Origin of the sequence: Leclercia sp. UBA5958 (assembly GCF_002430365.1) — a bacterium.
GTDB classification, from domain to species: Bacteria; Pseudomonadota; Gammaproteobacteria; order Enterobacterales; family Enterobacteriaceae; genus Enterobacter; species Enterobacter pneumoniae.
In genome coordinates, this window is sequence record NZ_DJCE01000007.1 from 459,479 (window position 1) to 515,228 (window position 55,750).

55 protein-coding genes and 1 riboswitch (2 of these 56 cut by a window edge) are annotated in these 55,750 nt (G+C 56.8%); of the genes, 28 read left to right on the top strand and 27 right to left on the bottom strand.

Annotation, left to right across the window (positions count from 1 at the left end; all coding sequences use genetic code 11):
• Together nadA and pnuC are read left to right on the top strand one after the other, a co-directional pair.
• Positions 1-137, top strand: the 3' end of a protein-coding gene (gene nadA, locus B2Q93_RS11620) for a quinolinate synthase NadA (RefSeq protein ID WP_286933096.1). 907 nt of this gene lie to the left of the window's left edge; the window shows 137 of its 1,044 coding nt (coding positions 908-1,044); the start codon falls outside the window, past its left edge; it ends in the stop codon at positions 135-137.
• Between the two features lie 35 nt (positions 138-172).
• Entirely contained in the window at positions 173-892 is a 720-nt protein-coding gene (gene pnuC, locus B2Q93_RS11625; RefSeq protein ID WP_046886968.1) for a nicotinamide riboside transporter PnuC, read from the top strand.
• Here pnuC and zitB read toward each other — a convergent pair.
• A complete protein-coding gene (zitB, locus tag B2Q93_RS11630; RefSeq protein ID WP_046886967.1) occupies positions 889-1,821 on the bottom strand; it encodes a CDF family zinc transporter ZitB in 933 nt (310 codons plus the stop codon). The two genes, pnuC and zitB, sit on opposite strands and share 4 nt — an antisense overlap.
• Positions 1,822-1,935: 114 nt before the next feature.
• Positions 1,936-2,328 carry a YbgS-like family protein gene (locus tag B2Q93_RS11635; RefSeq protein ID WP_046886966.1) on the bottom strand — a complete coding sequence of 131 codons (393 nt, stop codon included), beginning with the start codon at positions 2,326-2,328 and terminating at the stop codon, positions 1,936-1,938.
• A gap of 319 nt (positions 2,329-2,647) precedes the next feature.
• On the opposite strand from B2Q93_RS11635, the gene aroG reads away from it, so the two are divergent.
• Positions 2,648-3,700, top strand: coding sequence for a 3-deoxy-7-phosphoheptulonate synthase AroG (aroG, locus tag B2Q93_RS11640; protein ID WP_286933100.1), 1,053 nt, complete (start codon positions 2,648-2,650; stop codon positions 3,698-3,700).
• 60 nt (positions 3,701-3,760) lie between these two features.
• Here aroG and gpmA read toward each other — a convergent pair whose 3' ends face one another.
• From gpmA to modE, 7 genes are all read right to left on the bottom strand, one after another.
• The gene (gpmA, locus tag B2Q93_RS11645) at positions 3,761-4,513 is read right to left on the bottom strand and encodes a 2,3-diphosphoglycerate-dependent phosphoglycerate mutase (RefSeq protein WP_040076512.1); all 753 of its coding nucleotides are present in this window, start codon (positions 4,511-4,513) and stop codon (positions 3,761-3,763) included.
• A gap of 207 nt (positions 4,514-4,720) precedes the next feature.
• The gene (gene galM, locus B2Q93_RS11650; protein ID WP_286777697.1) at positions 4,721-5,761 is read right to left on the bottom strand and encodes a galactose-1-epimerase; all 1,041 of its coding nucleotides are present in this window, start codon (positions 5,759-5,761) and stop codon (positions 4,721-4,723) included.
• Positions 5,755-6,903 (bottom strand): galactokinase, encoded by a 1,149-nt coding sequence (gene galK / locus B2Q93_RS11655; protein ID WP_286933103.1) that lies wholly within the window; start codon positions 6,901-6,903, stop codon positions 5,755-5,757. Before galK ends, galM begins: the two co-directional genes overlap by 7 nt.
• A gap of 2 nt (positions 6,904-6,905) precedes the next feature.
• Positions 6,906-7,952: a galactose-1-phosphate uridylyltransferase gene (gene galT / locus B2Q93_RS11660; protein WP_046886963.1), complete on the bottom strand. Its 1,047-nt coding sequence runs from the start codon at positions 7,950-7,952 to the stop codon at positions 6,906-6,908.
• 9 nt (positions 7,953-7,961) lie between these two features.
• Positions 7,962-8,978 (bottom strand): UDP-glucose 4-epimerase GalE, encoded by a 1,017-nt coding sequence (galE, locus tag B2Q93_RS11665; protein WP_046886962.1) that lies wholly within the window; start codon positions 8,976-8,978, stop codon positions 7,962-7,964.
• 209 nt (positions 8,979-9,187) lie between these two features.
• Positions 9,188-10,657 carry a molybdate ABC transporter ATP-binding protein ModF gene (modF, locus tag B2Q93_RS11670; protein WP_286933105.1) on the bottom strand — a complete coding sequence of 490 codons (1,470 nt, stop codon included), beginning with the start codon at positions 10,655-10,657 and terminating at the stop codon, positions 9,188-9,190.
• 67 nt (positions 10,658-10,724) lie between these two features.
• Positions 10,725-11,513 (bottom strand): molybdenum-dependent transcriptional regulator, encoded by a 789-nt coding sequence (modE, locus tag B2Q93_RS11675; protein ID WP_286933107.1) that lies wholly within the window; start codon positions 11,511-11,513, stop codon positions 10,725-10,727.
• 128 nt (positions 11,514-11,641) lie between these two features.
• Between modE and B2Q93_RS11680 the strand changes: the two genes are divergently transcribed.
• From B2Q93_RS11680 to modC, 4 genes are all read left to right on the top strand, one after another.
• Positions 11,642-11,791, top strand: a complete 150-nt coding sequence (locus tag B2Q93_RS11680) for an AcrZ family multidrug efflux pump-associated protein (RefSeq protein WP_040076505.1) — start codon at positions 11,642-11,644, stop codon at positions 11,789-11,791.
• A gap of 179 nt (positions 11,792-11,970) precedes the next feature.
• Positions 11,971-12,747: a molybdate ABC transporter substrate-binding protein gene (gene modA / locus B2Q93_RS11685; protein WP_207293255.1), complete on the top strand. Its 777-nt coding sequence runs from the start codon at positions 11,971-11,973 to the stop codon at positions 12,745-12,747.
• A complete protein-coding gene (gene modB, locus B2Q93_RS11690) occupies positions 12,744-13,433 on the top strand; it encodes a molybdate ABC transporter permease subunit (protein WP_046886958.1) in 690 nt (229 codons plus the stop codon). The genes modA and modB overlap by 4 nt, the downstream gene beginning before the upstream one ends.
• A 1-nt stretch (position 13,434) precedes the next feature.
• Entirely contained in the window at positions 13,435-14,493 is a 1,059-nt protein-coding gene (gene modC, locus B2Q93_RS11695) for a molybdenum ABC transporter ATP-binding protein ModC (protein WP_233801262.1), read from the top strand.
• Here modC and B2Q93_RS11700 read toward each other — a convergent pair whose 3' ends face one another.
• On the bottom strand, positions 14,494-15,312 hold the full coding sequence (locus B2Q93_RS11700) for a pyridoxal phosphatase (RefSeq protein ID WP_233801264.1): 819 nt from the start codon (positions 15,310-15,312) through the stop codon (positions 14,494-14,496). It lies immediately after the preceding gene.
• Between the two features lie 148 nt (positions 15,313-15,460).
• Here B2Q93_RS11700 and pgl point away from each other — a divergent pair, with 148 nt between their 5' ends.
• Both pgl and B2Q93_RS11710 read left to right on the top strand, forming a co-directional pair.
• The gene (gene pgl, locus B2Q93_RS11705) at positions 15,461-16,456 is read left to right on the top strand and encodes a 6-phosphogluconolactonase (protein WP_233801266.1); all 996 of its coding nucleotides are present in this window, start codon (positions 15,461-15,463) and stop codon (positions 16,454-16,456) included.
• Positions 16,457-16,892: 436 nt separating this feature from the next.
• Positions 16,893-16,982: a hypothetical protein gene (locus B2Q93_RS11710; protein WP_154298954.1), complete on the top strand. Its 90-nt coding sequence runs from the start codon at positions 16,893-16,895 to the stop codon at positions 16,980-16,982.
• Positions 16,983-17,038: 56 nt separating this feature from the next.
• Here B2Q93_RS11710 and B2Q93_RS11715 read toward each other — a convergent pair whose 3' ends face one another.
• Positions 17,039-18,322, bottom strand: coding sequence for a putative acyl-CoA thioester hydrolase (locus tag B2Q93_RS11715; RefSeq protein WP_286777702.1), 1,284 nt, complete (start codon positions 18,320-18,322; stop codon positions 17,039-17,041).
• Positions 18,323-18,546: 224 nt separating this feature from the next.
• Here B2Q93_RS11715 and hutI point away from each other — a divergent pair, with 224 nt between their 5' ends.
• The 5 genes from hutI to hutH all read left to right on the top strand — a co-directional run bounded on the left by hutI (position 18,547) and on the right by hutH (position 24,814).
• Entirely contained in the window at positions 18,547-19,770 is a 1,224-nt protein-coding gene (gene hutI / locus B2Q93_RS11720; protein WP_286933419.1) for an imidazolonepropionase, read from the top strand.
• Positions 19,767-20,705 (top strand): formimidoylglutamase, encoded by a 939-nt coding sequence (hutG, locus tag B2Q93_RS11725; protein ID WP_207293259.1) that lies wholly within the window; start codon positions 19,767-19,769, stop codon positions 20,703-20,705. The genes hutI and hutG overlap by 4 nt, the downstream gene beginning before the upstream one ends.
• Positions 20,706-20,746: 41 nt before the next feature.
• Positions 20,747-21,481 carry a histidine utilization repressor gene (locus B2Q93_RS11730; protein WP_286933110.1) on the top strand — a complete coding sequence of 245 codons (735 nt, stop codon included), beginning with the start codon at positions 20,747-20,749 and terminating at the stop codon, positions 21,479-21,481.
• A gap of 127 nt (positions 21,482-21,608) precedes the next feature.
• Complete coding sequence (hutU, locus tag B2Q93_RS11735; RefSeq protein ID WP_286933111.1) at positions 21,609-23,297, top strand: urocanate hydratase; 1,689 nt, start codon at positions 21,609-21,611, stop codon at positions 23,295-23,297.
• The gene (hutH, locus tag B2Q93_RS11740) at positions 23,294-24,814 is read left to right on the top strand and encodes a histidine ammonia-lyase (RefSeq protein ID WP_286933112.1); all 1,521 of its coding nucleotides are present in this window, start codon (positions 23,294-23,296) and stop codon (positions 24,812-24,814) included. Before hutU ends, hutH begins: the two co-directional genes overlap by 4 nt.
• Before the next feature lie 31 nt (positions 24,815-24,845).
• On the opposite strand, the gene B2Q93_RS11745 is transcribed toward hutH, so the two are convergent.
• Entirely contained in the window at positions 24,846-25,322 is a 477-nt protein-coding gene (locus tag B2Q93_RS11745; RefSeq protein ID WP_046886949.1) for a kinase inhibitor, read from the bottom strand.
• A 70-nt stretch (positions 25,323-25,392) separates the two neighbouring features.
• The gene (bioA, locus tag B2Q93_RS11750; protein WP_212477367.1) at positions 25,393-26,700 is read right to left on the bottom strand and encodes an adenosylmethionine--8-amino-7-oxononanoate transaminase; all 1,308 of its coding nucleotides are present in this window, start codon (positions 26,698-26,700) and stop codon (positions 25,393-25,395) included.
• A 70-nt stretch (positions 26,701-26,770) separates the two neighbouring features.
• Here bioA and bioB point away from each other — a divergent pair, with 70 nt between their 5' ends.
• Genes bioB through bioD form a run of 4 tightly spaced genes read left to right on the top strand, consistent with a single transcriptional unit; the run spans position 26,771 to position 30,413 of the window.
• Positions 26,771-27,811 carry a biotin synthase BioB gene (gene bioB, locus B2Q93_RS11755; protein ID WP_040076491.1) on the top strand — a complete coding sequence of 347 codons (1,041 nt, stop codon included), beginning with the start codon at positions 26,771-26,773 and terminating at the stop codon, positions 27,809-27,811.
• Positions 27,808-28,965, top strand: coding sequence for an 8-amino-7-oxononanoate synthase (gene bioF, locus B2Q93_RS11760; RefSeq protein WP_286933113.1), 1,158 nt, complete (start codon positions 27,808-27,810; stop codon positions 28,963-28,965). Before bioB ends, bioF begins: the two co-directional genes overlap by 4 nt.
• The gene (bioC, locus tag B2Q93_RS11765; protein WP_286933114.1) at positions 28,949-29,704 is read left to right on the top strand and encodes a malonyl-ACP O-methyltransferase BioC; all 756 of its coding nucleotides are present in this window, start codon (positions 28,949-28,951) and stop codon (positions 29,702-29,704) included. The genes bioF and bioC overlap by 17 nt, the downstream gene beginning before the upstream one ends.
• Positions 29,697-30,413, top strand: a complete 717-nt coding sequence (bioD, locus tag B2Q93_RS11770) for a dethiobiotin synthase (RefSeq protein WP_286933116.1) — start codon at positions 29,697-29,699, stop codon at positions 30,411-30,413. The genes bioC and bioD overlap by 8 nt, the downstream gene beginning before the upstream one ends.
• Here bioD and B2Q93_RS11775 read toward each other — a convergent pair.
• Positions 30,361-31,077, bottom strand: a complete 717-nt coding sequence (locus tag B2Q93_RS11775; protein WP_286933117.1) for an ABC transporter ATP-binding protein — start codon at positions 31,075-31,077, stop codon at positions 30,361-30,363. The genes bioD and B2Q93_RS11775 overlap by 53 nt on opposite strands.
• 748 nt (positions 31,078-31,825) lie before the next feature.
• Between B2Q93_RS11775 and uvrB the strand changes: the two genes are divergently transcribed.
• Entirely contained in the window at positions 31,826-33,844 is a 2,019-nt protein-coding gene (uvrB, locus tag B2Q93_RS11780; RefSeq protein WP_212477376.1) for an excinuclease ABC subunit UvrB, read from the top strand.
• Positions 33,845-33,895: 51 nt separating this feature from the next.
• Here uvrB and yvcK read toward each other — a convergent pair whose 3' ends face one another.
• Complete coding sequence (gene yvcK, locus B2Q93_RS11785; RefSeq protein WP_207293268.1) at positions 33,896-34,804, bottom strand: uridine diphosphate-N-acetylglucosamine-binding protein YvcK; 909 nt, start codon at positions 34,802-34,804, stop codon at positions 33,896-33,898.
• Between the two features lie 225 nt (positions 34,805-35,029).
• A riboswitch (molybdenum cofactor riboswitch) is annotated at positions 35,030-35,166 on the top strand.
• Between yvcK and moaA the strand changes: the two genes are divergently transcribed.
• From moaA to B2Q93_RS11815, 6 genes are all read left to right on the top strand, one after another.
• Complete coding sequence (moaA, locus tag B2Q93_RS11790; protein ID WP_286933118.1) at positions 35,154-36,143, top strand: GTP 3',8-cyclase MoaA; 990 nt, start codon at positions 35,154-35,156, stop codon at positions 36,141-36,143. Its footprint overlaps the riboswitch before it by 13 nt.
• 19 nt (positions 36,144-36,162) lie before the next feature.
• On the top strand, positions 36,163-36,675 hold the full coding sequence (gene moaB, locus B2Q93_RS11795; RefSeq protein WP_040076483.1) for a molybdenum cofactor biosynthesis protein B: 513 nt from the start codon (positions 36,163-36,165) through the stop codon (positions 36,673-36,675).
• 3 nt (positions 36,676-36,678) lie between these two features.
• On the top strand, positions 36,679-37,164 hold the full coding sequence (gene moaC / locus B2Q93_RS11800; protein WP_286933119.1) for a cyclic pyranopterin monophosphate synthase MoaC: 486 nt from the start codon (positions 36,679-36,681) through the stop codon (positions 37,162-37,164).
• Complete coding sequence (gene moaD, locus B2Q93_RS11805) at positions 37,157-37,402, top strand: molybdopterin synthase sulfur carrier subunit (protein ID WP_046886940.1); 246 nt, start codon at positions 37,157-37,159, stop codon at positions 37,400-37,402. Before moaC ends, moaD begins: the two co-directional genes overlap by 8 nt.
• 1 nt (position 37,403) lies before the next feature.
• Positions 37,404-37,856 carry a molybdopterin synthase catalytic subunit MoaE gene (moaE, locus tag B2Q93_RS11810; protein WP_286933120.1) on the top strand — a complete coding sequence of 151 codons (453 nt, stop codon included), beginning with the start codon at positions 37,404-37,406 and terminating at the stop codon, positions 37,854-37,856.
• 56 nt (positions 37,857-37,912) lie between these two features.
• Entirely contained in the window at positions 37,913-38,620 is a 708-nt protein-coding gene (locus tag B2Q93_RS11815) for a Bax inhibitor-1/YccA family protein (protein ID WP_040076479.1), read from the top strand.
• Between the two features lie 35 nt (positions 38,621-38,655).
• On the opposite strand, the gene B2Q93_RS11820 is transcribed toward B2Q93_RS11815, so the two are convergent.
• The 3 genes from B2Q93_RS11820 to B2Q93_RS11830 are packed head-to-tail and all read right to left on the bottom strand — an operon-like array spanning position 38,656 to position 41,620.
• On the bottom strand, positions 38,656-39,621 hold the full coding sequence (locus B2Q93_RS11820) for a lysylphosphatidylglycerol synthase domain-containing protein (RefSeq protein WP_046886938.1): 966 nt from the start codon (positions 39,619-39,621) through the stop codon (positions 38,656-38,658).
• Entirely contained in the window at positions 39,621-40,862 is a 1,242-nt protein-coding gene (gene clsB / locus B2Q93_RS11825; RefSeq protein WP_046886937.1) for a cardiolipin synthase ClsB, read from the bottom strand. The genes B2Q93_RS11820 and clsB overlap by 1 nt, the downstream gene beginning before the upstream one ends.
• Positions 40,859-41,620: an endonuclease/exonuclease/phosphatase family protein gene (locus B2Q93_RS11830; RefSeq protein WP_046886936.1), complete on the bottom strand. Its 762-nt coding sequence runs from the start codon at positions 41,618-41,620 to the stop codon at positions 40,859-40,861. The genes clsB and B2Q93_RS11830 overlap by 4 nt, the downstream gene beginning before the upstream one ends.
• Before the next feature lie 133 nt (positions 41,621-41,753).
• Here B2Q93_RS11830 and B2Q93_RS11835 point away from each other — a divergent pair, with 133 nt between their 5' ends.
• Positions 41,754-42,164 (top strand): YbhQ family protein, encoded by a 411-nt coding sequence (locus B2Q93_RS11835; RefSeq protein WP_286933121.1) that lies wholly within the window; start codon positions 41,754-41,756, stop codon positions 42,162-42,164.
• Here B2Q93_RS11835 and B2Q93_RS11840 read toward each other — a convergent pair.
• Genes B2Q93_RS11840 through cecR form a run of 5 tightly spaced genes read right to left on the bottom strand, consistent with a single transcriptional unit; the run spans position 42,126 to position 47,766 of the window.
• Positions 42,126-43,232 (bottom strand): ABC transporter permease, encoded by a 1,107-nt coding sequence (locus B2Q93_RS11840; RefSeq protein ID WP_046886935.1) that lies wholly within the window; start codon positions 43,230-43,232, stop codon positions 42,126-42,128. The genes B2Q93_RS11835 and B2Q93_RS11840 overlap by 39 nt on opposite strands.
• 9 nt (positions 43,233-43,241) lie before the next feature.
• Positions 43,242-44,375: an ABC transporter permease gene (locus B2Q93_RS11845; protein WP_040076473.1), complete on the bottom strand. Its 1,134-nt coding sequence runs from the start codon at positions 44,373-44,375 to the stop codon at positions 43,242-43,244.
• Complete coding sequence (locus B2Q93_RS11850; protein WP_212477380.1) at positions 44,365-46,104, bottom strand: ATP-binding cassette domain-containing protein; 1,740 nt, start codon at positions 46,102-46,104, stop codon at positions 44,365-44,367. The genes B2Q93_RS11845 and B2Q93_RS11850 overlap by 11 nt, the downstream gene beginning before the upstream one ends.
• Positions 46,097-47,092 (bottom strand): secretion protein HlyD, encoded by a 996-nt coding sequence (hlyD, locus tag B2Q93_RS11855; protein WP_286933421.1) that lies wholly within the window; start codon positions 47,090-47,092, stop codon positions 46,097-46,099. Before hlyD ends, B2Q93_RS11850 begins: the two co-directional genes overlap by 8 nt.
• Complete coding sequence (gene cecR / locus B2Q93_RS11860; RefSeq protein WP_233801288.1) at positions 47,092-47,766, bottom strand: transcriptional regulator CecR; 675 nt, start codon at positions 47,764-47,766, stop codon at positions 47,092-47,094. Before cecR ends, hlyD begins: the two co-directional genes overlap by 1 nt.
• A gap of 232 nt (positions 47,767-47,998) precedes the next feature.
• Here cecR and rhlE point away from each other — a divergent pair, with 232 nt between their 5' ends.
• On the top strand, positions 47,999-49,363 hold the full coding sequence (gene rhlE, locus B2Q93_RS11865; RefSeq protein ID WP_040076469.1) for an ATP-dependent RNA helicase RhlE: 1,365 nt from the start codon (positions 47,999-48,001) through the stop codon (positions 49,361-49,363).
• A gap of 96 nt (positions 49,364-49,459) precedes the next feature.
• The gene (gene dinG, locus B2Q93_RS11870) at positions 49,460-51,637 is read left to right on the top strand and encodes an ATP-dependent DNA helicase DinG (protein WP_286933122.1); all 2,178 of its coding nucleotides are present in this window, start codon (positions 49,460-49,462) and stop codon (positions 51,635-51,637) included.
• Here dinG and B2Q93_RS11875 read toward each other — a convergent pair.
• The 4 genes in view from B2Q93_RS11875 to B2Q93_RS11890 are tightly spaced (at most 24 nt apart) and all read right to left on the bottom strand, a layout consistent with a single transcriptional unit that may run on beyond the window.
• Positions 51,624-52,127 (bottom strand): fimbrial protein, encoded by a 504-nt coding sequence (locus B2Q93_RS11875; protein ID WP_286933123.1) that lies wholly within the window; start codon positions 52,125-52,127, stop codon positions 51,624-51,626. The genes dinG and B2Q93_RS11875 overlap by 14 nt on opposite strands.
• 5 nt (positions 52,128-52,132) lie before the next feature.
• Complete coding sequence (locus B2Q93_RS11880; RefSeq protein ID WP_046886931.1) at positions 52,133-53,122, bottom strand: fimbrial protein; 990 nt, start codon at positions 53,120-53,122, stop codon at positions 52,133-52,135.
• Between the two features lie 21 nt (positions 53,123-53,143).
• Complete coding sequence (locus B2Q93_RS11885) at positions 53,144-55,687, bottom strand: fimbria/pilus outer membrane usher protein (RefSeq protein ID WP_286933125.1); 2,544 nt, start codon at positions 55,685-55,687, stop codon at positions 53,144-53,146.
• 24 nt (positions 55,688-55,711) lie between these two features.
• On the bottom strand, positions 55,712-55,750 hold the 3' end of the coding sequence (locus B2Q93_RS11890; protein ID WP_040076466.1) for a fimbrial biogenesis chaperone. 636 nt of this gene lie beyond the right edge of the window; 39 of the gene's 675 nt are visible here — the last part of the coding sequence; its start codon lies beyond the right edge, outside the window; the stop codon is at positions 55,712-55,714.

Genomic DNA, 55,750 nt, shown 5'->3' on the forward strand with positions numbered 1-55,750 from the left:
ACGGGCTGAAAGCCATTGCAGAGGGGCTGGAATCAGGTGGCGCGGCACATGAGATTCATGTTGATGCTGCGCTGCGTGAAGGCGCGCTGAAGCCGCTTAACCGCATGCTGGATTTTGCGGCTACACTTCGTCCTTAAGCATTAAATTCATAACGATACGCTCAGGGGAAAAGATGGACTTTTTTAGCACGCAAAACATTCTGGTACATATACCGATTGGGGCTGGCGGCTACGATTTGTCATGGATTGAGGCGGTAGGCACCATTGCTGGTCTGCTTTGCATCTGGCTGGCCAGTCTGGAGAAGATTGTTAACTACGCGTTTGGGCTGGTTAACGTCACACTCTTTGCCATCATCTTCTTTCAAATTCAGCTCTATGCCAGCCTGCTACTGCAGCTCTTTTTCTTTGCTGCCAATATCTATGGCTGGTATGCCTGGTCCCGACAAAACAGCCAGCAGCAGGCGGAACTGCAGATCCGCTGGTTGCCCTTGCCAAAAGCCCTTGCCTGGCTTGCGGCCTGCGTGGTGGCGATTGGTCTGATGACGGTCTGGATCGATCCGGTGTTTGGTTTCCTCACCCGTGTAGCCGTATCGGTAATGAGCAGTATCGGCCTGAATGTCTCTATGCCTGAGCTTCAGCCGGATGCTTTCCCGTTCTGGGACTCCTGCATGATGGTGTTGTCGATCGTGGCCATGATCCTGATGACCCGCAAATATGTCGAAAACTGGCTCTTGTGGGTCATCATTAACATTATCAGCGTAGTGATTTTCGCCCTGCAGGGGGTCTACGCCATGTCGCTGGAGTACCTGATCCTCACCTTCATTGCCCTGAATGGCAGCCGTATGTGGATGAACAGCGCACGTAAACGGGGTTCTCGCGCGCTTTCTCATTAATGGTGGTGATGATGCTCATGACCGGTCTGCGCCTCATTGAGGCGGCATTCCGGTCCGCTACAGGGGCGGTACTCCATCTGGATGGTGGCGTGTGATATCTGGTAATGCTCTTCAAGGAAGTGCTGAATGCGTTCCAGCAACGCATCATGATCGTGCGGGGGAATAACTTGCACGTGCAGGGTCATAATCGGTTTCTCACCCACCATCCACACATGCACATGGTGCACATTTCTCACCTCCGGGATGGAGCGGCACAGGTTGCGCTTCAGTGCAGCGATATCCAGCGAGGCTGGCGCGCCTTCCAGCAGTTCATTCACGCTCTCTTTTAATAGTTGCCAGGCGCTACGCAACACCAGGCACGAGACCAGCACTGAGAGGATAGGGTCTATCGGCGTCCAGCCCGTCCACAGAATTACCAACGCTGCCAGAATCGCCCCAACCGAACCCAGCAGATCGCCCAGTACGTGCAACGCCGCCGCGCGAACGTTAAGATTTTTTTCCGCACTACCGCGATGCAGGATCCAGAACGCCAGAATATTGGCCACCAAACCGGCCACAGCCACCCCCATCATCGTCGCGCCGGCGACCGGTTGCGGGTGATAAAAGCGCTGGATTGCCTCCCAGACGATAAGTGCGGTAATGCCCACCAGCGCCAGCGCATTGACGAACGCAGCGAGCGTCGTCAGGCGCAACCAGCCGAAAGTCCTTCCTTTGCCAGCAGGCTTATGGGAAAACTGGACTGCCAGCAGTGCAAACAGCAACGCGGCGGCATCGGTGAGCATATGGCCTGCATCCGCCAGCAGCGCCAGCGAGCCAGAAACCAACCCGCCAATCACCTCAATAACCATAAAGGTGGCAGTGACTCCGAACGCTAGCATGAGTCGTTTAGCGTTATCGTCCTTTGGAGCGTGAGAGTGGGCGTGCGCCATGAAATATGTCCTGTTACTTTAATCCGGGAAGTGTAATGTTTTTAACATGATGCCCAAAAAAGTGGCACAAAAAAGGAGAGCTTTCGCTCTCCTTTTTTAGCCGCCGGCTATCTATTACTGCGAAGTACCGTCGGTTTTACGTTCCTCAGTACTCATGTTCGGTTCAACTTTCGTGTTGGTGTCCGGACATTTGCCATCTTTACACATTGAGTTTTTGTGCACTTCATCTTTACTCATATGCTCGCCAGTCGCGGAAGTACTATTGCTGTTGGAGTGAGACATAGTGCCGCTAGCGCCGGTGTTAGTATTGCCCGTATTAATGTTGCTGTTATCAACATTATTTGGCGCAATATTCTGATGAGCATCAGGGGCAACCTGGCCTGCTTCAGCGGCGGCGTTTGCCTGGCCATTACCGCCATCGGAAGCGCTATCCGCTGCAAGCGCTGCACCGCTTGCCATTGTCAGGGTTGCTGTCAGGAATAAGGTTGCCAGTTTAGTCATTTTCATAGTGCTGCTCCTGTTCTGGTCGTTATTTGCTGGATAACTTCTTCCAACAGTGCATTCGCGAAATAAAGATTCGAATTAATGGTGAAAGATTCCAACATCACTATTTAGGTCAGTATGGAATTTTGCAAAATCTCTTCAAGAGAGTGTTTACAATTAAAAAGTCTAGGGCAGATCTCATTTTTCGCTAGATTGTGGCGTTTTTTTAGTAAATTCCAGGATTTATCTGTGCGTAGTGTAAAAGCGTGTTTACACTTCTTCACAGCCGGGATAGATTGAAGGGATTGCATTCAATACCAAAAATATGTCTAGCGGAAAGAAAATGAATTATCAGAATGACGATTTACGTATTAAAGAGATCAATGAGTTACTGCCCCCTGTAGCGCTTCTGGAGAAGTTTCCCGCCACTGAAAATGCTGCCAATACCGTTTCGCACGCGCGTAAAGCGATCCATAAAATCCTGAAAGGTAACGACGATCGCCTGCTAGTGGTTATCGGACCCTGTTCCATTCACGATCCGGTGGCAGCGAAAGAGTATGCAACTCGCCTGCTGACGCTGCGGGAGGAGTTAAAGGATGAACTGGAAATCGTCATGCGCGTCTACTTCGAAAAACCGCGTACCACCGTGGGCTGGAAGGGGCTGATTAACGATCCGCATATGGATAACAGTTTCCAGATTAACGACGGCCTGCGTATAGCCCGTAAGTTATTGCTGGATATCAATGACAGCGGATTGCCTGCGGCGGGTGAGTTCCTGGACATGATCACCCCTCAGTACATGGCCGATCTTATGAGCTGGGGTGCCATTGGCGCCCGCACCACCGAGTCTCAGGTGCACCGTGAATTGGCCTCCGGTCTCTCTTGCCCGGTTGGCTTCAAAAACGGTACCGACGGCACCATTAAAGTGGCGATCGACGCCATCAACGCCGCCGGGGCACCGCACTGTTTCCTGTCTGTGACCAAATGGGGCCACTCGGCCATCGTCAACACCAGCGGTAATGGCGATTGCCATATCATTCTGCGTGGCGGTAAAGAGCCGAACTACAGTGCCAAACACGTGGCGGAGGTGAAAGCCGGTCTGGAAAAAGCAGGACTGCCTGCACAGGTAATGATTGATTTCAGCCATGCCAACTCCAGCAAGCAGTTTAAGAAGCAGATGGAAGTGGGGGCAGATGTGTGCCAGCAGATCGCCGGCGGCGAAAACGCGGTCATTGGCGTGATGATTGAAAGCCACCTGGTGGAGGGGAATCAGAACCTCGAAAGCAACGAACCGCTGGTCTACGGTAAAAGCGTTACCGACGCCTGCATCGGCTGGGAAGACACCGATACCATCCTGCGTCATCTGGCGAATGCAGTGAAAGCGCGCCGCGGTTAAGCCGTCAGCGCCAATAAAAAAGCGCGGAATGCTCCGCGCTTTTTTTATGTCTGGCGAAAATTATTTCGCTTTACCCTGGTTCGCCACTGCCGCTGCTTTTGCCGCGATTTCGTCAGCGTTGCCCAGATAGTAATGTTTGATAGGCTTGAAGTTTTCGTCGAACTCATACACCAGCGGTACGCCCGTTGGGATGTTCAGTTCGAGGATCTCATCTTCGCCCATGTTATCCAGATATTTCACCAGCGCACGTAGAGAGTTACCGTGAGCGGCGATAATGACGCGCTCACCGCTCTTCAGGCGTGGCAGAATGGTTTCGTTCCAGTAAGGCACGACACGATCGATGGTCAGCGCCAGACTTTCGGTGGTTGGCAGCTCTGCATCAGTCAGTTTCGCATAGCGCGGGTCATGGCCTGGGAAACGCTCATCGTCTTTGGTCAGCTCTGGCGGGGTCACAGCAAAGCCGCGGCGCCACTGTTTAACCTGCTCGTCACCGTATTTCTCAGCGGTTTCTGCTTTGTTCAGACCCTGCAGCGCACCGTAGTGACGCTCGTTCAGCTTCCAGGATTTCTCAACCGGCAGCCATGCCTGGTCCAGTTCATCCAGAACGTTCCACAGGGTATGGATGGCACGTTTCAGCACAGAGGTATAAGCAAAATCGAAGCTAAAGCCTTCGTCTTTCAGCAGTTTACCGGCCGCTTTTGCTTCGCCAACGCCTTTCTCAGACAGGTCCACATCATACCAACCGGTGAAGCGGTTTTCGTTGTTCCACTGGCTTTCGCCGTGACGCACCAGAACCAGCTTAGTTACAGCCATATTTTACTCCTCACGAGCATTAATTGAATGATAACAATTCTCATTATATTGCCGTGTTCATGTCAGCGGCAATCCTTAACCCTAACCATAGCGAAAATAGTCTCTCAGTGTAAGCTGCTTGTGAATTGAGGGTTATGATTTTGTCGGTAAGTGGCGCTATTTTCAGCAAAATGGGCAAAAAAAAGCCCTCCGTCAGGAGGGCCAGAATCAGTGGGCGATAAACTGATATTCCGTCAGGCTACGCCAGGTTTCGCCAGGGCGTAATACGCAGTCTGGCTGCGGCCATTCGGGGTGGTTCGGACTGTCGGGTAACAGTTCGCTCTCCAGCGCCAGGCCCTGCCAGTCGCTGTATTCGCCGTGTTCACGCGCCGGCGTACCCGCCAGGTAATTACCGGAGTAGAACTGCAGGGCAGGGGCAGTGGTGTAAACCGTCATCTGCAGCTTTTTATCTTGCGACCAGAGGTGAGCGGCAGGTTGCGTGACGTCGCCCTGCGCCTGCAACAGGAAAGCGTGATCGTAGCCTTTAACCTTACGCTGATGGTCGTCGCTGAGGAAATCCTGAGCGATAACCTTTGCATCACGGAAATCGAAGCTGGTGCCCGCGACGGATTTTAATCCTTCTTGCGGAATGCCCATCTCATCCACCGGCAGATAGGTATCAGCCAGCAGCTGGAGCGTGTGATGACGCACATCGCTCTGATCGCCATCGAGGTTGAAGTAAGCGTGGTTAGTCAGATTCACCGGGCAGGGTTTATCGACCGAGGCGCTGTATTCAATGGCAATGCGGTTATCTTCTGTCAGGCGGAAATGGGCGCTGGCAGAGAGATTTCCTGGGAAGCCCTGATCGCCGTCGATGGAATCCAGGGCAAAGATGGCTTCCGCGTCGTTTTGCTGCACAATGCGCCAGCGTCGTTTGTCGAAGCCCTCCGGGCCGCCATGGAGTTGATTCTCTCCCTGGCTTGGGAGCAACGCATAGCGCACGCCGTCCAGCTCGAAGCTGCTTTTAGCAATACGGTTCGCGTAACGACCTACCGAGGCGCCAAGATAGGCGTTCTGGGTAATATATTGCTCTGGTGACGCGCATCCCAGCAGGGTTTCACGTACGCAGCCGTCAGACATGCGAACGCGCGCTGACAGTAATGTGGCGCCCCAGTCCATCAACGTTACCACCATACCCGCATTGTTACGCAGGGTGATCAGGCGGTACGGCAGTCCATCCGGGGCGAGGGTGGGGGTTTCATTTAGCACTGGCCCGCTCCTTGTGAGGCATTACAGACATAAAAGGTCTCTTTGATACCGGTTTTGGCTTCGTACTGCTCTTCAACCGCTTTTTGCACCGCAGGCACTAAGGCTTCAGGTACCAGCGCTACGATACAGCCGCCGAAGCCGCCGCCGGTCATACGTACACCGCCCTGTTCGCCGATAGCAGATTTAACAATCTCCACCAGGGTGTCAATTTGTGAAACAGTGATCTCAAAGTCGTCACGCATTGAGGCATGCGATTCCGCCATTAGCTCACCCATACGTTTCAGGTCACCCTCGGCCAATGCGGAGGCCGCTTCAACGGTGCGGGCGTTCTCGGTAAGCACGTGACGTACACGTTTCGCGACCACCGGATCCAGTTCGTGCGCCACTTTGTTGAACTCTTCCAGGGAGACATCACGCAGCGCGGACTGCTGGAAGAAGCGAGCGCCGGTTTCACACTGCTCGCGTCGGGTGTTGTATTCGCTGCCCACCAGAGTGCGTTTGAAATTACTGTTGATAATCACCACCGCCGCGCCTTTTGGCAGAGGAACGGCTTTGGTTCCCAGCGAGCGGCAATCAATCAGCAGGGCATGATCCTTTTTACCTAGCGCAGAGATCAATTGATCCATAATGCCGCAGTTGCAGCCTACGAACTGGTTCTCTGCTTCCTGGCCGTTCAGGGCAATTTGCGCCCCGTCCAGCGGCAGATGGTAAAGCTGCTGGAAAACAGTACCTACTGCGACCTCCAGAGAGGCCGAGGAGCTAAGACCGGCACCCTGAGGCACATTACCGCTGATCACCAGGTCGGCACCGGCGAAGTCCTTGTTACGTTTTTGCAGGTGTTTCACTACGCCACGAACATAGTTAGACCACTGCTGGTCCGGATGCGCCACAATCGGCGCATCGAGGGAAAATTCATCGCTCTGATTATCGTAATCGGCCGCAATAACACGCACTTTCTGGTCATCACGTTTTGCACAGCTGATTACCGTCTGGTAATCGATGGCGCAGGGCAAGACAAAACCGTCGTTGTAGTCGGTATGCTCACCGATCAGGTTTACGCGGCCCGGAGCCTGGATGACGTGAGTGGCCGGATAGCCAAATTTTTCAGCAAACAGGGCTTGGGTGTTCTCTTTCAGACTCATTGTTATTCTCCAGATTCGCGAAAATGGACATCACTCACTGCACGCAGGCGTTCTGCGGCCTGTTCTGCTGTCAGGTCACGCTGGGTTTCCGCCAGCATCTCATAACCCACCATAAATTTGCGCACGGTTGCCGAGCGCAGCAGTGGCGGATAGAAATGGGCGTGCAGTTGCCAGTGCGCGTTCTCTTCGCCGTTGAAAGGTGCGCCGTGCCAGCCCATGGAGTACGGGAAAGAGCACTGGAACAGGTTATCGTAACGGCTGGTCAGTTTTTTCAGCGCCAGCGCTAAATCGCTGCGTTGTTCCTCACTGAGTTCGGTAATGCGCAGGACGTGCGTCTTAGGCAGCAGCAGGGTTTCGAATGGCCATGCTGCCCAGTAAGGCACCACTGCCAGCCAGTGTTCGGTTTCCACAACGGTACGGCTGCCGTCGGCCAGTTCGCGCTGAACATAGTCCAGCAGCATTGGGCTGTTCTGCTCTGAATAATAGGTTTTCTGCAGGCGATCTTCGCGTTCAACCTCGTTAGGCAGGAAGCTATTCGCCCACACCTGACCGTGCGGATGGGGATTGGAGCAACCCATCGCCGCACCTTTATTTTCAAAGACCTGTACCCAGGGATACGTCTGACCCAGCTCGGCGGTCTGCGCCTGCCAGGTTTTGACCACCTCAGACAGGGCCTCTACGCTGAGTTCGGGCAGCGTTTTGCTGTGATCGGGGGAAAAACAGATCACCCGGCTGGTACCGCGTGCACTTTCACAGCGCAGCAGCGGGTCGTCACTCTGCGGCGCGTCAGGGGTATCGGTCATCAGGGCGGCAAAGTCGTTCGTGAAAACGTAAGTGCCGGTGTAATCGGGGTTTTTATCACCCGTCACGCGAGTATTGCCCGGACACAAGAAACAGTCCGGGTCGTGCTGTGGCAGCGTCTGTTTGGCAGGGGTTTCTTGCGCCCCCTGCCAGGGACGCTTGGCGCGATGCGGGGAAACCAGAATCCATTGCCCGGTTAACGGGTTATAGCGACGATGCGGATGATCGACGGGATTAAATTGGGTCATGACAGATCCTTAGTCTGGATACCCCTGGGGGTGGCGAGACTGCCAGCGCCAGGTATCCTGTGCCATTTCATCAAGCGTGCGAGAAACACGCCAGTTAAGCTCTTTATCTGCTTTGGTCGCGTCTGCCCAGTAGGCTGGCAGGTCGCCTTCGCGCCGCGGGGCGAAGTGGTAGTTCACCGGTTTGCCGCAGGCATTGCTGAAGGCATTAACCACGTCCAGCACGCTGCTGCCCACACCCGCACCGAGGTTGTAGATATGTACGCCCGGTTTTCCGGCAAGCTGCTGCATGGCAGCGACGTGGCCATCGGCCAGATCCATGACGTGGATGTAATCACGCACGCCGGTTCCGTCCGGGGTAGGGTAGTCATTACCAAACACCGCCAGCGAATCGCGACGACCTACGGCAACCTGCGCGATATACGGCATCAGGTTATTTGGAATACCCTGCGGATCTTCACCCATATCTCCAGACGGATGGGCGCCGACCGGGTTGAAATAGCGCAATAGGGCGATACTCCACTCCGGCTGTGCTTTCTGCAGGTCAGTGAGGATCTGCTCCACCATCAGCTTGCTTTTGCCATACGGGCTTTGCGGTGTACCCGTAGGGAAGCTTTCAACGTAAGGAATTTTTGGCTGGTCGCCGTAAACGGTAGCAGAGGAGCTAAAGATAAAGTTCTTCACGCCGGCAGCGCGCATGGCTGAAACCAGGCGCAGAGTGCCGTTGACGTTGTTATCGTAATACTCCAGCGGCTTTGACACGGATTCACCCACCGCTTTCAGGCCGGCAAAATGGATCACCGTATCGATGGCGTGATCGTGAAGAATTTCGGTCATCAGCGCTTCGTTGCGGATATCACCTTCCACGAAGGAGGGCTGTTTGCCACCCAGACGCTCAATCACGGGCAGCACGCTGCGCTTACTGTTGCACAGATTATCGAGGATGATGACATCGTGGCCGTTTTGCAGCAGTTGCACACAGGTATGACTTCCTATGTAACCGCTACCACCTGTTACCAGAACTCGCATATATCGCTCCATTAGGCTTATGGTATGTAATAAACATAGCATAACAGAGACGCAAAAAGTGTGACATGGGATAAAATAGTGGAATCGTTTACACTGCTGCGTTTTCACCGTTCTGCTGTCGTTCAGACGATTGTAAATCAATAAGATAGGTTTGTATTGATGCAGGTTATCTGAAAAAGCAGGGGGCAGTGCCCCCCTGGAAGAGGGGGTCAGACCGGACCAATGGCGTAGCGATAGCTCTCGCCATCCGGCACAAACTCCAGCCGGTGAGTAATACAGGAGGGTGCATCTTCCGCATGATGAGAAACAAACAGCAACTGCGTTTCCCCTTCGCTGATAAGGATATCGACAAAGCGGCGAATTAACTGGCGGTTCAGCGGATCCAGCCCCTGTAAGGGTTCATCCAGAATCAGCAAGGTAGGGTGTTTAACCAGCGCGCGGACAATCAACGCCAGCCGCTGCTGCCCCCAGGAGAGGCTGCTGAACGGGGCATCCGCCACCCGGTTATCCATACCAAGAATATCGAGCCATGACTGTGCCAGCTTGTGCTGCCTGTCAGATACCGCCTGATAAATGCCAATGGAGTCAAAATAACCCGACAGAATCACGTTGCGCACCGTGGTGCTGACGCGGTAATCCAGATGCAGGCTGCTGCTGACATAGCCGATATGCTTTTTGATATCCCAGATGGTCTCACCGCTACCGCGGCGGCGGCCAAACAGGGTGAGATCGTTGCTGTAGCCCTGCGGATGATCGCCGGTAATCAGGCTGAGCAGGGTTGATTTACCGGCACCGTTTGGCCCGGTTATCTGCCAGTGTTCACCGGGGTTTACCGTCCAGCTGAGGTCGTTGAGGATAGGGCGGTCGTTATAAGAGACGACGCCGTGATTGAGCACAATGCGTGGTCGATCGTGCGCCAGCTCCTGGCGGGCTGCAGGGGCGTCCGGTTCGGGCAGTGTCAGATTGTTCAGATTCTCACTGTGTGCCAGCTGGGCAATCAGGGCCTGTTGCAGGAGCTCGGCTTTCGCGCCGACGTCGGTCAGGGTGCAATCGGCCAGCACGCCCGCAAATTGCACAAAGGCCGGGATTTCATCAAAGCGATTGAGCACCAGCACGATGGTGTACCCCTGCTGATTCAGCGAGGCCAGCAGAAGGGCAAGCTGTTCGCGTGATTTCACGTCCAGGCCGTCAAAGGGTTCATCCAGAATCAACAGTTCCGGCTCGGCCATCAGGGCCTGACAGAGAAGGGTCTTGCGGGTTTCGCCCGTGGAGAGGTATTTGAAGCGGCGTTCCAGAAGCGCCGTTATCCCAAATTGCTCGGCCAGCAGGCGGCAGCGCGCCTCGTCTTTAACCTCATCCTGAATAATCTCGGCAGTGGTGCGGCCGGTATCCTCTTCGCCAGGGCTGAGGAGATCGGTATTGTTACGCTGCCACTCGTCACTGACCAGCTTTTGCAACTGTTCGAAGGAGAGACGTGTCAGACGGGTAAAGGTAGAACGTCTCTCGCCTTGCAGCTGCGTCAGCTCGCCTGCCAGCGCGCGTGCCAGAGCAGATTTACCGCTGCCGTTACTGCCAACAAAAGCCCAGCTTTCGCCAGCGTTGAGCGTGAAATCGGCAAGAGTAAGTTTACGTCTATCGCTAAGACGAAACGTGCCTTGCGAAATTTGCAATGATGACATGATGTATCCCGTTTTGTGCAGCAATTACCCTCAGGGATACTCATTGGGAAGACGAATGTCAATGCGCTTAGCACAACGTGGCGATAATCACCCGGTCAGCATTAAAATATGCGGTCACCTCAGTACCTTCCTCTAGATTCACTGCCTGGGAGTGAGGCAGCGTGGCGCAAAGGGTCTGACCATCGGGCAGCGCCATCAGCACTTCGCACTGTTCATCACCCCGGTCAATATGGGTGACGACGCCCTGAAGCTGATTATCGGCCTGAAGCGCGTCTGTCGGATCCCGGGTGATATTGACCCAGGGTGCTTTTAGCAACACCAGCACCTCCTTTCCTTCCTCCAGAGCCAGGCGTTTGCCACTCTGGGCCGTAATAGCCACCTTCAGCCGCGTGGTGCCATCCGCGAGTAAAATCGCCACATGCTGCTGGACAGGATCGCGATCGCGAGCGGTAACGGTGCCAAACCATTGATTGCGGGCGCTGGTCTGCAGTGAGAAGCGTGAAATGGCGGCAAGAAGGCTATCGAGAGGCAGGGCATCGTCATGGCTCAGCACGTCAAAGGCTTTTTGCTGGATCTGCCCCAGCAGTTCATAAAGCTCAATTAAGCGTTGACCATAGCGCGTAAGATGGGCCCCGCCGCCGCCTTTACCGCCGGTGGCGCGTTCAACCAGCATCTGCTCGCTCAGGGCGTTCATCTCATTGATGGCATCCCAGGCACTTTTATAACTGATCCCCGCATTCTTCGCGCCCTGGCTAATAGAGCCGGTTTGCGCTATCTGTTTAAGCAGAGCAATACGGCGTGGATCGGCAAAAAGTTTTTGCTGAAGACGTAGGGTGAGAAGAATTTCGGCCTGCATAACAGTGTCCTGGCAAAAAGCGTATTGTGACGCAATTCAGGGGAGTCGCAAACTGTACCGCACAAAAGGGGATGTATTTCTCGCTTTAACGGTTAGAATATGGCAATTCACATTGTCTGGAGAAACCCATGTTAGAGTTGTTGAAAAGTCTGGTGTTCGCCGTGATCATGGTACCAGTGGTGATGGCTATCATCCTCGGTGCAATCTACGGCCTGGGTGAAGTGTTCAACGTGTTTTCCAACATCGGACACAGAAAGCAGCCTAAAAAACAGCATTAATTCCCGTTAAAACGCCCGGCTTGTCCGGGCGTTTTGCTCTCAAGTTTGCCTCTTCCACGCCGATATTATCTTTAGCATCACACTCATTTACTCATTAAGCGGTACGATTTAAGGCTGGGAAAACCCTGTGGCAATCGTTATATTCTTAAGTATATAACGACATGCAAAAGGAGTTACAGATGGCACGTACAGGCTTAGGCTTTTTCGCAGGGGCAGCGCTGGTATTAACCGTAAGCGGACATGCACTGGCAGACGAAGGTAAAATTACCGTTTTCGCTGCCGCTTCGCTAACGAATGCCATGCAGGATATTGCTGCTGAGTATAAAAAAGAGAAAAACGTCGAGGTGGTTTCATCCTTTGCCTCTTCCTCAACGCTGGCCCGCCAGATTGAGGCGGGCGCGCCAGCGGATCTCTTTATCTCTGCGGATCAGAAATGGATGGACTATGCGGTGCAGAAGAAATCAATCGACACCGCCAGTCGGACAACGTTACTGGGGAACAGCCTGGTCGTCGTGGCGCCTAAAACAAGCCCACAAGGCGAAATGACAATCAATAAAGAGACGCCCTGGACCAGCCTGCTGAAAGACGGACGTCTGGCGGTTGGCGATCCGGAACATGTTCCTGCGGGTATCTACGCGAAAGAGGCGCTGCAGAAACTGGGCGCATGGGATACGCTTTCGCCAAAGCTGGCGCCGGCGGAAGATGTTCGTGGCGCACTGGCGCTGGTGGAGCGTAACGAAGCGCCGCTGGGCATTGTTTATGGCTCCGATGCCGTTGCCGGTAAAGGGGTAAAAGTCGTCGGGACCTTCCCGGAAGACTCGCACAAAAAAGTGGAATATCCTGTTGCCATCGTTGATGGACATAAAAACGCGACGGTCAGCGCCTTTTACGATTATCTGAAAGGGCCGCAGGCGTCGGCAATCTTTAAACGCTATGGATTTACGACTCACGAATGATTTTGACCGATCCCGAATGGCAGGCCGTGCTGCTGAGCCTGAAAGTCTCCTCCCTCGCGGTTGTGTTTAGTCTGCCCTTTGGGATCTTCTTTGCCTGGCTACTGGTTCGCTGCACCTTTCCCGGTAAGGCGCTTCTCGATAGCCTGATCCATCTGCCGCTGGTGCTGCCGCCCGTGGTTGTGGGCTATTTACTGCTCATTGCGATGGGCCGACGCGGCATCATTGGTGAATGGCTATATGACTGGTTTGGGCTGACCTTCGCCTTCAGCTGGCGCGGTGCGGTGCTGGCGGCGGCGGTGATGTCCTTCCCGTTGATGGTCCGCGCCATCCGTCTGGCGCTGGAGGGGGTGGATCGTAAACTGGAGCAGGCCGCCTGTACTCTGGGGGCCGGACGCTGGCGAGTTTTATTCACCATCACGCTCCCCCTGACCCTGCCCGGAATTATCGTCGGCACGGTACTGGCCTTTGCGCGTTCGCTGGGCGAGTTTGGTGCCACCATCACTTTCGTTTCCAATATTCCTGGTGAAACCCGCACGCTGCCGTCTGCCATGTATACCTTAATCCAGACGCCAGGTGGCGAAGGCGCCGCCGCGCGACTCTGTATTATCTCCATTGTGCTGGCTATCGTCTCGCTGCTGGTGTCGGAATGGCTGGCACGTTTGAGCCGTGAACGGATGGGGAACTGAAATGCTGGAACTCAATTTTAGCCAGACGCTGGACGAACACTGTCTGACCATCAACGAAACCCTGCCAGCACGGGGTATTACGGCGATTTTTGGTGTGTCGGGGGCGGGCAAAACCTCGCTGATTAACGCCATCAGCGGCCTGACACGACCTCAGAGCGGGCGCATTGTGCTGAATGATCGGGTGCTCAATGACGCAGAACAGCGTATCTGGTTGTCACCGGATAAGCGCCGTATTGGGTACGTTTTCCAGGATGCCCGGCTCTTTCCGCACTATAAGGTTCGGGGTAATCTGCGCTACGGCATGGCGAAAAGCATGGCCGGACAGTTCGATAAACTGGTTGCGCTGCTGGGAATTGAGCACCTGCTCGACCGTCTACCCTCCTCTTTGTCGGGCGGCGAAAAACAGCGTGTGGCCATCGGTCGCGCACTGCTCACCGCGCCGGAACTGCTCCTGCTGGACGAGCCGCTGGCCTCTCTCGATATTCCGCGTAAGCGCGAACTGCTACCCTATCTGCAGCGACTGGCGCGTGAAATCAATATTCCAATGCTCTACGTCAGCCACTCGCTGGAGGAGATCCTCCACCTGGCCGATAACGTGCTGGTGCTGGAAAACGGTAACGTGAAGGCGTTTGGTCCTCTGGAGGAGGTGTGGGGCAGTAGCGTCATGCATCCATGGTTGCCGGCAGAACAGCAGAGCAGCATTCTGAGGGTCAGCGTTCTTGAACATCACCCGCACTATGCCATGACCGCGCTGGCGCTGGGCGATCAACACCTCTGGGTGAATAAGCTAGATAAACCGCTACAGGCCAATTTGCGCATCCGCATTCAGGCTTCAGACGTCTCGCTGGTACTGCAGCCGCCGGTACAGAGCAGTATTCGTAATATCCTGCGAGCAAAAGTCGCCCAATGCTATGACGATAACGGGCAGGTAGAAGTGCAGCTGGAGATTGCCGGTAAGACGCTCTGGGCGCGTATCAGCCCCTGGGCAAGGGATGAACTTAGCATTAAGCCTGGCCTGTGGCTGTACGCGCAGATTAAGAGCGTGTCGATTACAACCTGATCAAATCAGGTTGCTGTAAATAAACTGGGCGATGCTGTCGCGCGTGTTATCGCCGATAACGACGTTGGCGCGCGCCTTCACCGCCTCGTCCGCATTGCCCATCGCCACACCGGTGCCTGCAGCTTCTAACATGCTGATGTCGTTATAATTATCGCCAAAGGCAATAACATCCTGCATCGACCAGCCCAGGGACTCGACATACTGCGTCAGGCGCTTACCTTTGCTGTTGCCTTTGCGGGCAATATCCACCTGATCGTGCCAGGACCACTCGCACTCCAGCCCCAGCGTGTTTTCAACGAGTTTAGCAAAATCATTCAGCTTGCTGGTGTCTTCATCGGTCAGGGCAAATTTCCAGATCGCAGAGACCTCCCGGGCCGCCTGCGCCAGCGAAGCTACCTGCGTAAACACCGGGCGTTGCGCCTCTGGCAGAGATTGCGCCCAGGCGCGGGTGCGAATCACGTGGCCGGTAGGGCGCTCATACAGCATGGCTTCGTCAACGTACATCAGACCGTGAACGTTATGTTCATCAAGCAGTGTAATCAGCTGTTGTGCCTGCGCAACCGGGAGCGGATCCGATTCGAGAACCTTTTTTGCATGATAATCATACAAATAAGTGCCATTACAACAAATTGCAGGTGTATCTAAAGCCAGTGCCTGATAAAAAGGATGAATAGCAACGTGATGACGACCCGTCACAATAATGAGTTGATAACCCGCTTCGCGCGCGCGTTGTAGCGCTTCGAGCGAAGAGGGGAGCAGGGTTTTTTGCGGGGTAAGTAACGTACCGTCTAAATCCAGTGCAATCACGCGAGAGGTCATTTGTTATTCCGGTTAATGATGAAAAACAGATTGCTGAGATGGTACACCGCGAGACGATCGCTGCAAAATTCCTGGCTAAAATTCAGCATCTACCGTTAAACGATCATCCTTGTACATTACTTTCACGCGCAGTGAGGAAGGAGCATTCATGAAACAAACCGTTTATACCGCCAGTCCTGAAAGCCAACAGATCCATGTCTGGCGTCTGAACCCTGAAGGGTCACTCACCCTTGTTCAGGTTGTCGATGTGCCGGGGCAGGTTCAGCCGATGGTAATCAGTCCGGATAAACGTTTCCTGTACGTGGGTGTGCGTCCGGAATTCCGCGTGCTGGCCTACCGTATTGCACCTGAAGATGGTGCTCTTACCTATACCGCCGAAGCGGCACTGCCGGGCAGCCCGACGCATATCTCCACTGACCTGGAAGGGCGCTTCATCTTTAGCGGCTCCTATAACGCCGGTTGCGTCAGCGTGACGCGCCTGAACAACGGTATCCCGGGCGAAAGCGTAGACATGGTTGATGGGCTGGAAGGTTGCCACTCTGCCAATATCTCACCAGATAATAAAACGCTGTGGGTGCCGGCGCTGAAGCAGGATCGAATCTGTCTTTTCACCCTGGGTGACGACGGTAAACTGGCGGCACAAAATCCGGCGGAAGTGACCACTGTGGAAGGTGCAGGCCCGCGTCATATGGTCTTCCACCCGAATCAGAAGTTCGCTTATGTGGTGAACGAGCTGAACGGCTCGGTAGACGTCTGGGCGCTGAGTGATGCCCACGGCAATATCGAATGTATCCAGACGCTGGATATGATGCCTGCAGATTTTACCGATACCCGCTGGGCGGCCGATATCCACATCACACCGGATGGACGTCACCTCTATGCCTGTGACCGTACGTCCAGCCTGATCACCATCTTCAGCGTGTCTGAAGATGGCAGCGTGCTGGCCGTGGAAGGTTTCCAGCCGACGGAAACTCAGCCGCGTGGCTTCAATATCGATCACACGGGCAAGTACCTGATCGCGGCGGGGCAGAAATCGCATCACATTGCGCTGTATGAAATTCAGGGTGAGCAGGGGCTGCTGGAAGAGAAAGGACGCTATGCCGTCGGCCAGGGCCCAATGTGGGTAGTGGTTAACGCGCAGTAACGCGTTAGAACGTCGCAATAAAAAAACCTCGCCAGTGCGAGGTTTTTTTATACCCGGTGGTGGCCGGATGTGCACATCAGCAAATACCAACCCGGTCATCGTAGTCTCATGAGTGAGTAAAGTAAAATAGTGCAAGCCAGGCGCTAAAAGCAGGTGTGGGTGCTACTGAATTGAATTGATTACTATTTTTTCAATGAGCTTGATGAATTCTGATTTTGAGCTGGACTGTTTTTATATACAGATATTTATCGCTACAATCGCTGGGTTGGTGAGATGTGTAGCAGATCCGCAAAACAGGCACCTTTTTAAGTCCTGGCTGGCGGGTGGTGCCGTCAGTGCCTTAGCTGTGGAGCACATCAGCAAGCACCAACACCCACTGGCGACAGGCAGCGGAAAGGTAAGTCAGTGGTAGTGCTCCTGACCAAAGGAGTGGCGAATGAGCTTTACAGGATGGTGTATTCTGATCCTGCAACTCATGGTTGCGATACTGCAACTGCTGGACGCGTATCTACAGACGGTTGCCTGACGCTTCCAGGCGCAGCATAAAGGGGGAGTTGCTCCCCCTTTTTGCTAATAGCGCCGTTACTGCTTCGGTTCGGCGACGATCTTGCTACCTACACCGCGGTTGTTGTATTCCCACATGCGATTGAAGTTAGCGTCGTTCAGGTTGCGCTGTACATTGCCTTTATCATCAACGGTACCCGTGTTGCCAGCATAAGGGCGCTGAGAGATCGCCGCATTAGCCCAGGGTTTCGCCATGTTGAAGCCTTCATTGATGACGCTATCGCGAATGACGACCTGGCCATTCGAGTTGGCATCGGCATCCAGAGCGCGGCCGAGCTGCGCGACGCCGTCCCCGGCAGCCGTAAAGCGACTATTTACCGCCAGGAAGCCATAGAACATGTTCGACAGGGTGGCTGGGGCAAAGACGTAACCCTCTTTTTGGGTACGGGAATTCACCACGCGGAAGTCGGTGTTATCAAACACGACGGCGCCACGGCCTGCAACGATATCTACGTCACCTTCAATATAGCTATTGGTCACCAGCGTACGGGTCAGGCGGGTGTTCTGCAGCGTATTTTGCACACCGCTATTGGTCACAAAGAAGGTGTTCTGGCGACCCAGAATGTTCACCTTATCGATCTGCACCTGGTCGCCATCGCTACGCAGCGCCACGGCCTGGTGATTACCTGCATCTACGCTGTCGCCCAGATTGTTTTCGATGGTCAGGTTTTGCAGCTGCAGGCCATTGTTCTGTGACCAGAATACCGCAGAGCACATCACGCCAACGGTGGCGCTTTGCTTGCTCTGGCAGCGATCAAACATATACCACGCCGGTTTACCTGGCATGTATTTACCGCCCGGATTCACCAGATGGCGCCAGGTGGCGGTGTCGATTTCAGAATCGATCGGCAGGCCAATTTTCACATCAGCAGGTTTTTCACCCATACCGTAGAGCGTCACGCTGCCCGGCGCAGCCGGAACATAGACGGTCCCTTCGTACTCGCCAGGCATGATGGCGATGTACTGACGAGAGCTGCTGTGTTTGGCAATGGCAGCGTCAACGGCGGCCTGAACAGAGGTATGAGTCACCCCCTGAGTTCCCGCCGGGCCTACCACGAAATTCGGTTGTGCTGGCAGACGAATGGCATACGGCTTCCACGGCGCGGCATCAGGATTCATGGCGGTGAAATAGCGCGCCTGCTGGAAGTTCTTCGCTTCTTCAGCAGAGAGAACAGGACGGGAAGCGGTGCCAGGGGCCGCCTGCTCAGACGGAAGCTGGTCTGGTGGCGTTGAGCTACATGCGGACAAGGTCACGCCAAAAGCCAGTGCCAGCGCCAGACGGTAGTGGCTGGAAATATTCAAGGGAAAGCTCCTTGCTGTGCGAATCAAATGGGGATAACGGAAATAGCCTGCTTTTTTATACTAAGTTGGGCGAAACGGGAAGATGAAACGGCAAAAATTGACTTTTTATTCCCAGGCTTAGCGGGAAAATCGTCACAAACTGATAACAATATCGGTAAAGGCGATTGACAGAGGGGCGGGAATGAAAATAAATGTCTATACAACCCATGACAAGTGGAAGCCTGATGTTGCAACTTCATCCTGACGACGTCATCTTGCGTAACGCGCGCCTCGCTACCCTGGATCCCGATAAGCCAGCCCCTTATGGCCTGATGGAAAAGCAGGCGTTAATCCTCCGCGGCGAAACGATTCTGGCGCTGATCCCCGACGCTGACCTGCCGGCTCATCTGCCTGGACAGCATGATATGCAGGGGCGGCTGGTCACGCCGGGCTTAATCGACTGTCATACCCACCTAATCTTTGGCGGCAATCGTGCGGCGGAGTGGGAGCAGCGCCTGAACGGCGTCTCTTACCAAACCATCAGCGCACAGGGCGGCGGGATTAATGCCACTGTGACCGCGACCCGCAACAGCACGCCGGAGGCGCTCTTCCAGCTTGCGCAGGCGCGACTTGTGCGCATGATGCGCGAAGGCGTAACGACGCTTGAGATCAAATCGGGGTACGGTCTGAACGATGAAGCCGAAGAGAAGCTCCTGCGCGTGGCGCAACGGCTCGCTCAACATCATCCCATTGAAATCAGCCCAACGCTGCTGGCGGCCCACGCGGTTCCGCAGGAATATCGCCAGCATCCCGACGGTTGGATTGACCACATCTGTCAGCACACGCTCCCCACGCTATGGCGAAAACAGCTTTTCGAGGCGGTTGATGTTTTCTGTGAAACGGTCGGTTTCACCCCTGCGCAAACTGAGCGGCTGTTCCAGGCGGCACAGCGGCTTGGGATCCCGGTAAAAGGCCATGTCGAGCAGTTGTCGAATCTGGGTGGTACGGCGCTGGTGAGCCGCTATCACGGCTGGTCAGCGGATCATATCGAGTATCTGGACGAAGCCGGCGTGGCGGCGATGGCGCAAAGCGGCACCGTCGCCGTGTTGCTTCCGGGAGCATTCTATTTTCTGCAGGAGCGTCAGCGTCCCCCTGTCGAGCGGCTGCGCCAGCACGGCGTTCCCATGGCCGTCGCCACGGATTACAACCCGGGTACCAGCCCTTTCGCCAGCCTGCATCTGGCCATGAACATGGCCTGCGTCCAGTTTGGCCTGACCCCGGAAGAAGCCTGGGCAGGCGTGACGCGAAATGCCGCCCAGGCGTTAGGGCGTGGTTCCACACAGGGTCAGCTGAAAGCTGGATATAAAGCCGATCTGGCTATCTGGGACGCTGAAAGCCCCGTTGAAATGATCTACGAACCTGGCCGTAACCCGCTCTGGCAGAGGATATTCAGAGGACAAATACAATGAAGCTCTGGCAGCCTGTTTCCCCGGATATCTGGCAAGGGCGCGACGATCGTGCCGAGGCCAGCAACGCGCTGCGCCTGTTTCAAACCGTGCAGCAGAGCCCGACTTTCCAGCCAGGCCGGGAGGGGATTGCGCTGTTGGGTTTTTGCTGTGATGCCGGGGTTAAACGCAATCAGGGCAGGCCGGGCGCAGCAGAGGGGCCAGACGTCCTGCGTGCCGCGCTGGCCAATATGGCGAGCTATGGCGGTCACGAGCGTCTGACCGATCTGGGGAATATCACCGTAGAAGCCGATGCGCTGGAAGCGGCACAGCAGGCGCTCAGTGAGGCAGTGACCACCTGCCAGCAGGCGGGAATGCGCACTCTGGTGCTGGGGGGAGGACACGAAACCGCCTGGGGTCACGGCAAAGGGGTGCTGGACGCCTTCCCCAATGAGCGAGTGGTGATTGTGAATCTCGACGCCCATCTCGATTTACGCCAGGCAAGCCGCGCGACCTCGGGTACGCCGTTTCGCCAGCTGGCCCGTTACTGCGAGGCGCAGCAGCGCGATTTTGTCTATGCCTGCCTGGGTGCCAGTCGGGCAGCGAACACCCAGGCACTGTGGGACGAAGCGGCTCGTCTGAAGGTAACAGTGGTAGAAGATCTTGATTTTCAGCACGCGGCGTCAGACGCCGTGTCAAACCTGATTCAGCAGGCAGATCGTCTCTATCTGACGCTCGATCTCGATGTGCTGCCCGCCGGCGAGATGCCTGCGGTATCGGCGCAGGCAGCGCTGGGCGTGCCCGCGCGGGATCTGCTACGGGTAATCGAACCGATTTGCCGCAGTGGCAAGCTGCAGGCGGTGGATCTGGTGGAGTTTAGCCCGCGTTTTGATCGCGAGGGGCAGGGGGCAAAGCTCGCCGCGCGGTTGGCGTGGCAAATTGCTCACTGGTGGGCGTAATACACGGATATACTCGACTTTTTACGGCTTAAGGAATGGTTATGTTCACACGCGCTTCGCAGCGGCAAACTAACGCCCCGGCACCTTTTTACGAAAAGGTGAAACAGGCGATCAGCCATCAAATCGCCACGGGCGTCTGGCGGGCACACGATCGTATTCCATCCGAGGCGGAGCTGGTGGTGCAGTTTGGATTTAGCCGTATGACCATCAACCGTGCATTGCGGGAGCTTACCGACGAAGGGTTACTGGTCCGTCTGCAGGGGGTTGGCACCTTTGTGGCCGAACCTAAAGGGCAGTCGGCACTGTTTGAGATCCGCAGCATTGCCGACGAAATAACCGCCCGTCAGCATCAGCACCGCTGTGAGGTGCTGCTGCTGGAGGAGACGCAAGCCTCTGCCCAGCAGGCCATGGCCCTGGATGTGAAAGAGGGCACGGCAATTTTTCACTCTATGATGCTGCACTTCGAAAACGACGTGCCGGTGCAGATTGAGGATCGCTGCGTCAATGCGCTCAGGGTGCCGGCCTATTTAGAGCAAGATTATACCGCTACCACGCCGCATGCTTATCTGTCGCTGATTGCCCCGCTCACCGAAGGGGAACACATTGTCGAGGCTGTCCGTGCGACCCGTCAGGAGTGCGAACTGCTGCGCATCAAAGAGCACGATCCCTGTCTGATGATCCGTCGACGGACCTGGTCGGCATCGAACATTGTCTCTCATGCGCGCCTGCTCTTCCCGGGCGACCGCTACCGGCTGCAAGGTCACTTTATGTCATAAGTTTTAAAAGCGTGATTGCTGACGCAATATAATAAAAATGTATATTTTTTGTTAAATTCAGCCTTGTGTGCACTTGTCTATACAAGTATATCTAATTGTATATTCTCTCCCCAATGAGGAGCACATCATGTCGTCAGGCAAGTATCGCCAGCAGACGGTGCGCGCACCCCGCGGCACCACATTGACCGCTAAAAGCTGGCTCACCGAAGCCCCGCTGCGTATGTTAATGAATAACCTCGACCCCGATGTGGCCGAAAACCCGAACGAGCTGGTGGTTTACGGCGGTATCGGCCGCGCGGCGCGCAACTGGGACTGCTACGACGCTATTGTCGAGGCGCTCACGCAGCTCGACGCAGACGAAACCCTGCTGGTGCAATCCGGCAAACCGGTAGGGGTATTCAAAACCCACTCCAACGCGCCACGTGTGCTGATTGCCAACTCCAACCTGGTACCCCACTGGGCGACCTGGGAACACTTTAACGAGCTGGATGCAAAAGGGCTGGCCATGTACGGCCAGATGACGGCGGGCAGTTGGATCTATATCGGCAGCCAGGGGATCATCCAGGGCACCTGGGAAACCTTCGTTGAAGCCGGACGCCAGCACTATGACGGCTCCCTGAAAGGGCGCTGGATTCTTACCTCCGGACTGGGGGGAATGGGCGGAGCGCAGCCGCTGGCCGCCACCCTGGCAGGGGCCTGCTCACTCAATATTGAGTGTCAGCAGAGCCGCATTGATTTCCGTCTGCGTACCCGCTATGTGGATGAGCAGGCCGACACGCTGGACGACGCCCTGGCGCGCATCAAAAAATATACCGAAGAGGGCAAAGCCGTTTCGATCGCACTGTGCGCCAACGCGGCGGAGATCCTGCCTGAACTGGTGGCGCGCGGCGTGCGCCCGGACATGGTCACCGACCAGACCAGCGCCCATGACCCGCTGCACGGCTACCTGCCGAAAGGCTGGCGCTGGGATGAGTATCAGCAAAAAGCGCAGCAGGATCCCCAGGGCACTGTGCGGGCCGCGAAGCTCTCCATGGCAGAGCACGTCAACGCAATGCTGGCCTTCAGCCAGCAGGGTATCCCCACATTTGATTACGGCAATAACATCCGCCAGATGGCGAAGGAGATGGGTGTACAAAACGCCTTTGATTTCCCGGGCTTTGTCCCTGCCTATATTCGTCCACTTTTCTGCCGGGGTATCGGCCCGTTCCGCTGGGTGGCGCTCTCCGGCGATCCGCAGGATATCTATAAAACCGACGCCAAAGTGAAAGAGATTATCGCTGACGATGTCCACCTGCATCATTGGCTGGATATGGCCCGGGAACGTATTAACTTCCAGGGGCTTCCGGCGCGTATCTGCTGGGTCGGGCTGGAGTGGCGCCAGAAACTCGGCCTCGCATTTAACGAAATGGTACGGAGTGGTGAAGTCTCCGCCCCTATCGTTATTGGCCGCGATCATCTCGATTCTGGCTCGGTTGCCAGCCCGAACCGAGAAACCGAAGCCATGCGTGACGGCTCTGACGCGGTCTCCGACTGGCCGCTGCTTAACGCATTACTGAACACGGCCAGCGGAGCGACCTGGGTCTCGCTGCACCACGGCGGTGGGGTGGGTATGGGCTTCTCCCAGCATGCCGGGATGGTCATCGTCTGTGACGGCAGCGATGACGCGGCCGCCCGTATCGCCCGCGTCCTGCATAACGATCCGGCCACGGGCGTGATGCGTCATGCAGACGCCGGATACGACATTGCGATTGATTGCGCCAGAGAGCAGGGACTCAACCTGCCGATGATCACCGCTCAACGAGGAGAGCACCGATGAATGCCTTTACGCTTAACCCCGGTACGCTAACTCTGGCCCAGCTTCGTCAGCTCTGGGGAAGCCCGATGCAGCTCACGCTCAGCGAGGCGGCATTTGGCGCCATTAATGAGAGCGTCGCCTGCGTTGAGGCGATTGTGGCAGAAGGGCGCACCGCCTATGGCATCAACACCGGTTTTGGCCTGTTGGCCCAGACGCGAATTGCCACGCATGACCTGGAAAACCTTCAGCGTTCGCTGGTGTTATCTCATGCCGCCGGCGTGGGGGAGCCGCTCGACGATGCGATCGTGCGCCTGATGATGGTGCTAAAAATTAACAGCCTTGCCCGGGGATTTTCCGGTATCCGTCTCAGCGTGATTCAGGCGTTGATTGGGCTGGTCAATGCCGGCGTATACCCGTGGATCCCGGCGAAGGGATCGGTGGGGGCCTCCGGCGATCTGGCCCCGCTGGCGCATATGTCGCTCACGCTACTGGGCGAGGGGAAAGCGCGTTACCGGGGAGAGTGGCTGCCCGCCCGCGAAGCATTGCAACAAGCCGGCCTGACGCCGGTGACGCTGGCGGCGAAAGAGGGGCTGGCGCTGCTTAACGGCACTCAGGCCTCCACTGCGTTTGCGCTGCGCGGCCTGTTTGAAGCAGAAGATCTCTTTGCCTCAGCGGTCGTCTGTGGCGCGCTCACCACCGAAGCGGTGCTCGGCTCGCGGCGTCCGTTTGATGCCCGTATTCACGACGTGCGTGGCCAGCGCGGGCAAATTGACGCCGCAGCGCTATACCGTCACGTCCTGACGGACACCAGCGCCATCGCTGAGTCGCACCATAACTGCGACAAAGTGCAGGATCCGTACTCCCTTCGCTGTCAGCCGCAGGTGATGGGCGCCTGCCTTACCCAGCTGCGTCAGGCGGCGGAGGTACTGCTGGTCGAGGCGAATGCGGTGTCCGATAACCCGCTGGTCTTTGCGCAGGAGAACGAGGTGGTCTCCGGAGGCAATTTCCACGCCGAGCCGGTGGCGATGGCCGCAGACAACATTGCTCTGGCGATTGCCGAAATCGGTGCGCTGGCTGAGCGGCGGATCGCGCTAATGATGGATAAACACATGTCGCAGTTGCCGCCCTTCCTGGTGCGCAACGGCGGGGTGAATTCCGGATTTATGATTGCCCAGGTAACCGCGGCGGCGCTGGCGAGCGAAAACAAAGCCTTGTCACACCCGCACAGCGTGGACAGTCTGCCCACCTCAGCGAATCAGGAAGATCACGTTTCGATGGCGCCTGCCGCAGGGCGACGTTTATGGGAGATGGCCGGTAACACCCGTGGCGTGCTGGCAGTAGAGTGGCTGGCGGCCTGCCAGGGGATGGATCTGCGCGAGGGCTTAACGTCCAGCCCGCTGCTGGAGCAGGCACGACATACCCTGCGCGAGCAGGTGGCGCACTATGATGACGATCGGTTTTTTGCGCCAGACATTGATGCGGCGATTGCGCTGCTGAGCCAGCGCAGCCTGGTGGGGCTGCTTCCGGCCATATTATAACGATAAGCCCGGCGCAGAGCCGGGCAGGTTTTCAAACATACATCGCCGTGATCGACGCGCTGCCCAGCGTGTGGAAATGCACGTTAAAGCCTACCATCGCGCCGCTTGCGCCTTCATCGACCTCGATTCGCTCTACGTCCAGCGCATGTACCGTGAAAATATAGCGATGGGTTTCGCCCTTCGGCGGCGCCGCGCCGCCATAGCCCGCTTTACCAAAATCGGTACGGGTTTCAACCGCGCCTTCCGGCAGGGCCACCAGCGATGAGCCCGACCCCTGCGGCAACACGCGTGTATCGGCAGGCAGATTCGCCACGATCCAGTGCCACCAGCCTGAACCGGTAGGCGCATCCGGGTCATAGCAGGTGACTACAAAACTCTTCGTGCCCGCCGGCACCTCATCCCAGGCCAGGTGGGGGGAGATGTTATCGCCCTGATAACCCATGCCGTTAAAGACATGACGCTCCGGGAGTTTTTCGCCGTCGCGCAGATCCTGACTGATTAACTTCATACCGTTTCTCCGTAGTGAACTCTGCAAAAAGTGTAATGCAAAACGAGAGTACAAAACGTAACGCTATGGATTAAATCGCAAAATGTGCGGGATTGTGTACAGCATCCACCACCGCCGTGGTGAGCTTTTGCAACTGTTCAGGGCTGATCAGGTACGGCGGCATCAGATAGATGAGCTTACCAAACGGTCGGACCCACACGCCCCGTGCCACAAAGAAGCGTTGCAGCGCCGCCATATTGACCGGATGGTGCGTTTCAACCACGCCGATGGCGCCCAGCACCCGCACGTCAGCCACGTATTCGGACTCACGCGCCGCCGCCAGCGCTTGCGAAAGCTGCGTCTCGATGGCCGCAACCTGTGCTTGCCACTCGCCGCTCTCCAGCAGGGCCAGACTTTCACTCGCCACCGCACAGGCCAGTGGATTACCCATAAACGTCGGGCCGTGCATAAAGCAGCCCGCTTCACCCTCGCTGATGGTGTCGGCCACCTGACGGGTCGTAAGGGTGGCAGAAAGCGTCATGGTACCGCCGGTTATCGCCTTGCCCAAACAGAGAATATCCGGAGTGATCCCGGCATGGTCGCAGGCAAAGAGCTTACCGGTGCGGCCAAAGCCGGTGGCGATTTCGTCGGCAATCAGCAAGATCCCCTCCCGGTCACACATTTTGCGAATACGTTTAAGCCACTCGGGATGATACATCCGCATACCGCCAGCGCCCTGCACGATAGGTTCGAGGATCACGGCGGCAATCTCATGACGATGCGCCGCCATCAGGCGAGCAAAGCCGACCATGTCTGCCTCATCCCATTTGCCATCGAAGCGGCTTTGCGGGGCGGGTGCAAAGAGGTTTTCCGGCAGATAGCCCTTCCACAGGCTGTGCATGGAGTTATCAGGATCGCAGACCGACATCGCGCCGAAGGTATCGCCGTGATAGCCGTTGCGGAAGGTGAGGAAACGCTGACGCGTTTCGCCTTTGGCGTGCCAGTATTGCAGCGCCATTTTCATCGCCACCTCTACCGCCACCGAGCCCGAGTCGGCAAGAAACACGCACTCTAGCGCCTGCGGGGTCATGGCCACCAGCCGACGACAGAGATCCACGGCGGGCTGGTGGGTAATACCGCCGAACATGACATGAGACATCTGATCGATCTGCGCCTTCATCGCCGCGTTCAGACGCGGGTGATTGTAGCCATGAATGGCCGCCCACCAGGAAGACATCCCGTCCACCAGCAGCTCGCCGCTGGCGAGTTTTAGTTCGCAACCCTGCGCCGAGGCGACCGGGTAAACCGGTAACGGCTGGGTCATAGAGGTGTAAGGGTGCCAGATGTGGCGCTGATCGAAAGCGAGATCGTCCGTTGTCATAATCGACTTGTAAACCATTTTGAAAACATTTAGGTTTACAAGTATAAACCGAACCCACCCTGAACTAAACCCCTTTTGGAGATGCCCCATGGCTCACCAGACACGCTGGACGATGTCGCAAGTTACTGCATTATTTGAAAAACCCCTCCTTGAACTGCTGTTTGAAGCCCAGCAAATTCATCGTCAGCACTTCGATCCGCAGCAGGTGCAGGTCAGCACCTTGCTGTCGATTAAAACCGGCGCCTGCCCGGAAGATTGCAAATACTGCCCGCAAAGTGCGCGCTACAAAACTGGCCTGGAATCTGAACGTCTGATGGAAGTTGAACAGGTGCTGGAGTCAGCCCGTCAGGCGAAAAACGCAGGCTCCACCCGCTTCTGCATGGGGGCCGCCTGGAAGAACCCTCACGATCGCGATATGCCTTATCTGGAGCAGATGGTACAAGGCGTGAAGGCGATGGGGATGGAGGCCTGTATGACGCTGGGTACGCTGAACGAAACCCAGGCTCAGCGCCTGAGCGCGGCGGGGCTGGATTACTACAACCACAACCTCGACACCTCCCCGGAGTTTTACGGCAATATCATCACCACCCGCACCTATCAGGAGCGTCTCGACACCCTCGACAAGGTGCGCGATGCGGGCATCAAAGTCTGCTCGGGCGGGATCGTCGGTTTAGGCGAAACGGTGAAAGATCGTGCAGGTCTGCTGCTGCAGCTGGCCAACTTACCGACGCCGCCAGAGAGCGTGCCTATCAACATGCTGGTGAAGGTAAAGGGCACCCCGCTGGCCGATAACGATGACGTCGATGCGTTCGATTTTATTCGCACTATTGCCGTGGCGCGCGTGATGATGCCGACCTCCTGGGTACGTCTTTCCGCGGGTCGCGAGCAGATGAACGAACAGACCCAGGCGATGTGTTTTATGGCCGGGGCGAACTCCATCTTCTACGGCTGCAAGCTGCTGACCACCCCGAACCCGGAAGAGGACAAAGACGTTCAGCTGTTCCGTAAGCTGGGGCTCAATCCGCAGCAGACCGCGGTAGCCACGGGTGATATTGAGCAACAGCATCAGCTGGAGCAGCAACTTTTCAACGCCGACACTGAACAGTTCTACAACGCGGCAACGGTATGACCTGGCAGCAACGGATCACCGCCGCCCTGGACGCACGCCGGGCGGCAGACGCGCTGCGCGTGCGCACGGTGGTTGAGAACGGCGCGGGCCGGTTTCTCACCCGCGACCAGCAGCGCTACTGCAACTTCTCCAGCAATGACTACCTTGGGCTGAGCCAACATCCTGAGGTTATTCGTGCCTGGCAGCAGGGGGCTGAGCAGTACGGTGTCGGCAGCGGCGGCTCGGGCCATGTCAGCGGCTATACCCGTGCGCATCAGGCACTGGAAGAGCATCTGGCCGGCTGGTTAGGCTATCCACGTGCGCTGCTGTTTATCTCGGGCTTTGCGGCGAATCAGGCTCTCATTGCGGCCCTGCCGGGCAAAGCGGATCGGATCCTGGCCGATCGTCTGAGCCATGCTTCGCTGCTGGAGGCGGCCAGCCTCAGCCCGGCGCAGTTACGCCGCTTTGCGCACAACGATCCTGCGCAGCTGGCCGAATTGCTGGATAAACCCTGCGCCGGCCAACAGCTGGTGGTGACCGAGGGGATTTTCAGCATGGATGGCGACAGCGCGCCTTTAGCGGCGTTGGCCTCAGTTACCTGGCAGAGACAGGGCTGGCTGCTGGTGGACGATGCCCATGGGATCGGCATCACCGGCCCGGAAGGGCGGGGCAGCGCGGCTTGTCAGCAGGTCAAACCGGACCTGCTGGTCGTCACCTTTGGTAAAGGGGTGGGCGTCAGCGGCGCGGCGGTGCTGTGCAGCGACGAGGTTGCCGATTATCTGCTGCAGTTTGCACGCCATCTCATCTACAGCACCAGCATGCCGCCTGCCCAGGCGGTCGCGCTGCTGACGGCGTTTAACCTCATTCGGGGTGAAGAGGGCGATGCCCGGCGACAAAAACTGGCACAGCATATTCAACAGTTCCGCCGTGGTGTGAAGGGTTCGCCGCTGCAGGTGACCCACTCGCACAGTGCCATTCAACCGCTGATTGTAGGCGAGAATGGCCGGGCGCTGAATCTGGCGCAGCAGCTCAGAAGCCAGGGCATTTGGGTAACGGCGATCCGACCGCCTACGGTGCCTGCGGGCACGGCGCGTTTGCGCCTGACCCTCACCGCCGCCCATAAAGCGGCAGATATCACGACGCTTCTGGAGGCGCTCCATGCCGCAAGTGAATAAACAGGCGATTGCCGCTGCCTTTGGCCGCGCTGCCCAGAGCTATGCTAACCATGACGCGCTGCAGCGACACAGCGCGCAGGGGCTGCTTGTCCTGTTGAGGGACATCGTCCCCAGCCGGGTACTGGATGCAGGCTGCGGTCCGGGCGGGAATAGCCGCGTTTGGCGCAGTCGGGGCAGCCACGTGACGGCGATGGATCTCAGCGCACCGATGCTTGAACAGGCCCGCAGCAACGAGGCCGCAGACGCCTACCTGCTGGCGGATATCGAGGCTATCCCGCTAGCGGATGCCGGTTTTGATCTGGTCTGGAGCCACCTGGCGGTACAGTGGTGCGCCAGCCTGCCGCAAGCGCTCGCCGAGCTCTACCGGGTGACGCGTCCTGGAGGGCAGGTGGCATTTACCACACTTCTGAACGACTCCCTGCCGGAGCTGAATCAGGCCTGGCGAGCGATAGATGACCGCGCCCACGCTAACCGCTTTTTAACGGCGCAGCAGCTCACAGAAGCTCTCTCTGGCTGGCGTTGCCGGGTAAAGCGTCAGACGGTCACTTTGCCGTTTGATGATGCCCTGCAGGCGATGCGATCCCTGAAGGGAATTGGAGCCACCCATTTGCACGAAGGGCGTGCCGGTAAACTGCTGACCCGTAGAGCGTTACAGCAGTTAGCGCTGGCATGGCCGCAGCAGAACGGAAAATTTCCGCTAACTTATCAACTCTTTCATGGAATTATCGAACGTGATTAACCGCTATTTCGTCACCGGCACCGACACTGAGGTAGGCAAAACCGTTGCCAGCACCGCGCTGTTACAGGCAGCTTCCGCCCTGGGGTACCGTACGGCAGGTTACAAACCGGTAGCCTCGGGCAGCGAGATGACCGCAGAGGGGCTTCGTAACAGCGATGCGCTGGCTTTACAGCACAACAGCAGCGTGGCGCTGCCCTACGATCGGGTGAACCCTTACACCTTTGCGGAGCCGACTTCCCCGCACATCGTCAGCGCTGACGAAGGGCGCCCCATCGATTTTTCGATCCTCTCTGCCGGCTTGCGTACCCTTGAACAGCAGGCCAACTGGGTGCTGGTAGAGGGGGCAGGGGGGTGGTTCACGCCACTCTCAGAGACGCAGACTTTTGCCGACTGGGTAGTGACTGAGCAGCTGCCGGTGATCCTGGTGGTAGGGGTGAAACTGGGCTGTATTAACCACGCCATGCTGACCGCGAAGGCGGTAGAGCAGGCCGGACTCCGGCTGGCGGGCTGGGTGGCTAACGATGTCGTACCGCCGGGTAAACGCCACGCGGAGTATATGGCGTCGTTGACCCGGCTCATCCCCGCACCGCTGCTGGGCGAGATTCCCTGGCTGGGTGAGCGCGGCGATACGGCAGAGGTGGGGCGCTATCTCTCCCTTAGCGTGCTGACGCCATCCAGTGGGCCAGCAAGGGATCGTCCAGCTCGCTAACGCGTCCCTGGGCAACGTTGCGCCCGCGGTAGAGTAAACAAAAGCGATCCGCGACCCGGCGGATCAGCGACAGCTGCTGTTCTGCCAGTAAAACCGATAACCCTAACTCCCGGTTAAGCCGCACCAGCAGCTGCGCCAGCTTCACGGCGAACGACTGTCCCGGCCCGCGGCTGGGTTCATCCAGGATCAGCAGCCGGGGACGGGTCACCAGCGTATTCGCCAGCGCCAGCTGGTACTGCTCTGCCTCACCGATACCCGACGCGCGTAACCGGCGCAAAGGGTAGAGTTCCGGGAAGAGGTCGTAGATCTCGCCATTCATGGTGCCGCCCATGTCTCCCTTTGCCATCCGCGCAACCTGTAAGTTCTCCTCTACCGTCAGCAGTGAAAAGATGCGCCGCTCTTGCGGCACATAGCCAATGCCTAGCTGATGGCGCGTCTGCGCCGCCACGCCTAACAGATTGTAGGGAGGGGCGCCCGCCTCATGCCACACCATGCTGCCGCTGGCGACAGGCAGCAAACCCGCAATACAGTGGATCAGCGTGGTTTTCCCCATGCCGGGCAGGCCGACGATACCGGTACACACGCCAGGGGGCAGGTCGAGATCGACATTCCATAGCGTATGCTGATTCCCGTAGTACTGGTTAACGGCTCGGAGGCTCAACATCGTGTTTTCTCCTTAGGCTGGCGACGATGACCTGACATGTACTGCAAAACCCTTGCCACAGAGTCAGAAGAGGGCAAAAAACACCGTTTTTTCGGAACCCGCCGCAAAGTTTCTCCCTCAATCGCAGAAGATTGCACTGCCGCAGTGCCAGCCATGAAGAGTAATGGTGCAGCGCCTTTCTGCCGGGAGTGTGAGCAAGATCCCACCAATTTGCTCTGCCTTTTTTCGCTGAGGATCACCAAAATTTAGCGATAAAAAAAATTTCTTGCCGCGTTGGGTTAAAAAACCGGGAATTAGCAGAGCGGCGGCGGCTACGGGCTGGAATGAGTTATCCACTATTCCTGTGGATAACCTTGTGCATTAGAGTTAGAAAACGTGAGGTAAGCGAGAGAATACGCGGCCTGCGCCTGAATTGCTGCGAAACCCGTCTTTTCTTAATATTTCTTTATTATCAATAAGTTATATAAAAGCAATGTCTGTCAAGAAAGTGTCATGGTTAATGACAAAAGTACGTGGGCTCGTCTTGACAAATGTTAAAAAAGGAAAAGTTTTGGGGATAACCGAAAAAGTTCTGCATTCTGGCGGGATGCAGGCGAAATTTTGCGCAGTAAACCGGTTAAAGAGTAGGCGGTAACAGAAATGGCAATTCACGTTACTGGTTTTTCATCCAGTATAATTTACTGGCAAAAAACCGTATCGCGAGTAAAATTACTCACCTGCCGTATAATTGATCATCAGGTCGTTGTTAATGAGTAAACCGTTCAAACTGAATTCCGCTTTCCGTCCTTCTGGCGATCAGCCAGAAGCGATTCGCCGTTTGAAAGAGGGGCTGGAGGATGGTCTCGCGCATCAGACGTTGCTGGGGGTAACCGGCTCGGGTAAAACCTTTACCGTTGCCAACGTCATTGCCGACCTGCAACGTCCGACCATGGTGCTGGCGCCAAATAAAACCTTGGCGGCGCAGCTGTACGGCGAGATGAAAGAGTTCTTTCCTGAAAACGCCGTTGAGTATTTCGTCTCTTACTACGACTACTATCAGCCTGAAGCCTATGTCCCAAGTTCGGACACCTTTATCGAGAAAGATGCCTCGGTAAACGAACATATTGAGCAGATGCGACTCTCTGCCACCAAAGCGCTGCTTGAGCGTCGCGATGTGGTGGTGGTGGCCTCGGTATCGGCGATTTACGGTCTGGGCGACCCGGATCTCTATCTGAAAATGATGCTGCACCTGACGGTGGGCATGATTATCGATCAGCGCGCCATTTTGCGCCGTCTGGCCGAGCTGCAGTACACCCGTAACGATCAGGCCTTCCAGCGCGGTACATTCCGCGTGCGCGGCGAGGTGATTGATATCTTCCCCGCCGAGTCCGACGATATCGCCCTGCGCGTGGAACTGTTTGATGAAGAGGTAGAGCGGCTGTCGCTGTTCGACCCGCTTACCGGCCATGTGGAGTCGGTAATTCAGCGTTACACCATCTATCCAAAGACCCACTACGTGACCCCACGCGAGCGTATCGTACAGGCGATGGAAGAGATTAAAGTCGAGCTGGGCGATCGCCGTAAGGTGCTGCTTGCCAACAATAAATTGCTGGAAGAGCAGCGCCTGAGCCAGCGCACCCAGTTTGATCTGGAGATGATGAACGAGCTGGGCTACTGCTCCGGCATCGAAAACTACTCCCGTTACCTCTCCGGGCGCGGGCCGGGCGAAGCACCGCCGACCCTGTTTGACTACCTGCCGGCGGATGGCCTGCTGGTGGTGGATGAATCCCACGTAACCATTCCGCAAATCGGCGGCATGTATCGCGGTGACCGGGCGCGTAAAGAGACGCTGGTGGAGTATGGCTTCCGCCTGCCTTCCGCGCTGGACAACCGCCCAATGAAATTTGAAGAGTTCGAGGCACTGGCACCGCAAACCATCTACGTTTCAGCGACGCCGGGCAACTATGAGCTCGAAAAGTCGGGCGGCGACGTAGTGGATCAGGTTGTGCGTCCGACCGGTCTGCTTGATCCAATCATCGAGGTGCGCCCGGTGGCGACGCAGGTCGACGATCTGCTCTCTGAGATCCGCGCCCGGGCGTCTATCAACGAGCGCGTGCTGGTAACGACCCTCACCAAGCGCATGGCGGAAGATCTGACCGAATACCTGGAAGAGCATGGCGAAAAGGTACGTTATCTGCACTCGGATATCGATACCGTCGAGCGTATGGAAATTATCCGCGACCTGCGTCTGGGCGAGTTTGACGTGCTGGTGGGCATCAACTTACTGCGAGAAGGGCTGGACATGCCTGAGGTGTCGCTGGTCGCGATTCTGGACGCTGATAAAGAGGGCTTCCTGCGCTCTGAGCGTTCACTGATTCAGACCATTGGCCGTGCCGCGCGTAACGTAAACGGTAAGGCGATTCTCTACGGCGATAAGATCACCCCGTCGATGGCGAAAGCGATTGGTGAGACCGAGCGTCGTCGTGAGAAGCAGCAACAATACAACGAAGAGCACGGCATCACGCCACAGGGTCTGAACAAGAAAGTGGTGGATATTCTGGCGCTGGGTCAGAACATTGCCAAGACCAAAGCCAAAGGCCGCGGTAAAGCGCGCCCGGTCATAGTGGAAGACGATTCCGCGTTACTGACGCCAAAAGCGTTGCAGCAGAAAATACACGAACTGGAAGGGCAGATGATGCAGCATGCGCAGAACCTCGAGTTCGAAGAGGCGGCGCAGCTTCGCGATCAGCTGCATCAGTTGCGAGAGTTGTTTATTGCGGCGTCGTGATTAACGTCGGTTCCCTCACCTCTCGGGCGAGGGAACCGGTCAAAACGTCATTCAGCCCAATGCCTGAATGGCGCTTTCCAGCGCGACACGCAGCAGATGTCGATCGTGACGATATTTGATATCGCTGGCCTCCAGCGGCTCCTGAATCACCACGCGTCCCTCCATTCCTGAAGTATCCACTTTGGGCCCCACGACCACCGCATCGATAATTTTCTTACCGACCCGCTCCTCCATCAGCTGCAATTTGTTCGCCAGCGTTAAGCTGGCCGCGGCCGGGCTGAGTTCGCGCCCCAGGTTACCGATATAGACCACCGGCGCCGGTGTACGGCGTAGCGCCTGCGCCAGCTCGTTAATCAACAGCAGCGGCATCAGGCTGGTATAAAAGCTGCCGGGGCCAATCAGAATCAAATCTGCTTCGCCTATCGCTTCTACCGCTTCGCGGGTGGCAGGCACGCTGGGGTAGATCATCAGCTCTTTTGGCGCTACGGTGAGCTGATCAATATTCACTTCGCCATAGACTTCGTGGCCGTCGGCATCAATAGCCATCAGATCAACCGGCAATTCGGACATCGGAATCAAAAACGCATCCACTTTAAGCAGGTTGCGAATGAGATTGATCGCCTCCAGAGGCCTGACGCTGAGATGGTCCAGCGCCTTTAACATGAGATTTCCGAGGTTATGACCCGAAAGCTCGCCATTACCGCCAAAACGGTACTCAAACATGGCCGAGGCGACGCTGGGTTCGGTAATTAACTGGTTTAAGCAGTTACGCATATCGCCCCAGGCGATCCCCCCTTCAGAGCGGCGAATTCGACCCGTTGAGCCCCCGTTATCAGTGGTAGTTACAATCCCTGTCAGGCGTGAGCCGAGAGATGACAGAGATGACATCACTCGTCCCAGGCCGTGCCCTCCACCGAGGGCCACCACGCGATCGAGGTCGGCAAAAGTGCGGTTGCGCATAAACATTCCTTCAAATTACGAACCCGCTAACAGTAACCTAACTACCCCTAAAAGACGATGCCCGTCCGGAGGCAAAATGACGTACATCAATGCAAAAACAGGGTATTTGCGTATTCTGTTGCAAAAATAGACGATAAGCGCGTTATATATAAATTTATATAGCGAAAGCGCGGGATGGCGAAATCCCCTTTAACGCGCTACTATCGGCTTAACCACGTTTTCATTACTGAAAACATACACTCTAGCCTTAACGCCTGTGTCCACAATGATATGGCGTTCTGGCCGTGGCGGTACCGCCACCAGGGTACAGAAAGAAATGACTGTGCCTCCCATATTTGGAAAGGTGTACATGGCTTCACAACTTACCGATGCTTTCGCGCGTAAGTTTTATTACTTACGTTTGTCGATTACCGATGTGTGCAACTTTCGTTGCACCTATTGCCTGCCCGAGGGTTATAAACCGGGTAGCGTAACCAATAACGGCTTTCTCTCAGTGGATGAAGTGCGCCGCGTGACGCGCGCCTTTGCTGCAATGGGCACCGAAAAGGTTCGCCTTACGGGAGGAGAGCCCTCACTGCGCCGTGATTTTGTCGATATTATTGCCGCTGTGCGTGAAAACGACGCCATTCGTCAGATTGCGGTCACAACCAACGGATACCGTCTTGCACGCGACGTCGCCCAGTGGCGCGATGCGGGTCTGACGGCAATTAACGTTAGCGTCGATAGCCTCGATGCCCGTCAGTTCCACGCCATCACCGGGCAGGACAAGTTTCAGCAGGTGATGGAGGGGATCGATGCCGCCTTTGAGGCGGGCTTCGACAAGGTTAAAGTCAACACCGTGCTCATGCGCGATGTGAATCATCATCAGCTCGACACCTTTCTGGCGTGGATCAAACCGCGTCGCATTCAGTTGCGTTTTATCGAATTAATGGAGACCGGTGAAGGTAGCGAGCTGTTCCTCCGTCATCATATCTCTGGCATGGTGCTGCGCGATGCGCTACTCAAACGTGGCTGGATCCATCAGATTCGTCAGCGCAGCGACGGCCCGGCACAAGTCTTTTGCCATCCTGATTACGAAGGCGAAATTGGGCTGATCATGCCTTATGAGAAAGATTTCTGTGCCAGTTGTAACCGCCTGCGCGTTTCGTCAGTGGGTAAACTGCATCTCTGTCTGTTTGGCGATGGCGGCGTGGATCTGCGCGATTTGCTTGCCGAGGATGCACAACAGCAGGCGCTTGAAGCACGTATCTCCGAGGCATTGACGCACAAAAAACAGACCCACTTCCTGCATCAGGGCAATACCGGAATCACCCAGAACCTCTCTTATATTGGCGGTTAAGCGCATAAGGAAGCAGAACATGAGCCAGGTTAACGCCGAATTTATCCCGACGAGGATAGCCATTCTTACCGTCTCTGAACGCCGCGGCGAAGAGGATGACACCTCTGGTCACTGGCTGCGCGAGGCGGCGCATGATGCGGGCCATCAGATTGTCGATAAGGCCATTGTTAAAGAGAATCGCTACGCCATACGTGCGCAGGTCTCTCAGTGGATCGCCAGCGAAAACGTGCAGGTGGTACTGATCACCGGTGGCACCGGTTTTACGGCCGGGGACCAGGCACCGGAAGCGCTGCTCCCGCTCTTCGATCGCGAAGTCGAAGGTTTTGGCGAGGTGTTCCGTATGCTCTCCTTTGAAGAGATCGGCACCTCCACGCTGCAGTCGCGCGCAGTGGCTGGCATCGCCAATAACACCCTGATTTTTGCTATGCCGGGCTCCACGAAAGCCTGTCGTACCGCGTGGGAGAACATTATCGCTCCGCAGCTTGATGCCCGTACGCGCCCGTGCAATTTCCATCCTCATCTTAAGAAGTAAGCTATGTCGCAACTGACCCATATTAACGCCGAGGGCGAAGCCCATATGGTGGATGTCTCCGCCAAAGCGGAAACCGTACGCGAAGCGCGCGCAGAAGCCTTCGTCACCATGTTGCCAGAGACTCTGGCGATGATTATTGATGGCAGCCACCACAAAGGCGACGTCTTTGCCACGGCGCGTATCGCAGGCATTCAGGCCGCTAAACGTACCTGGGAGTTGATTCCGCTTTGTCATCCGCTGATGTTAAGCAAAGTCGAAGTGAATCTGCAGGCCCAGCCGGAACAGAGCCGGGTGCGTATTGAGTCGCTGTGCCGTCTGACGGGTAAAACCGGCGTTGAGATGGAAGCCCTCACCGCTGCCTCGGTTGCGGCGCTGACCATCTATGACATGTGCAAAGCGGTCCAGAAAGATATGGTAATTGGCCCGGTGCGCCTGTTAGCGAAGAGCGGCGGTAAATCGGGGGATTTCAGGGTGGAAAGCAATGATTAAAATTCTGTTTTTTGCGCAGGTGCGCGAGCTGGTCAATACCGACATCCTGACGCTGGATGCCACCTTCGACGATGTTGAAGCGCTGCGTGCGCACCTGGCGGGGCAGGGTGACCGTTGGGCGCTGGCGCTGGAGCCCGGCAAACTGCTGGCGGCGGTCAACCAGACCCTCGTTGAGTTTAACCATCCCGTCCGTGCCGGTGACGAAGTCGCCTTCTTCCCGCCGGTCACCGGAGGCTAACATGAGTGAAACCTGCATCCGCGTGCAGACCGCGCCCTTTAACGTGGGTGAAGAGTACCGCTGGCTGGCCGAGCGCGACGAAGACGGCGCGGTGGTGACCTTTACCGGTAAAGTGCGTAACCACAACCTGGGCGACAGCGTTAAAGCGCTCACGCTGGAACACTACCCGGGGATGACCGAGAAAGCGCTGAAGGAAATCGTTGCCGGTGCGCGCGAACGCTGGGCATTAGGGCGCGTCACTGTCATCCATCGCATTGGTGAGATGTGGCCGGGCGAAGAGATTGTCTTTGTCGGCGTCACCAGCGTTCATCGCGGCAGCGCCTTCGACGCGGGCGAGTTTATTATGGATTATTTGAAAACGCGCGCCCCCTTCTGGAAACGCGAAGCCACGCCGGAAGGTGAGCGCTGGGTCGAGTCCCGCGACAGCGATAAAGCCGCAGCCCATCGCTGGTAGCCGGATTGCCGGGATGTGTTAGGCTTATGAGTATGTTTTCTTAACAGGAGTGAGTCATGGATCGATTTCCGCGTTCCGATTCGATAGTTCAGCAGACCCGCAGCGGGCTGCAGACCTATATGGCGCAGGTGTACGGCTGGATGACGGTCGGGCTGCTGCTGACCGCGTTTATCGCCTGGTATGCGGCGAATACGCCTGAGTTGATGATGTTTATCTTCTCAAGCAAAGTCACCTTCTTTGGGCTGATCATTGCGCAGCTGGGGCTGGTATTTGTGCTCTCAGGCCTGGTGCATAAGCTCAGCGCCGGGATGGCAACAACGCTATTTATGCTCTATTCGGCGCTGACGGGACTCACGCTCTCCAGCATCTTCCTCGTCTATACCTACTCATCTATCGCCAGCACCTTTGTGGTGGCCGGTGGGATGTTTGGTGCCATGAGTCTGTATGGCTACACCACCAAACGTGACCTGAGTGGCTTCGGCAATATGCTGTTTATGGCGCTGATTGGTATCGTGCTGGCTTCGCTGGTGAACTTCTGGCTAAAGAGCGAGGCGTTGATGTGGGCGGTGACCTATATCGGGGTGATTGTCTTTGTCGGGCTGACGGCTTACGACACTCAGAAGCTGAAAAACATCGGCGAGCAGATGGATGTGCGTGACAGTAGCAACCTGCGTAAATACGCCATTCTGGGGGCGTTGACCCTCTATCTGGACTTCATCAACCTGTTCCTGATGCTGCTGCGTATTTTCGGCAACCGCCGTTAACGCTCAGGCCCGGCGAACCCTTCGCCGGGCCATTATCACTGTTTCTGCATCGCCTCTTCGTTTTTCGCCCGCAGCTTCTTCGCCCGACCTTCCAGAATCAGATACCCCACCGTCGCCAGCGCCAGCGGCAGGAAGTAATAGAGCACGCGGTACGCCAGCAGGGCGGCAATTATCTTGCCGTGCGAAACATGTTCCCCGGCCAGCAGGGCAATAAATACGGCCTCGAGCACCCCGATCCCGGCAGGAATATGGACGATGACCCCGGCGATGCTGCTCACCAGCAGAACGCCGAGCACGAAGAAGTAATTCACATCTTCGCCGATCAGCATCCAGATGATGACTCCCATCGCCATCCAGTTTGCCGCCGAGATGGCCATCTGCGCCAGCGCAAACTTCCACGACGGCAGCACCAGCTTCTGGCCCTTAATAGTCATATGACGGCGTTTAGCAAAGGCGCAGGCCCAGAGATAGAACGCAATCATCGCCAGCAGCACAATGCCAATAATCCGCAGCGTACCCTGGTCGATATACCAGTGGTCGGGCAGTTGCACCACGCCTGCGGTAAAGATCACCCCCCCCAGCAGGATATAGCCCAGCCAGTTGGTGGTGATACTCAGCGAAAAGATGCGGGTGATGGTGCTGCCGGGCAGGCCGAGACGGGAATAGAGGCGATAGCGCATACCGATGCCGCCCACCCAGGTGCTCAGGGTCAGGTTAAAGGCATAGCAGATAAACGACACCAGCATCACCTGCCGCTTTGCCAGTTTGTGACCACAATAGGCCCGCCCCAGTAAGTCATAGCAGCCATAAATCAGGTAGCTCACTATCACAAGACCAAAAGCGCTCGCCAGGATCCACGGGTTATAGTCGCGGATAACTTTCCCCACGTCCTCCCAGTCCACTTTCTGCGCGTAAATCACCAGCAGCACCGCTACGGCGATGAAAAAGAGCCCGGTGAGAATTTTTTTGGCCACCCGCCAGCGGGAATGTTTTTTACTCATCAGGGTTTCGCCCCCGTATTTTCAGCTTCGACACGATCCTGCGTCTCCATCTCGGGCTGCACTGGCGGGTCAACCTGCGCCAGCTTGGGCGTATGGGCGGGCAGCCAGCCAACCAGCGCCGGGAAATGGCGCAGGAAGTGGAACACCACCACGCTTTTTGTCAGGTTCCACCAGGTGCGTTTCGGTACCATCGACTCATCCACGCGCACGCAATCCTTTTCAATAATGGTGTTCAGGTTTTCGCGCAACGTATGGTTAAACTCGCGATCGTGAATAATCAGGTTAGCCTCGAGATTCAGCGAGAGGCTAAGGGGGTCGAGATTACTGGAGCCCACGGTCGCCCAGTGATCGTCCATCACCGCCACTTTGCCATGCAGTGGACGGCGGCGGTATTCGTAGATCTGTACGCCGCCTTTCACCAGATAGTGATACAGCAGACGCGCGCCTACGGTGACAATCGGCATATCAGGCTCGCCCTGAACGATAAGCTTCACCCGAACCCCACGCCGTGCTGCGTTACGCATAGCGTGCAGCAGCCGATAGCCCGGGAAGAAATAGGCATTGGCAATGATCACTTCCCGACGGGCGTTAGCCAGCATCTTCAGATAGTGGCGCTCAATATCATCCCGGTGTTCTTCGTTGTCACGCCAGACGAACAGCGCCTGAGCCTCACCGGGTTTGGTGTTCTCTTCCGGGCGGTGGCGGCGCTTCCACCACCGGCGGGCGGCGGCGTTGCCGGGCAGGTTCTCCAGCTCAAACTGTAGGATGTCCTGCACCACTGGGCCTTCCACCTCTATCGCGTAATCCTGCTTGGCTTCCGGGCCGTAGTCCGACATATGTTCATCGGAGTAGTTAATGCCGCCGACAAAGGCGATGCGGTCATCAATGACCACAATTTTGCGGTGCATACGGCGAAAGACGTTGGTACGCATGCCCAGCAGGGGAGGGCGTGGATCGTAATATCGGAACACCACGCCGGCCGCGGTCAGCTCACCGACAAAATCATCGCTTAAATCGGGTGAGCCGTAGCCGTCCAGCAGGACTTCAATCTGTACACCGCGCTGAGCCGCACCGAGCACTGCCGCATGCAGCTGGCGACCTACGCCATCTTCAAACCAGATAAAGGTTTCGAGAATAACTCTGCGTTCCGCTTTGCCAATGGCGGCAAAAACGGCGGGATAAAAGTTATCTCCGTTTTCCAGAAGCCGTATCCGGTTACCCTCTTGCCATGAGCATTTCATAAGTGGATCTCCGCACTCAAAGGGGCATGGTCGGACAGGTGACGCCAGTTTCTCAGCGCCAGCGCGGTAGGGGCGCTGGCATGGGCATTTTTCACATAAATACGGTCGAGACGCAGCAGCGGAAAGCTAACGGGAAAAGTCCGTGCCGGTCGACCGTGGGCGCGGGTAAAAATCTCATCTAATCCCGCCCGGGCTTTCAACGGATGGTTAGCCCGCTGGCGCCAGTCATTAAAATCCCCGGCCACCACCACCGGATCGCCCTCCGGCAGGCCATTGACCCAGGTGGACATCATATCCAGCTGCGCCCGGCGGTGCGCCTCTCGTAGCCCCAGATGGACAGAGGCCACGTGCAGGGGGGCGTCGAATTCCGGCAGGGCGATACGGCAATAGAGCAGCCCACGCTTTTCGCTCTCGCCCACCGAAACGTCATGGTTTTCGTAATGTTCAATAGGATAGCGTGAAAGCACCGCATTGCCATGGTGCCCTTCGGGGTAGACCGCGTTGCGCCCGTAGGCATAGTCGCTCCACATGGTATCGGCAAGAAACTCATAGTGGCTGGTATCGGGCCAGTTCTCCACGTGCAGCGGATGCACTTCGTGCGCCCCCATCACCTCCTGCAGGCAGACGATATCCGCGCTGACGGTGCGAACCGCGTCGCGTAGCTCCGGCAAAATAAAGCGGCGGTTAAATGCCGTAAAGCCTTTATGGATGTTGATCGTCAACACTTTTAGCGAAAAATGGCGGCTTTGTTGGCTCATAAGCTCCCTCCGGCGTTACTATCCTGATGAAAATAAAGTGTAGTCGTCGTCACAAAAAGATGCTGGGTTACGGAATTTTCCGTAAAGTGCGGTAGTCTGAAGAAGCAGAGAAAAATCCTCCAGGAGAGAAGCCATGAAGTGGCAACAACGCATTCGCGTCGCAACCGGCCTGAGTTGCTGGCAGATTATGTTGCATTTAGCGGTTGTCGCTGTGCTGGTGCTGGCGTGGACCAGCGGAGCGCTGGTGCGCGTTGGGTTAGGTTTATCAGTGCTGTACGGGGTGACCGTCCTGCTGATGCTCTTTTTACAGCGTCACCATGAGCAACGCTGGCGTGAAGTGGCAGATGTACTTGAAGAGCTGACCACCACCTGGTATTTCGGCGCGGCCATGATTGTGCTGTGGCTGCTGTCACGCGTGCTGCAGAACAATATATTACTGGCTCTGGCAGGCCTGGCCATCCTCGCCGGGCCGGCAGTGGTGTCACTGCTGACCCGGGAGAAAAAGTTACGCGATATTGCGTCTAAACATCGCGTAGGCCACTGAGCCCGTCGTGGCCGCTATCACCAGTAGCGGCCACAAACTTCCCCAGACAATATCCAGACTCGCGTCCTTCAGGTAGATCTGCTTGGTAATATCGGTAAAGTGACGAATAGGGTTTACCCACGTCAGATTCTGTAGCCATACCGGCATGTTCTCGACCGGCGAAACATACCCCGACAGCAAAATGGCGGGCATCATAAAGACAAACACCCCGATAAAGGCCTGCTGCTGCGTAGAGCAAAGCGCCGAGATCAACAGCCCGAATCCCACCAGCGACAGACCATAGATCACCATCGTGAAGTAAAACAGCGCCAGCGACCCCGCGAAGGGGATGTGATAGGCCCAGATGCCGATCCCCAGCACGATGGTCGCCTGGAACGTCGCGACAATCAGTGCCGGTACCGCTTTACCGACAAAGATTTGCCAGGTGGCCAGCGGCGAGACCAGCAGTTGGTCGAGCGTGCCCTGTTCCCGTTCGCGGGCCACGGAGAGCGAAGTGACGATCATCACCCCAATGGTGGTGATCATGGCGATAAGCGACGGCACCACAAACCACTTGTAGTCGAGGTTAGGGTTATACCAGTTGCGCACTACCAGTTCGCTGTTGTTCGGTTTAGGTTTGTCCGCCATCAGCTCTTGCTGATACTCCTTCACCACCTGCTGCAGATAGTTCGCGGCAATCTGGGCACTGTTGGAGTTCCGCCCATCCAGAATTAACTGCATAGGGGCGGTTTGCAGCCTGTCCAGGTTGCGCGAAAAATCGGCCGGGAAGCGCACCAGCAACAGCGCCTTTTGGGTATCGATGGTAGGCTGGATCTCCTGCGGGCTTTTCAGCAGCAGCACGTGAGTAAAGGCTTTAGCGCGGGCAAAGCGCTGGGTCAGCTCTACCGAATGTTTACCATTGTCTTCGTTATAGATAGCAATAGTGGCGTTGGTCACCTCCAGGGTGGCGGCGAAGGGGAATAACAGCACCTGAATGAGCACCGGTAGCACCAGAATGGCGCGGGTCTGCGGCTCACGCAGCAGCGACTGTAGCTCTTTACGAATTAACGTCCATAAACGATGAAACATGGCTGCTCCTTAATCCAGTCGCCGTTTCGTTTTCATCCAGGTGAGGCCGATAAACATCACCGCCGAGGCGATCAAAAACAGCAGATTGACCACCAGCACCGCCGGAATGTTACCTGCCAGGAACAGGCTCTGTAGCGTACTCACGAAATAGCGCGCCGGAATGATATAGGTCACGGCGCGGATCACCGCCGGCATACTGTCGATCTGGAAAATAAACCCGGACAACATAATCGAGGGTAAAAAAGCGGCATTCAGCGCCACCTGGGCAGCGTTAAACTGGTTCCGGGTGATGGTGGAGATGAGAAGCCCCATTCCCAGCGTGCTCAACAAGAAAAGCGAGGTGATAAAAAAGAGCACAATCAGCGAGCCGCGATAAGGCACCCCCAGAATAAAGACCGACACCAGCATGCAGAGCAGCATCGCCAGCATGCCGAGGAAATAGTAGGGGATAAGCTTGCAGAGCAGCAGCTCCGTACGCGTGACCTCCGTGGAGAGCAGCGCCTCCATGGTGCCGCGCTCCCACTCCCGGGCGATAACCAGCGACGTGAGGATGGCGCCAATCACCGTCATGATGATGGTCACCGCGCCGGGAATGATAAAGTGCTGGCTGATGGCCGCCGGGTTAAACCAGTAGCGGGTCTGCACATCGATAAGCGGCTCAAAGGTCTCGCCCCGGTCTTCGGCACGCTGCATCTGCCAGAGCTGCCAGATCCCCTCCGCATACCCCTGCACAAAGTTGGCGGTGTTGGGCTCGCTGCCGTCGGTGATCACCTGGATCGGCGCACTGTCGCCCGGCGTGGCCATTCGGGCGGCGAAATCCACCGGGATCACAATCAGACCGCGAATACGCCCGGCCTGCATCATCTGGATCAACTGCTGGCGGTTATCGCTGACGGTGGCGTCGATATAGGGTGAGCCGGTCATGGTATGGGTGAAGTCGAGCGCCTCTTCGCTCTGCTGCTCCAGTAAAATGCCCACCCGCAGCTTGCTGGAGTCGAGGTTAATGCCATAGCCGAAGATAAAAAGCAGCAGCAGCGGGATCACCACCGCAATCAGCCAGCTGCTGGGGTCGCGCACGATCTGCCGCGTCTCTTTGATACAGAGTGCGCGCACCCGGCGCCAGGAGAGGGCGTTATGCGCCATGGCCTTGCTCCTTATCCCAGTCGTTAATCAGCGTGATGAAAGCCTGCTCCATCGTCGGGTCAGGCATCGCTTCATCGGCGGCCTGCGCTTTAAGATCGTCCGGCGTACCGTGGGCAATCAGCTTGCCGCGATAGACCAGCCCAATGCGATCGCAATACTCCGCTTCGTCCATAAAGTGGGTGGTCACCATCACCGTCACCCCTTTTTCCACCATGCTATTGATATGCAGCCAAAACTCACGGCGGGTGAGGGGATCCACCCCGGAGGTGGGCTCATCCAGAAACAGAATGTCAGGCTCGTGCATCAGGGAGCAGGCCAGTGCCAGACGCTGCTTAAAGCCAAGGGGGAGCGCATCGGTGGCGTGGCTGGCGATGCTTTTCAGCCCGAAGGCTTCGCTCATGCGCGCAATCTTGTCGTTCTGTGCCCGCCCCCGCAGGCCATAGACCCCGGAGAAGAAACGCAGGTTCTGCTCCACCGTCAGGTTGCCGTACAGCGAGAATTTCTGCGCCATATAGCCCAGATGCTGACGGGCCTTGCCCGAGCTGACCTTGAGATCCATATCCAGTACCAGCGCCTTGCCGGACGTCGGCACCAGCAGGCCACACATCATCTTGAAGGTGGTGGATTTCCCTGCGCCGTTCGGCCCCAGCAGGCCAAAAATCTCTCCGCGCTTCACGGCAAAGTTAACGTCATCCGTGGCGGCAAAATCGCCAAATTTTTTGGTCAGTGATTTGGCTTCAATCACCGTCTCGCCGGGCGTGCCTTCAACCGTATGCAGAATGGCCCCAAGCGGGGACTCCTCTGTCCCCGCGCCACCCAGCAGATCGATAAACGCATCTTCAAAGCGGGGGGCGGTCTCATTCATCTCAATGTCCGGCATCCCCGGGGCGCGACGAATATCCTCCGCGCTGGCCTCTTTTTTCAGGATCAAGCGTACCGATTTCCCCTGAATCATGCCGTCGCTCACCTGGGGTAGCGTCAGGACCCGCTGCAACAGACGGCGGTTGTTTTCGTCGGGGCTGTGCAGTAGGAAGCTGCGACCGTTCATGCCGGCGGTGAGGGCAGTAGGATCGCCCTGGTAGAGCAGCTTGCCTTCGTTCATCAACAGGACATCCCGGCACTGTTCGGCCTCGTCCAGATAGGAAGTACTCCAGAGGATCAGCATGCCGTCGCCTGCCAGCTCATGCACCATCTGCCAGAGTTCGCGCCGGGAGATCGGATCGACGCCCACGCCGGGCTCATCCAGTAGCAGAACCTTCGGCTCGCCTACCAGGGTGCAGGCCAGCCCCAGTTTCTGCTTCATCCCGCCGGAGAGCTTGCCCGCCAGCCGCCCGGTAAAAGGCCCCAGCGCGGTAAACTCCAGCAGCCGCTGGAAGGTTTTTTGCCGGGTTTCGCCGGTGACGCTGCGCAGGTCGGCATAGAGGGTCAGGTTTTCCATCACGGTCAGATCTTCATACAGCCCGAATTTTTGCGGCATATAGCCCAGTAAGGCGTGCAGGGCGCGATCGTCTTCGATGGGATCTAACCCCAGTACCCGCGCCTGCCCGTCGTCGGGCTTGAGCAGCCCGGCGAGCATACGCATCAGGGTTGTCTTTCCGGCACCGTCCGGGCCGACAAGCCCGGTCACGTAGCCCTTTTGCAGGGTACAGTTCAGGGGCGCCACCGCCGGGCGGTCCATACCAGGAAACGTCTTCAGCAGCCCTGTGAGTTCAATAACCGCATCATTCATGACCATCCCCATCGTTGAGCGTAACGGTCACCGGCATCCCCTGGCGCAGGGCGTCGTCGGCATCGGTCACGATAATGCGTAGGCGATACACCAGGTCAGTACGCAGATCCGGCGTTTCGACGGTTTTTGGCGTAAATTCAGCGGTGGGCGAGACGAAGCCCACTTTACCGTGATAAGGCTTATCCGGGCGGCCATCCGTGTAGAGCAGCAGCTCGCGCCCCGGCTGCATCTGACCCAGGTTGGGTTCATCGATATAAGCGCGCACCCATACCGGACGGGTCAGGGAGAGGGTCAACACCGTGCTGCCGGCGTTAAGCATGCTGCCCGGCTCGACGGCGCGGGTCATCAGCGTGCCGTTTGCGGGGGCGGTAAGGGTGGTATCACGCAGATCCAGTTCGGCCTGCGCCAGCTGGGCCTGAGCCTGTTCAAGGCTGGCTTTTGCCTGGGCGATATCCTGCGGGCGGTTACCGGTGCGATATTGACTTAACTTATCCTGCGCCGATTTCAGCGTGGCCTGGGCCTGGTCGCGGGAGGAGCGGGCATTTTCCAGATCGTTAGCGGAAATTGTCCGGCTGCCCCACAGCCCTTGCTGGCGTTGATAGAACTTCTGCGCATAGTCATAAGCCGCCTGCGCCTGTTTCACCGCTGCGGCGGCCTGCGCCACCTCCTCTTCGCGATAGCCCGCCTGCATCAGGTCATATTGCGCCTGCGCAACGGAGACGCCCGCTCTGGCCTGCAGCAGCGCATTTTCAAACGGCGCTTTATCCAGTTGCCCCAGCGTCTGCCCGGCGGTGATGGCATCGCCTTCATCTACCGTTAACGACGCCAGCCGCCCCCCCACGCGGAAACTCATATTAACGGTACGAATATCCACATTACCGTACAGGGTCAGCCCTTTATCCTGCTGGCCCTGATACCAGAGCCAGCCTCCCGTCACGATGGCAACCAGCGCCAGCGCGGCCAGGATAACAACCACGGGTTTTTTCATCACTCCGGACTCCTTTGCGTTAATCCCTCTAAAACGAGATCGATATGGCAGCTCACGACCTGAAAAATTTGCTCTGCCCGCTCTTCATCAAAATGACTCCAGCCCGCGCGCAGCAGGATGGTCTCGCGCCCGAGGCGAAAGGCGAGGATCTCGCCCAGCAGCGCATGGGTGTGCAAAATGGTTTGGGTATCCTCCGCTGCGCGCCCGGTATAGGCGGCAATCAGCCGGGTCAAATGACCGTGCATCGGGGCGATAACCTGGTCATGCACGTGCTGATACGCCGTGGTGGGGGAGAGCTGCTCGCGGGAAATAAATTTACTGAGGTTCAGCGTGTCGTCGTGGGTCAGCAGCTGGATCATGTTCCTGGCCGCTTGCAGGATCAGGGCGCGCACCGCGCTTTTATCCGGCACGGGTTGCGCAAGCAGGGTTGTCGCGGCCTCCACATGTGGGCGGAATTGGGTGCCAATAAAATCGGCGATCCACTGGGCGCAGGCGAGGTACAGATCCTCTTTTGAGCCAAAATAGTAGGTGATGGCGGCGATGTTCTGCCCCGCCTGTGCGGCGATATCGCGAGTGGTAGCATGCAGGCCATACTCGCCAAACTGGGAGAGTGCAGCGGCAATCAGCTGGCTGCGGGCTTGTTCGCCTTTACTGGTGGTGGGGATTGTATTCATCGTCGCGCCAAAAAATTAATCAATCGATTGATTAACTTTATGGTTAAATTTTCGCCTTGTCCAGCCGACCGGAGATTTATTTTGTCATGCCCGCCGTCAGGGATATTTTATGCGCCAAGTCACAAAATCTGCTACACTCCGCAGCTTCGTGACATTGTGGTTTTTGTCCTGTCTATTCGTCTTATCTCCCTGAAAACTACACCTGTGACGGTCGGGGCGGTTCGGAGTTGTTATGTCTTTTGATACCCTTGGCCTGAATCCTGATATTCTGCGCGCTGTCGCAGAGCAGGGCTATCGCGAACCTACCCCTATTCAGCAGAAGGCGATCCCCGCCGTGCTGCAAGGCCGTGACCTGATGGCGAGCGCCCAGACCGGTACCGGTAAAACCGCAGGCTTTACGCTGCCGCTGCTGCAACGTCTGATCGAGAATCAGCCGCATGCGAAAGGCCGCCGTCCGGTTCGTGCCCTGATTCTGACCCCAACCCGTGAGCTTGCTGCTCAGGTGGGCGAGAACGTCCGTGAATACAGCCGCTATCTGAATATTCGCTCGCTGGTGGTCTTCGGCGGCGTGAGCATTAATCCGCAGATGATGAAACTGCGCGGCGGCGTGGATGTGCTGGTGGCAACGCCGGGCCGTCTGCTCGATCTGGAACACCAGAATGCGCTGAAGCTGGATAGCGTAGAGATTCTGGTGCTGGACGAAGCCGACCGTATGCTGGATATGGGCTTTATCCACGACATCCGCCGCGTACTGGCTAAACTGCCGGCGCGTCGTCAGAACCTCCTCTTCTCTGCGACCTTCTCGGATGAGATCAAATCGCTGGCAGAAAAACTGCTTCACAACCCGCTGGAAGTGGAAGTGGCGCGTCGTAACACTGCGTCTGAGCAAGTGACCCAGTATGTGCACTTTGTTGATAAGAAGCGTAAACGCGAGCTGCTCTCCCAGATGATCGGTCAGGGCAACTGGCAGCAGGTGCTGGTCTTTACCCGCACCAAGCACGGTGCCAACCATCTGGCAGAACAGCTGAACAAAGACGGCATTCGCAGTGCGGCGATCCACGGCAATAAGAGCCAGGGGGCACGTACCCGCGCGCTGGCCGACTTTAAATCGGGTGACATCCGCGTGCTGGTCGCCACCGATATCGCCGCCCGTGGTCTGGATATCGAAGAGCTGCCGCACGTAGTGAACTACGAGCTGCCGAACGTGCCAGAAGATTACGTTCACCGTATTGGCCGTACCGGCCGTGCTGCCGCCACGGGTCAAGCGCTGTCGCTGGTCTGCGTCGATGAACATAAGCTGCTGCGCGATATTGAGCGCCTGCTGAAGAAAGAGATCCCGCGCATCCAGACTCCAGGTTATGAAGTGGATCCCTCTATCAAAGCCGAACCGATCCAGAACGGTCGCCAGGGTGGCGGACGCGGTCAGGGCGGTGGACGCGGGCAAGGCGGAGGCGGCCGTGGTCAACAGCAGCCGCGCCGTACTGAAGGGGCAGCCGCTAAGCCTGCCAGCAAACCGCCGCGCCGTGATGGCGAAGGCAAGCCCGCCGGAGAAGGGCAGCGCCGTCGCCGTCCGCGTAAACCGGCGGCAGGACAGTAATCTGGAAGCCCGGCCGTAGAGCCGGGCTTTTTTTTTGCCGCTGGCAGGTGAACGTGCCACAATAGTGGCTGTTTATACAGTATTTCAGGTTCCCCGATGGCTTTAACCGCTGCGCTAAAAGCGCAAATTGCCGCCTGGTATAAGGCGCTGCAACAGCAGATCCCCGACTTTATTCCCCGAGCACCGCAGCGGCAAATGATTGCCGATGTGGCGAAGACGCTTGCGGGCGACGAGGGCCGGCATCTGGCGATTGAAGCCCCAACCGGCGTCGGGAAAACCCTCTCATATCTCATTCCGGGTATTGCCATTGCCCGTGAAGAGCAAAAAACGCTGGTGGTCAGTACCGCCAACGTTGCCTTGCAGGATCAAATCTTCAGCAAAGACCTGCCTCTGCTGCGCAAAATTATTCCTGAGCTGCGTTTTACTGCCGCCTTTGGGCGTGGACGCTATGTCTGCCCGCGTAACCTGACGGCCCTCGCCAGCAGCGAAGCCACGCAGCAGGATCTGCTGGCCTTTCTGGATGACGAACTGACCCCGAATAATAAGGCCGAGCAGGAGCAGTGTGCGAAACTGAAAGGCGATCTCGACAGCTACAAGTGGGATGGCCTGCGGGATCATACCGATCAGGCCATCAGCGATGATCTCTGGCGGCGTTTAAGCACCGACAAAGCCAGCTGTCTGAACCGCAACTGCCACTACTACCGCGAGTGCCCGTTCTTTGTCGCCCGGCGTGAAATTCAGGAAGCAGAGGTCGTTGTGGCTAACCACGCGCTGGTAATGGCGGCGCTGGAGAGCGAAGCCGTTCTGCCGGAGCCGAAGAACCTGTTGCTGGTGCTGGATGAAGGACATCATCTGCCGGACGTGGCGCGTGATGCGCTGGAGATGAGCGCCGAGATCACCGCCCCGTGGTTTCGCTTGCAGCTGGATCTGTTCTGCAAGCTGGTTGCCACCTGCATGGAGCAGTTCCGTCCAAAAACGATCCCGCCGCTGGCCGTGCCGGAGCGGCTCAGCGAGCACTGCGAAACGGTCTACACCCACATCGCTTCCCTGAATAACATTCTCGATCTTTATCTTCCGGCAACCCAGCAGGCCGAACACCGCTTCGCCATGGGGGAACTGCCGCAGGAGATCATGGCGATTTGCCAGGAGCTGGCGAAGTTGCTGGAAAAACTGCGCGGGCTGGCAGAGCTGTTTTTAAACGATCTGAGCGAGAAGACCGGCAGCCACGACGTGGTGCGTCTGCACCGGGTGTTATTACAGATGAACCGCGCGCTGGGGATGTTCGAGGGGCAGAGCAAACTGTGGCGGCTGGCCTCTATGGTTCAGGCCTCCGGCGCCCCGGTGACAAAATGGGCGACCCGCGACGTTCGCGACGGACAGATTCACCTCTTCTTCCACTGCGTGGGGATCCGCGTTAGCGATCAGCTGGAAAAGCTGCTCTGGCGCAGCGTACCGCACGTGGTGGTCACCTCGGCCACCCTGCGCTCGCTAAACAGCTTCTCGCGTCTGCAGGAGATGAGCGGCCTGAGAGAGAAAGCGGGGGATCGTTTCGTGGCGCTCGATTCGCCCTTCAACCACTGCGAGCAGGGTAAAATTGTTATTCCGCGTATGCAGTATGAACCGCTGATCGATAACGAAGAGCAGCACATCGCTGAGATGGCCGCCTTCTTCCGTGAGCAACTCGAAAGCAAAAAATATCCCGGCATGCTGGTGCTGTTTGCCAGCGGCCGCGCCATGCAGCGTTTTCTGGAAGAAGTGCCCGATCTCCGCCTGCTGCTGCTTGTACAGGGCGACCAGCCCCGCTACCGGCTGGTGGAACTGCACCGCAAGCGGATAGATAACGGCGAGCGGAGCGTGCTGGTGGGGTTGCAGTCCTTTGCCGAAGGGCTGGATCTGAAAGGGGATTACCTCACCCAGGTGCATATTCATAAGATTGCGTTCCCGCCGATCGACAGCCCGGTGGTGATTACCGAAGGGGAGTGGCTCAAGAGCCTGAACCGCTACCCGTTTGAAGTCCAAAGCTTGCCTGCGGCGTCGTTTAATCTGATTCAGCAGGTGGGGCGTCTGATCCGTAGCCACGGCTGCTGGGGGGAAGTGGTTATCTATGACAAACGCCTGCTGAGTAAAAACTACGGACAGCGATTGTTGAACGCGCTGCCTGTTTTCCCTATTGAGCAGCCCGACGTGCCGCCGGTAAAAAAATGCCCGACAAAACTGACCGTCGGGCGTAAAAGGAGCATCCGTGCTAAGGGGCGCAGTCCTACTGGTAAGTGAATGTCACCTGCACCACGCTGCTGAAGGTACCGGCGGTGACGGGCAACGAGGTGGTGTAATAGCGGGCCGCAAGCGGAAAGATCGCGGAGTGGTCGGTCTGGTCGATCAGCACGTTAAAGCTTGCCTGCGGGGCAATGAACATATTGTCCTGCGGGTCTGCAAGCTCCAGGGCCAGACCTTTGGCGCTGCCCATATTGGCGAATTTGGTGGGGTGTTGGCTGTCCGCCTGCCCGTAAAAAAAAGCGTTCGCCAGCGTAAGGGTTTTAGGGCAATGGGTCACCTTCAGGGTAAAATCCTTCCACGCGCCGGTATCCCCCACATCTTTAAAATCACTGGATGCCGCCTGGCCTAAATCAACGGTTAACGCTTTGCTGGCGCTATCAACGGTGCAGGTATTGGCATAGATATTCCCCACCATCTGCACCTGGATCTCCTCAGCATAACTCTGCGCCATTAGCGCGGCTGTCAGCAGAAAAATACGTGTTTTCATCATTATCACCGGTAGGCGAGCGTAATGGTCGCAACGGTGTTGGCCGGGCCGGGCGTGACCTCGTCGCGGGTCTGGATGTAGCGAACCTGGAAGGGAATATCCAGGGTCTGATTCTCGATCGCCTCGCCCTGGGTAGGGACATACTGATTGAAGGTGGCGATATGATCGTCAAACAGCATTCTTACGCCGACCCCTGTGGCCATCCCGTTTTCCGGGGTGAGTTTGAGTACGCCGTCGAGACCCGGTTCATAGCCGTTGGCGCTGGTAATTTTGATCTCTGGCTGTACCGTTGAAGTACAGTTAACGGTGGCATTAAACGTTTTCGCCGGGGTAGAAAGGGTACCTACCCCGGTAAAGTCGCTGATGGGGAAATCCCCGAGGTTAACGGTCAGGTTTTTTGGCGATACGGAACAGGTGACGATGTTGAGATTGACGTTGCCGGCATAGGCGATGGAGTTGGGGCTACCGATCCCGTCGTGACCGTAAACGCCAAGCCCGAACTTGGTCTGGCTTTGCTGTAGCGTACCCGACACCACCTTCATGCTCGTTTTAATGAGCTGAAGCGAAAGGTTAAAATCAAAGCTGGCGTTCCCGTCGGTTGATACATAGCTGATGGGCGTACTGCGCGAGTCGCAATAGACGCCGCCTGCGCCGGTAATACGCTGCCCTTTATCGTTCACCAGGGCGACGCCAATGCCTTCCACGCCGGATTCATACACTCCCGCCATGCCGGGTATTTCACTGCCGGTACCGTAATAGCAGGCGACAATCTCCATCCCCCCCTCAAGGCCGTTGTCACAATGACCGGCAATATGCACGGACTGGTCAGTTCCCGGGATCGTCGATCCGACGGGGAGCGTCGTGGGCACGGAAATCGACGAAATATTAATTTGCTTCGGCATATCCGACGAGAGACAGGCCGCTTTGGCATGCGGCATAACGAGTGCGCCGGTGGCCAGAACGAGTAACAAAAGGCACTGTTTAACAAGCTGCATAATCAAACCTTCAGGGGTAATTTACTGACACTGCGCGGCAGCGTTAATAATGTGTGTTTTATCTTTCTCGTCCGTTAGCACGTAGTCCGCTACGCAGTGGTCGCGGGCATCCTGCCCCCAGCTGACGGTCAAATGTCCGCGCTGAGGTAAACCGGTAAGCCAGGTTTGACCATCATTGCCTACGATAAACTCGTTATCCTTGTCCTCTGTGGTCACCGTTGCGCCAAAGGGCAGCGGCTTGCCGTTGTGCGTTAGCGTCATTAATACGCGTCGACCTACGCGGGTGCTAAAGGTGGCGCGTACTATCGCGCCGCGCGTCGGGGTCACCACCTGTGCCGCATGGGTCACGTCGGCATCGTCCGGCAGGGTTTCCGTATTCAGTGCGATAGTGTTGTGGCGATAGGCGGTAACAAACGGCACCACGGTATAGCCGCGGAAGTCTGTTTCGACGCCGGTCTGGTTAGTTATTTCTGTTCCGTGGGTCCCCGGTGCTTTAACCAGCGCGATGGTTTCGCCCAGCGGCTGGCTCAGGGTCACGCCGTTCGCGTGGGCCACGACGCCCCCCTGCAGGCCAAGGTTGGCGGTGCGCTGGTACTTATCCTGACTGAGGCCGCCACTGACTTCGCCATAGGTGGCTTTGTAATCGGCGTTCAGGCTGGTGGAACTGCCAGCGCCGGTATTGCTGAGTCCTTCCTGAACATTCCAGTTAAGGTTGTTCTGTGCCAGCGCCGTGCCGTTCAGGCCGAGGGTCTGGGTGGTGCCTTCTTTACTGTTATTCAGGTTGTAGCTGGCCCAGGTGTTGTGCATCCAGCGATCGAGCGGGAGAGAGACGCTCAGCGCGAAAAGATTGTCATTGCTGACCGCATCCCCGTTTTCATCGCTGTCGTGCGTATTTTTATTCAGGCTGTAGCTCAGGCTGTAGGTCACCCCATCCCAGCTATTGTTGTAGCTGAGGCTCATGGAGGTCATATCCTGGTCCTGGCTCCAGTAACGCTCTTTCACCAGACTCAGCGTGAAGGCGCCCCAGCCCTCCGGCAGCACCTGGTCGATAGTAGCTTCAGCGCGATCCTTGCGCTGTTCTGGCGCGCTCCAGTCGTCGGAACGGGTCCAGGACTCCATCGTCTCCTGCAGCGTATAGAACCCCTTGCTGTTGTAGCGATAGCCAGCCAGCGAAAAGTTGGTGCCTGTACCGGCAAAATCTTTGCTATACCGCACGCGCCACGATCGACCCTGGCTGCGCTTTTGTTTTTTGAGCAACGCCTTCGCCCGCGTCACGTCGATGGAGAACGCACCCAGATCGCCAACGTTTTTACCGGTGCCCAGCGCCTGGGCCTGGTAATGGCTACTCTGCTGCACGCCGCCGTAGAGGGTCATTCCGTGCGATAAACCATAGATGGCGCTGCCCTGGGCGAACGGCGTCTTTTCCACGTTGCTGTCATACGAGCGGTAACGCCCGGCGGTGACGCTGTAGCGCAGATGTTTTTCACGCTGCAAAACCGGCACTGAGGCGTAGGGCACCACGAAGTGGCGCTCGCTGCCGTCCGTCTCTTTCACCGTGACTTGCAGGTCACCGCTGCTGCCGGTGGGGTAGAGATCATTTATCTCGAAGGCGCCCGGGGCGACGGTGTTCTGATAAATAACGTAACCGTTCTGGCGCACAACGACCTGCGCGTTGCTGTGGGCGGTGCCGCGAATAATTGGGGCATAGCCTTTTTCGCTATCTGGCAGCATGTCGCTGTCGGAATTTAACTGCATCCCGGTATAAGAGACGCTGTCAAAGACGTCGGCCGGGGAACTGCTCTGCCCCAGCGTCAGGTCGCTTTTCATCGCCACGATATCGCGCTGGGCATAGGTATAGACCGAAGAGAAATGGTGCTGCTCCTCGTGACCGGTGGTGCTGCGATTCCAGGTCGAGTAGTTACGTAAACGCCACGCGCCAAGGTTAAGTCCGGGGCGAAGGTTAACGTACTGGCTGCTGTTATCCGGCGTCCCTGGGGTACGCGCCTGACTCTGGCTGGACGTTGCGCTGTAGTTCAGCAAACCGGCGGTGATGCCTTCATCAAACTCCTTCGGGTCGATATAGCCACGCGGTATCTGGCCCAGCGCAGATTGCGGAATGCTCAATAGCAGCTGCTGGTGGCTGATACGAAAGGTGGCGGTCGCGGCGGGAATAGCGCCTAAATCGGCACACCCGCCTTTTGCGGTCAGTTGCGAAAAAAGGGAGGTCTTAATCCCCAGCTTTTTGAGTTCGTCCAGACTGAAGCAGGGTTGCAGCGTGCTAGGACCTGCCTGCGCTTTGCGTAAGGTGAAGGTGACGTTGCGGGTAGCCATTTCAGTGTTATTAATAAAAATCGAGACCAGATATTTTCCAGGGGCCTGGCCGGGCCCCTTTTCATATATTGATAGATCGGTTTTCGCCTGCTGAGGATTATCAATATCCAGCAGCGCCGGGTTAAAGTAGTCATCCGCCGAACTTTGCTGCGCAATACAGAACATTACCAGCCCCATAAACAGGGCTGGCAACGAAGGTATTTTCCAGGAGAACGGTTTTTTATGACTATACATAACGTATTGCGCCAGAGGCAGTAATTAATTAATTGTTTTTGTCCATGTCTGGCTAATACTGCC

What these genes read in the sequence shown, in the direction of transcription:
- pnuC (WP_046886968.1), top strand. Translation starts at nt 173, where the DNA reads ATGGACTTTTTTAGCACGCAAAACATTCTGGTACATATACCGATTGGG.
- zitB (WP_046886967.1), bottom strand. Translation starts at nt 1,821, where the DNA reads ATGGCGCACGCCCACTCTCACGCTCCAAAGGACGATAACGCTAAACGA.
- B2Q93_RS11635 (WP_046886966.1), bottom strand. Translation starts at nt 2,328, where the DNA reads ATGAAAATGACTAAACTGGCAACCTTATTCCTGACAGCAACCCTGACA.
- aroG (WP_286933100.1), top strand. Translation starts at nt 2,648, where the DNA reads ATGAATTATCAGAATGACGATTTACGTATTAAAGAGATCAATGAGTTA.
- gpmA (WP_040076512.1), bottom strand. Translation starts at nt 4,513, where the DNA reads ATGGCTGTAACTAAGCTGGTTCTGGTGCGTCACGGCGAAAGCCAGTGG.
- galK (WP_286933103.1), bottom strand. Translation starts at nt 6,903, where the DNA reads ATGAGTCTGAAAGAGAACACCCAAGCCCTGTTTGCTGAAAAATTTGGC.
- galT (WP_046886963.1), bottom strand. Translation starts at nt 7,952, where the DNA reads ATGACCCAATTTAATCCCGTCGATCATCCGCATCGTCGCTATAACCCG.
- galE (WP_046886962.1), bottom strand. Translation starts at nt 8,978, where the DNA reads ATGCGAGTTCTGGTAACAGGTGGTAGCGGTTACATAGGAAGTCATACC.
- modF (WP_286933105.1), bottom strand. Translation starts at nt 10,657, where the DNA reads ATGTCATCATTGCAAATTTCGCAAGGCACGTTTCGTCTTAGCGATAGA.
- modE (WP_286933107.1), bottom strand. Translation starts at nt 11,513, where the DNA reads ATGCAGGCCGAAATTCTTCTCACCCTACGTCTTCAGCAAAAACTTTTT.
- B2Q93_RS11680 (WP_040076505.1), top strand. Translation starts at nt 11,642, where the DNA reads ATGTTAGAGTTGTTGAAAAGTCTGGTGTTCGCCGTGATCATGGTACCA.
- modA (WP_207293255.1), top strand. Translation starts at nt 11,971, where the DNA reads ATGGCACGTACAGGCTTAGGCTTTTTCGCAGGGGCAGCGCTGGTATTA.
- modB (WP_046886958.1), top strand. Translation starts at nt 12,744, where the DNA reads ATGATTTTGACCGATCCCGAATGGCAGGCCGTGCTGCTGAGCCTGAAA.
- modC (WP_233801262.1), top strand. Translation starts at nt 13,435, where the DNA reads ATGCTGGAACTCAATTTTAGCCAGACGCTGGACGAACACTGTCTGACC.
- B2Q93_RS11700 (WP_233801264.1), bottom strand. Translation starts at nt 15,312, where the DNA reads ATGACCTCTCGCGTGATTGCACTGGATTTAGACGGTACGTTACTTACC.
- pgl (WP_233801266.1), top strand. Translation starts at nt 15,461, where the DNA reads ATGAAACAAACCGTTTATACCGCCAGTCCTGAAAGCCAACAGATCCAT.
- B2Q93_RS11710 (WP_154298954.1), top strand. Translation starts at nt 16,893, where the DNA reads ATGAGCTTTACAGGATGGTGTATTCTGATCCTGCAACTCATGGTTGCG.
- hutI (WP_286933419.1), top strand. Translation starts at nt 18,547, where the DNA reads ATGTTGCAACTTCATCCTGACGACGTCATCTTGCGTAACGCGCGCCTC.
- hutG (WP_207293259.1), top strand. Translation starts at nt 19,767, where the DNA reads ATGAAGCTCTGGCAGCCTGTTTCCCCGGATATCTGGCAAGGGCGCGAC.
- B2Q93_RS11730 (WP_286933110.1), top strand. Translation starts at nt 20,747, where the DNA reads ATGTTCACACGCGCTTCGCAGCGGCAAACTAACGCCCCGGCACCTTTT.
- hutU (WP_286933111.1), top strand. Translation starts at nt 21,609, where the DNA reads ATGTCGTCAGGCAAGTATCGCCAGCAGACGGTGCGCGCACCCCGCGGC.
- hutH (WP_286933112.1), top strand. Translation starts at nt 23,294, where the DNA reads ATGAATGCCTTTACGCTTAACCCCGGTACGCTAACTCTGGCCCAGCTT.
- B2Q93_RS11745 (WP_046886949.1), bottom strand. Translation starts at nt 25,322, where the DNA reads ATGAAGTTAATCAGTCAGGATCTGCGCGACGGCGAAAAACTCCCGGAG.
- bioA (WP_212477367.1), bottom strand. Translation starts at nt 26,700, where the DNA reads ATGGTTTACAAGTCGATTATGACAACGGACGATCTCGCTTTCGATCAG.
- bioB (WP_040076491.1), top strand. Translation starts at nt 26,771, where the DNA reads ATGGCTCACCAGACACGCTGGACGATGTCGCAAGTTACTGCATTATTT.
- bioF (WP_286933113.1), top strand. Translation starts at nt 27,808, where the DNA reads ATGACCTGGCAGCAACGGATCACCGCCGCCCTGGACGCACGCCGGGCG.
- bioC (WP_286933114.1), top strand. Translation starts at nt 28,949, where the DNA reads ATGCCGCAAGTGAATAAACAGGCGATTGCCGCTGCCTTTGGCCGCGCT.
- B2Q93_RS11775 (WP_286933117.1), bottom strand. Translation starts at nt 31,077, where the DNA reads ATGTTGAGCCTCCGAGCCGTTAACCAGTACTACGGGAATCAGCATACG.
- uvrB (WP_212477376.1), top strand. Translation starts at nt 31,826, where the DNA reads ATGAGTAAACCGTTCAAACTGAATTCCGCTTTCCGTCCTTCTGGCGAT.
- yvcK (WP_207293268.1), bottom strand. Translation starts at nt 34,804, where the DNA reads ATGCGCAACCGCACTTTTGCCGACCTCGATCGCGTGGTGGCCCTCGGT.
- moaA (WP_286933118.1), top strand. Translation starts at nt 35,154, where the DNA reads ATGGCTTCACAACTTACCGATGCTTTCGCGCGTAAGTTTTATTACTTA.
- moaB (WP_040076483.1), top strand. Translation starts at nt 36,163, where the DNA reads ATGAGCCAGGTTAACGCCGAATTTATCCCGACGAGGATAGCCATTCTT.
- moaC (WP_286933119.1), top strand. Translation starts at nt 36,679, where the DNA reads ATGTCGCAACTGACCCATATTAACGCCGAGGGCGAAGCCCATATGGTG.
- moaD (WP_046886940.1), top strand. Translation starts at nt 37,157, where the DNA reads ATGATTAAAATTCTGTTTTTTGCGCAGGTGCGCGAGCTGGTCAATACC.
- moaE (WP_286933120.1), top strand. Translation starts at nt 37,404, where the DNA reads ATGAGTGAAACCTGCATCCGCGTGCAGACCGCGCCCTTTAACGTGGGT.
- B2Q93_RS11815 (WP_040076479.1), top strand. Translation starts at nt 37,913, where the DNA reads ATGGATCGATTTCCGCGTTCCGATTCGATAGTTCAGCAGACCCGCAGC.
- B2Q93_RS11820 (WP_046886938.1), bottom strand. Translation starts at nt 39,621, where the DNA reads ATGAGTAAAAAACATTCCCGCTGGCGGGTGGCCAAAAAAATTCTCACC.
- clsB (WP_046886937.1), bottom strand. Translation starts at nt 40,862, where the DNA reads ATGAAATGCTCATGGCAAGAGGGTAACCGGATACGGCTTCTGGAAAAC.
- B2Q93_RS11830 (WP_046886936.1), bottom strand. Translation starts at nt 41,620, where the DNA reads ATGAGCCAACAAAGCCGCCATTTTTCGCTAAAAGTGTTGACGATCAAC.
- B2Q93_RS11835 (WP_286933121.1), top strand. Translation starts at nt 41,754, where the DNA reads ATGAAGTGGCAACAACGCATTCGCGTCGCAACCGGCCTGAGTTGCTGG.
- B2Q93_RS11840 (WP_046886935.1), bottom strand. Translation starts at nt 43,232, where the DNA reads ATGTTTCATCGTTTATGGACGTTAATTCGTAAAGAGCTACAGTCGCTG.
- B2Q93_RS11845 (WP_040076473.1), bottom strand. Translation starts at nt 44,375, where the DNA reads ATGGCGCATAACGCCCTCTCCTGGCGCCGGGTGCGCGCACTCTGTATC.
- B2Q93_RS11850 (WP_212477380.1), bottom strand. Translation starts at nt 46,104, where the DNA reads ATGAATGATGCGGTTATTGAACTCACAGGGCTGCTGAAGACGTTTCCT.
- hlyD (WP_286933421.1), bottom strand. Translation starts at nt 47,092, where the DNA reads ATGAAAAAACCCGTGGTTGTTATCCTGGCCGCGCTGGCGCTGGTTGCC.
- cecR (WP_233801288.1), bottom strand. Translation starts at nt 47,766, where the DNA reads ATGAATACAATCCCCACCACCAGTAAAGGCGAACAAGCCCGCAGCCAG.
- rhlE (WP_040076469.1), top strand. Translation starts at nt 47,999, where the DNA reads ATGTCTTTTGATACCCTTGGCCTGAATCCTGATATTCTGCGCGCTGTC.
- dinG (WP_286933122.1), top strand. Translation starts at nt 49,460, where the DNA reads ATGGCTTTAACCGCTGCGCTAAAAGCGCAAATTGCCGCCTGGTATAAG.
- B2Q93_RS11875 (WP_286933123.1), bottom strand. Translation starts at nt 52,127, where the DNA reads ATGAAAACACGTATTTTTCTGCTGACAGCCGCGCTAATGGCGCAGAGT.
- B2Q93_RS11880 (WP_046886931.1), bottom strand. Translation starts at nt 53,122, where the DNA reads ATGCAGCTTGTTAAACAGTGCCTTTTGTTACTCGTTCTGGCCACCGGC.
- B2Q93_RS11885 (WP_286933125.1), bottom strand. Translation starts at nt 55,687, where the DNA reads ATGTATAGTCATAAAAAACCGTTCTCCTGGAAAATACCTTCGTTGCCA.